General features: G+C 50.3%; 55 protein-coding genes, 1 pseudogene and 1 other annotated feature (1 of these 57 only partly in view). Of the genes and pseudogenes, 22 read left to right on the top strand and 34 right to left on the bottom strand.

The genetic code is table 11. The annotated features are described in order from the left end of the window. The 9 genes from uhpT to ivbL form a co-directional block, all read right to left on the bottom strand. A protein-coding gene (gene uhpT / locus BEB54_RS20530) for a hexose-6-phosphate:phosphate antiporter (protein WP_000879194.1) crosses the window boundary here: on the bottom strand, positions 1-557 show its 5' end (the start). It extends 835 nt beyond the left edge of the window; the window shows 557 of its 1,392 coding nt (coding positions 1-557); the start codon lies at positions 555-557; its stop codon lies off the left edge, out of view. A 137-nt stretch (positions 558-694) separates the two neighbouring features. Continuing rightward, positions 695-2,014: an MFS transporter family glucose-6-phosphate receptor UhpC gene (gene uhpC, locus BEB54_RS20525; RefSeq protein WP_001355056.1), complete on the bottom strand. Its 1,320-nt coding sequence runs from the start codon at positions 2,012-2,014 to the stop codon at positions 695-697. 9 nt (positions 2,015-2,023) lie between these two features. Continuing rightward, positions 2,024-3,526 (bottom strand): signal transduction histidine-protein kinase/phosphatase UhpB, encoded by a 1,503-nt coding sequence (gene uhpB, locus BEB54_RS20520; protein WP_088541981.1) that lies wholly within the window; start codon positions 3,524-3,526, stop codon positions 2,024-2,026. Beyond that, the gene (gene uhpA, locus BEB54_RS20515; RefSeq protein ID WP_000633668.1) at positions 3,526-4,116 is read right to left on the bottom strand and encodes a transcriptional regulator UhpA; all 591 of its coding nucleotides are present in this window, start codon (positions 4,114-4,116) and stop codon (positions 3,526-3,528) included. Before uhpA ends, uhpB begins: the two co-directional genes overlap by 1 nt. 160 nt (positions 4,117-4,276) lie before the next feature. Then, complete coding sequence (locus BEB54_RS20510) at positions 4,277-5,806, bottom strand: hypothetical protein (RefSeq protein WP_194314619.1); 1,530 nt, start codon at positions 5,804-5,806, stop codon at positions 4,277-4,279. A gap of 213 nt (positions 5,807-6,019) precedes the next feature. Beyond that, the gene (locus BEB54_RS20505) at positions 6,020-7,285 is read right to left on the bottom strand and encodes a hypothetical protein (protein ID WP_105277603.1); all 1,266 of its coding nucleotides are present in this window, start codon (positions 7,283-7,285) and stop codon (positions 6,020-6,022) included. Between the two features lie 261 nt (positions 7,286-7,546). Beyond that, on the bottom strand, positions 7,547-7,837 hold the full coding sequence (ilvN, locus tag BEB54_RS20500) for an acetolactate synthase small subunit (RefSeq protein ID WP_001181706.1): 291 nt from the start codon (positions 7,835-7,837) through the stop codon (positions 7,547-7,549). A 3-nt stretch (positions 7,838-7,840) separates the two neighbouring features. Next, complete coding sequence (gene ilvB / locus BEB54_RS20495; RefSeq protein ID WP_105277602.1) at positions 7,841-9,529, bottom strand: acetolactate synthase large subunit; 1,689 nt, start codon at positions 9,527-9,529, stop codon at positions 7,841-7,843. 105 nt (positions 9,530-9,634) lie between these two features. Further along, positions 9,635-9,733: an ilvB operon leader peptide IvbL gene (gene ivbL, locus BEB54_RS20490; protein WP_001300753.1), complete on the bottom strand. Its 99-nt coding sequence runs from the start codon at positions 9,731-9,733 to the stop codon at positions 9,635-9,637. 563 nt (positions 9,734-10,296) lie between these two features. On the opposite strand from ivbL, the gene tisB reads away from it, so the two are divergent. Further along, positions 10,297-10,386: a type I toxin-antitoxin system toxin TisB gene (gene tisB / locus BEB54_RS20470; protein ID WP_000060506.1), complete on the top strand. Its 90-nt coding sequence runs from the start codon at positions 10,297-10,299 to the stop codon at positions 10,384-10,386. Between the two features lie 123 nt (positions 10,387-10,509). Here tisB and ysdE read toward each other — a convergent pair whose 3' ends face one another. Further along, positions 10,510-10,584 (bottom strand): protein YsdE, encoded by a 75-nt coding sequence (gene ysdE, locus BEB54_RS29405; protein ID WP_211180519.1) that lies wholly within the window; start codon positions 10,582-10,584, stop codon positions 10,510-10,512. Positions 10,585-10,665: 81 nt separating this feature from the next. Here ysdE and emrD point away from each other — a divergent pair, with 81 nt between their 5' ends. Then, complete coding sequence (emrD, locus tag BEB54_RS20460; RefSeq protein WP_024166225.1) at positions 10,666-11,850, top strand: multidrug efflux MFS transporter EmrD; 1,185 nt, start codon at positions 10,666-10,668, stop codon at positions 11,848-11,850. Between the two features lie 7 nt (positions 11,851-11,857). On the opposite strand, the gene BEB54_RS20455 is transcribed toward emrD, so the two are convergent. From BEB54_RS20455 to BEB54_RS20445, 3 genes are read right to left on the bottom strand one after another with little or no spacing between them, the layout of a single operon-like run. Continuing rightward, on the bottom strand, positions 11,858-12,355 hold the full coding sequence (locus BEB54_RS20455; protein ID WP_000148071.1) for a radical SAM protein: 498 nt from the start codon (positions 12,353-12,355) through the stop codon (positions 11,858-11,860). After that, positions 12,352-12,714 (bottom strand): DUF202 domain-containing protein, encoded by a 363-nt coding sequence (locus tag BEB54_RS20450; RefSeq protein WP_001113432.1) that lies wholly within the window; start codon positions 12,712-12,714, stop codon positions 12,352-12,354. Before BEB54_RS20450 ends, BEB54_RS20455 begins: the two co-directional genes overlap by 4 nt. After that, entirely contained in the window at positions 12,704-13,051 is a 348-nt protein-coding gene (locus tag BEB54_RS20445) for a YidH family protein (RefSeq protein WP_000703961.1), read from the bottom strand. Before BEB54_RS20445 ends, BEB54_RS20450 begins: the two co-directional genes overlap by 11 nt. A gap of 107 nt (positions 13,052-13,158) precedes the next feature. On the opposite strand from BEB54_RS20445, the gene yidI reads away from it, so the two are divergent. After that, positions 13,159-13,608 carry a protein YidI gene (yidI, locus tag BEB54_RS20440; protein ID WP_105277601.1) on the top strand — a complete coding sequence of 150 codons (450 nt, stop codon included), beginning with the start codon at positions 13,159-13,161 and terminating at the stop codon, positions 13,606-13,608. 46 nt (positions 13,609-13,654) lie between these two features. Here the strand turns inward: yidI and BEB54_RS20435 are convergent, their stop codons facing one another. Both BEB54_RS20435 and BEB54_RS20430 read right to left on the bottom strand, forming a co-directional pair. Beyond that, the gene (locus BEB54_RS20435; RefSeq protein WP_105277600.1) at positions 13,655-15,148 is read right to left on the bottom strand and encodes a sulfatase-like hydrolase/transferase; all 1,494 of its coding nucleotides are present in this window, start codon (positions 15,146-15,148) and stop codon (positions 13,655-13,657) included. Further along, positions 15,145-16,860 (bottom strand): solute:sodium symporter family transporter, encoded by a 1,716-nt coding sequence (locus BEB54_RS20430; protein WP_001087155.1) that lies wholly within the window; start codon positions 16,858-16,860, stop codon positions 15,145-15,147. The genes BEB54_RS20435 and BEB54_RS20430 overlap by 4 nt, the downstream gene beginning before the upstream one ends. A 166-nt stretch (positions 16,861-17,026) precedes the next feature. Here BEB54_RS20430 and BEB54_RS20425 point away from each other — a divergent pair, with 166 nt between their 5' ends. Continuing rightward, the gene (locus BEB54_RS20425) at positions 17,027-17,920 is read left to right on the top strand and encodes a helix-turn-helix transcriptional regulator (RefSeq protein WP_001366762.1); all 894 of its coding nucleotides are present in this window, start codon (positions 17,027-17,029) and stop codon (positions 17,918-17,920) included. On the opposite strand, the gene BEB54_RS20420 is transcribed toward BEB54_RS20425, so the two are convergent. Beyond that, a complete protein-coding gene (locus tag BEB54_RS20420; RefSeq protein ID WP_000160112.1) occupies positions 17,917-19,239 on the bottom strand; it encodes a 6-phospho-alpha-glucosidase in 1,323 nt (440 codons plus the stop codon). The genes BEB54_RS20425 and BEB54_RS20420 overlap by 4 nt on opposite strands. After that, the gene (locus tag BEB54_RS20415) at positions 19,239-20,855 is read right to left on the bottom strand and encodes a PTS sugar transporter subunit IIB (protein WP_088541973.1); all 1,617 of its coding nucleotides are present in this window, start codon (positions 20,853-20,855) and stop codon (positions 19,239-19,241) included. Before BEB54_RS20415 ends, BEB54_RS20420 begins: the two co-directional genes overlap by 1 nt. Positions 20,856-21,150: 295 nt before the next feature. Here BEB54_RS20415 and BEB54_RS20410 point away from each other — a divergent pair, with 295 nt between their 5' ends. Next, positions 21,151-21,867, top strand: a complete 717-nt coding sequence (locus tag BEB54_RS20410) for a GntR family transcriptional regulator (RefSeq protein WP_001300779.1) — start codon at positions 21,151-21,153, stop codon at positions 21,865-21,867. Here BEB54_RS20410 and BEB54_RS20405 read toward each other — a convergent pair. The 3 genes from BEB54_RS20405 to ibpA all read right to left on the bottom strand — a co-directional run bounded on the left by BEB54_RS20405 (position 21,864) and on the right by ibpA (position 24,674). Continuing rightward, a complete protein-coding gene (locus BEB54_RS20405) occupies positions 21,864-23,525 on the bottom strand; it encodes a putative transporter (protein WP_088541972.1) in 1,662 nt (553 codons plus the stop codon). The two genes, BEB54_RS20410 and BEB54_RS20405, sit on opposite strands and share 4 nt — an antisense overlap. 195 nt (positions 23,526-23,720) lie before the next feature. Beyond that, entirely contained in the window at positions 23,721-24,149 is a 429-nt protein-coding gene (ibpB, locus tag BEB54_RS20400) for a small heat shock chaperone IbpB (RefSeq protein WP_001243426.1), read from the bottom strand. A gap of 111 nt (positions 24,150-24,260) precedes the next feature. Beyond that, positions 24,261-24,674 carry a small heat shock chaperone IbpA gene (gene ibpA, locus BEB54_RS20395; protein WP_001243437.1) on the bottom strand — a complete coding sequence of 138 codons (414 nt, stop codon included), beginning with the start codon at positions 24,672-24,674 and terminating at the stop codon, positions 24,261-24,263. After that, positions 24,668-24,740, bottom strand: a sequence feature (ROSE (Repression Of Heat Shock gene Expression) occurs in the 5'-region of heat shock genes and acts as an RNA thermometer to modulate expression.). (Overlaps the previous gene by 7 nt.) Positions 24,741-24,979: 239 nt before the next feature. Between ibpA and BEB54_RS20390 the strand changes: the two genes are divergently transcribed. Continuing rightward, positions 24,980-25,312, top strand: a complete 333-nt coding sequence (locus BEB54_RS20390; protein WP_001313407.1) for a YceK/YidQ family lipoprotein — start codon at positions 24,980-24,982, stop codon at positions 25,310-25,312. Between the two features lies 1 nt (position 25,313). On the opposite strand, the gene BEB54_RS20385 is transcribed toward BEB54_RS20390, so the two are convergent. Further along, a complete protein-coding gene (locus BEB54_RS20385) occupies positions 25,314-26,528 on the bottom strand; it encodes a DUF3748 domain-containing protein (protein WP_199763657.1) in 1,215 nt (404 codons plus the stop codon). Between the two features lie 100 nt (positions 26,529-26,628). On the opposite strand from BEB54_RS20385, the gene cbrA reads away from it, so the two are divergent. Then, positions 26,629-27,729: a colicin M resistance lipid reductase CbrA gene (gene cbrA, locus BEB54_RS20380; RefSeq protein ID WP_105277607.1), complete on the top strand. Its 1,101-nt coding sequence runs from the start codon at positions 26,629-26,631 to the stop codon at positions 27,727-27,729. On the opposite strand, the gene BEB54_RS20375 is transcribed toward cbrA, so the two are convergent. From BEB54_RS20375 to dgoR, 5 genes are all read right to left on the bottom strand, one after another. Further along, positions 27,690-29,027, bottom strand: coding sequence for an MFS transporter (locus BEB54_RS20375; RefSeq protein WP_000253471.1), 1,338 nt, complete (start codon positions 29,025-29,027; stop codon positions 27,690-27,692). The genes cbrA and BEB54_RS20375 overlap by 40 nt on opposite strands. 74 nt (positions 29,028-29,101) lie before the next feature. Continuing rightward, positions 29,102-30,250: a galactonate dehydratase gene (gene dgoD, locus BEB54_RS20370; RefSeq protein WP_000705257.1), complete on the bottom strand. Its 1,149-nt coding sequence runs from the start codon at positions 30,248-30,250 to the stop codon at positions 29,102-29,104. Then, on the bottom strand, positions 30,247-30,864 hold the full coding sequence (dgoA, locus tag BEB54_RS20365) for a 2-dehydro-3-deoxy-6-phosphogalactonate aldolase (protein WP_032304102.1): 618 nt from the start codon (positions 30,862-30,864) through the stop codon (positions 30,247-30,249). Before dgoA ends, dgoD begins: the two co-directional genes overlap by 4 nt. Further along, complete coding sequence (dgoK, locus tag BEB54_RS20360) at positions 30,848-31,726, bottom strand: 2-dehydro-3-deoxygalactonokinase (RefSeq protein WP_105277598.1); 879 nt, start codon at positions 31,724-31,726, stop codon at positions 30,848-30,850. Before dgoK ends, dgoA begins: the two co-directional genes overlap by 17 nt. Further along, positions 31,723-32,412, bottom strand: a complete 690-nt coding sequence (gene dgoR, locus BEB54_RS20355) for a D-galactonate utilization transcriptional regulator DgoR (protein ID WP_105277597.1) — start codon at positions 32,410-32,412, stop codon at positions 31,723-31,725. Before dgoR ends, dgoK begins: the two co-directional genes overlap by 4 nt. A 277-nt stretch (positions 32,413-32,689) precedes the next feature. On the opposite strand from dgoR, the gene BEB54_RS20350 reads away from it, so the two are divergent. Then, positions 32,690-33,346, top strand: a complete 657-nt coding sequence (locus BEB54_RS20350) for a hypothetical protein (RefSeq protein WP_105272245.1) — start codon at positions 32,690-32,692, stop codon at positions 33,344-33,346. 43 nt (positions 33,347-33,389) lie between these two features. Here the strand turns inward: BEB54_RS20350 and yidA are convergent, their stop codons facing one another. From yidA to dnaA, 6 genes are all read right to left on the bottom strand, one after another. Next, positions 33,390-34,202 carry a sugar-phosphatase gene (gene yidA, locus BEB54_RS20345; RefSeq protein ID WP_000985551.1) on the bottom strand — a complete coding sequence of 271 codons (813 nt, stop codon included), beginning with the start codon at positions 34,200-34,202 and terminating at the stop codon, positions 33,390-33,392. Positions 34,203-34,316: 114 nt separating this feature from the next. Then, positions 34,317-34,715, bottom strand: coding sequence for a YidB family protein (locus tag BEB54_RS20340; RefSeq protein WP_105277596.1), 399 nt, complete (start codon positions 34,713-34,715; stop codon positions 34,317-34,319). Between the two features lie 239 nt (positions 34,716-34,954). Continuing rightward, positions 34,955-37,369, bottom strand: coding sequence for a DNA topoisomerase (ATP-hydrolyzing) subunit B (gene gyrB / locus BEB54_RS20335; RefSeq protein ID WP_001353554.1), 2,415 nt, complete (start codon positions 37,367-37,369; stop codon positions 34,955-34,957). Positions 37,370-37,397: 28 nt separating this feature from the next. After that, on the bottom strand, positions 37,398-38,471 hold the full coding sequence (gene recF, locus BEB54_RS20330; protein WP_105277595.1) for a DNA replication/repair protein RecF: 1,074 nt from the start codon (positions 38,469-38,471) through the stop codon (positions 37,398-37,400). Further along, a complete protein-coding gene (gene dnaN / locus BEB54_RS20325; RefSeq protein ID WP_000673464.1) occupies positions 38,471-39,571 on the bottom strand; it encodes a DNA polymerase III subunit beta in 1,101 nt (366 codons plus the stop codon). Before dnaN ends, recF begins: the two co-directional genes overlap by 1 nt. Before the next feature lie 4 nt (positions 39,572-39,575). Further along, on the bottom strand, positions 39,576-40,979 hold the full coding sequence (gene dnaA / locus BEB54_RS20320) for a chromosomal replication initiator protein DnaA (RefSeq protein ID WP_000059102.1): 1,404 nt from the start codon (positions 40,977-40,979) through the stop codon (positions 39,576-39,578). Positions 40,980-41,275: 296 nt separating this feature from the next. On the opposite strand from dnaA, the gene BEB54_RS28660 reads away from it, so the two are divergent. From BEB54_RS28660 to mnmE, 6 genes are all read left to right on the top strand, one after another. Continuing rightward, complete coding sequence (locus BEB54_RS28660) at positions 41,276-41,356, top strand: hypothetical protein (RefSeq protein ID WP_122134670.1); 81 nt, start codon at positions 41,276-41,278, stop codon at positions 41,354-41,356. Positions 41,357-41,585: 229 nt separating this feature from the next. Next, positions 41,586-41,726: a 50S ribosomal protein L34 gene (rpmH, locus tag BEB54_RS20310; RefSeq protein WP_000831330.1), complete on the top strand. Its 141-nt coding sequence runs from the start codon at positions 41,586-41,588 to the stop codon at positions 41,724-41,726. Between the two features lie 16 nt (positions 41,727-41,742). Continuing rightward, positions 41,743-42,102 carry a ribonuclease P protein component gene (rnpA, locus tag BEB54_RS20305; RefSeq protein ID WP_000239730.1) on the top strand — a complete coding sequence of 120 codons (360 nt, stop codon included), beginning with the start codon at positions 41,743-41,745 and terminating at the stop codon, positions 42,100-42,102. Next, complete coding sequence (gene yidD / locus BEB54_RS20300) at positions 42,066-42,323, top strand: membrane protein insertion efficiency factor YidD (RefSeq protein WP_001307474.1); 258 nt, start codon at positions 42,066-42,068, stop codon at positions 42,321-42,323. The genes rnpA and yidD overlap by 37 nt, the downstream gene beginning before the upstream one ends. A 2-nt stretch (positions 42,324-42,325) precedes the next feature. After that, positions 42,326-43,972: a membrane protein insertase YidC gene (gene yidC, locus BEB54_RS20295; RefSeq protein WP_000378258.1), complete on the top strand. Its 1,647-nt coding sequence runs from the start codon at positions 42,326-42,328 to the stop codon at positions 43,970-43,972. A 105-nt stretch (positions 43,973-44,077) separates the two neighbouring features. Next, a complete protein-coding gene (mnmE, locus tag BEB54_RS20290) occupies positions 44,078-45,442 on the top strand; it encodes a tRNA uridine-5-carboxymethylaminomethyl(34) synthesis GTPase MnmE (RefSeq protein WP_001282361.1) in 1,365 nt (454 codons plus the stop codon). 147 nt (positions 45,443-45,589) lie between these two features. Here the strand turns inward: mnmE and BEB54_RS20285 are convergent. Next, positions 45,590-47,760, bottom strand: a pseudogene (locus tag BEB54_RS20285) (ShET2/EspL2 family type III secretion system effector toxin). Positions 47,761-48,160: 400 nt separating this feature from the next. Here BEB54_RS20285 and tnaC point away from each other — a divergent pair. The 7 genes from tnaC to yieF all read left to right on the top strand — a co-directional run bounded on the left by tnaC (position 48,161) and on the right by yieF (position 54,946). Beyond that, complete coding sequence (tnaC, locus tag BEB54_RS20280; RefSeq protein ID WP_001364348.1) at positions 48,161-48,235, top strand: tryptophanase leader peptide; 75 nt, start codon at positions 48,161-48,163, stop codon at positions 48,233-48,235. Between the two features lie 220 nt (positions 48,236-48,455). After that, entirely contained in the window at positions 48,456-49,871 is a 1,416-nt protein-coding gene (gene tnaA / locus BEB54_RS20275; RefSeq protein ID WP_001295247.1) for a tryptophanase, read from the top strand. A gap of 91 nt (positions 49,872-49,962) precedes the next feature. Continuing rightward, positions 49,963-51,210: a low affinity tryptophan permease TnaB gene (gene tnaB / locus BEB54_RS20270; protein ID WP_000131914.1), complete on the top strand. Its 1,248-nt coding sequence runs from the start codon at positions 49,963-49,965 to the stop codon at positions 51,208-51,210. A 132-nt stretch (positions 51,211-51,342) separates the two neighbouring features. Continuing rightward, the gene (gene mdtL / locus BEB54_RS20265; RefSeq protein ID WP_000086006.1) at positions 51,343-52,518 is read left to right on the top strand and encodes a multidrug efflux MFS transporter MdtL; all 1,176 of its coding nucleotides are present in this window, start codon (positions 51,343-51,345) and stop codon (positions 52,516-52,518) included. Then, positions 52,493-53,452 (top strand): HTH-type transcriptional regulator YidZ, encoded by a 960-nt coding sequence (yidZ, locus tag BEB54_RS20260; RefSeq protein WP_001353553.1) that lies wholly within the window; start codon positions 52,493-52,495, stop codon positions 53,450-53,452. Before mdtL ends, yidZ begins: the two co-directional genes overlap by 26 nt. Positions 53,453-53,608: 156 nt before the next feature. After that, positions 53,609-54,358 carry a 4'-phosphopantetheinyl transferase family protein gene (locus tag BEB54_RS20255; protein ID WP_001355068.1) on the top strand — a complete coding sequence of 250 codons (750 nt, stop codon included), beginning with the start codon at positions 53,609-53,611 and terminating at the stop codon, positions 54,356-54,358. A gap of 21 nt (positions 54,359-54,379) precedes the next feature. After that, on the top strand, positions 54,380-54,946 hold the full coding sequence (yieF, locus tag BEB54_RS20250; RefSeq protein ID WP_001291118.1) for a class I chromate reductase YieF: 567 nt from the start codon (positions 54,380-54,382) through the stop codon (positions 54,944-54,946). 53 nt (positions 54,947-54,999) lie between these two features. Here yieF and adeP read toward each other — a convergent pair whose 3' ends face one another. Next, on the bottom strand, positions 55,000-56,337 hold the full coding sequence (adeP, locus tag BEB54_RS20245; protein WP_001353551.1) for an adenine permease AdeP: 1,338 nt from the start codon (positions 56,335-56,337) through the stop codon (positions 55,000-55,002). Positions 56,338-56,504: 167 nt separating this feature from the next. Between adeP and yieH the strand changes: the two genes are divergently transcribed. Next, positions 56,505-57,170 (top strand): 6-phosphogluconate phosphatase, encoded by a 666-nt coding sequence (gene yieH, locus BEB54_RS20240; protein WP_000078074.1) that lies wholly within the window; start codon positions 56,505-56,507, stop codon positions 57,168-57,170. Positions 57,171-57,441: the final 271 nt, after the last annotated feature.

Here is a 57,441-nt window from a genome sequence, read left to right as displayed (position 1 = left end):
AGGTAATTTGCGCCGAACAGCGCCACACCTGCCGCGCCCGCACCGCCAAGATTGTGAGAAATATTCCAGAAACCGAGGAACGTCCCGCGCTTACGACGCGGCGTCCATTTGGTGATGGTGGAGTAACTGCACGATCCCCCGGTACTCTGGAAAAAGCCGCTTAAGGCGTAGAAGGCAATCATCAGGAACAGACTAACCGAGCCGCTGCCCATACTGGCACTGAAGCCCAACATACAAATGGCAGACAAGATCAGCATGAACGGCAGGAATTGTTTGGTGTTTTTACCGTCGGCGTAATAGGAAACCAGTGTTTTACCCACACCATAAGTGATGGAGAAGCCCAGGCCGATCATCCCCAGCTGCGTCATGCTCAAGCCGTAGGTCGAGATCATGTCGTTCTGCGCGATGTTAAAGTTCTTGCGAATCAGGTACATCGTCAGGTAGCCGATAAAGACCACCAGGTAGGATTGCATGAACGGTTTGAACCACATTTTGCGCCGCACTTCGAGCGGAAGATCCAGGGTCGGCTTGCGAACCTGGTTTAAGAAAGCCAGCATGGGTTACTCCTGAAATGAATACCTGCGTGAGGTATGCATTGTAAAAATCAGCAGCAAATCAGGCCTGAGATAGCGTCCAGGCAAAACCTGGAAAATTTCTTAGTTTTGCCGGATATGAAGTGAAAAAGTGAGATGCATCACGCTTCGCGCGGTGTCTGGGCATTCAAAAAGGGCAGTAACAGCAGTGCGGAAATCCCGGCGGCAATGGCGATAACCACAAAAAAACCGCTCCAGTGCCAGGTATCGAGTACTTTCGCCAGCGGCCAACCAGCAAGCGACGCCCCCAGATAAGCAAACAAGCCGACAAACCCCGTTGCCGCCCCTGCCGCCTCCTTGTGGGAACACTCTGCTGCCGCCATGCCGATTAACATCTGCGGGCCAAAGACAAAAAAACCAATGGTGAAGAAGCAGCTTGCCTGCATCACGTAGCTGGCAAATGGCATCAGCCACAGCGAGCCGACGGACAGCAAAATCCCGGCGGCGAAAATTAAATTCATCGGCCCGCGGTTGCCGTTAAAGAGTTTGTCCGAGCCCCAACCCGCTACCAGCGCACCGATAAATCCGCCCAGTTCAAACATTGTCACTGCCGTATTCGCCGTGACCAGATCGACGCCCAGCGTCTCGGACATATACAAATTGCCCCAGTCGTTGATCGCCGCCCGGACCACATAGACCAGCACATAGCAAAACGAAAGCAGCCAGATATACGGATTCAGCAACACATACTTGGTGAGGATCTCTTTACGCGTCAGCCCTGCCCCTTCTTGTTGTTGAGCAATCTCCAGCGCGTCGTGCCGCCATTCACCGACCGCCGGTAAACCTAACGCCTGCGGGCGATCGCGCAGCCGCCAGCAGAGAATAATCCCCACGACTATCGCCATACAACCGGCAATCATCATCCCGGCACGCCAGCCGTAATGCAGCGCAGCTGCTGCCATCACAATGGGAATGAGCGCACCGCCAACGTTATGCGCCGTGTTCCATAATGCCCACCAACCCCCGCGCTCGGTACGAGAATACCAGGCCGTTAACAGACGCGCACACACCGGTGAACCCCAGCCCTGGAAAAAGGCGTTCAACACCCAGAGCACGGCAAACGCCCATAGCGACGTCGAGAAGCCAAACAGAATGTTGATGATGCCCGTGGCGATAAGCCCTATCCCCATAAAATAACGGGCATTTGAGCGGTCGCTGACAATGCCGGAGACAAACTTCGACACGCCGTAGGTAATGTAAAACAGGGTCGCTAACAGGCCGATATCGCTACGGCTGAGCACGCCATTAGCAAGGATTTCTGGTACGGCGGCGTTAAAACTTTTCCGCGTGAAGTAAAACAGCGCGTAACCCAGCCAGATGGTCAGCAGAATATGGCGACGCCAGTAACGGTAACGGGCATCAATTTCTTGTTTATCGCTAATCAACGGCGCGTCAGCTGGCGCTTTCAGAAACGGCAACATCATCAAGCCTTAGACATAACGTTGAGGTAGAGAAACACTGACACGCGTGCCGTGCAAACAGGAGATGGTCAAGGTGCCACCCAGCGCCGTTACTCGCTCGCGCATTCCGGTGAGGCCAAAACCGTGTTGCCCGGAACCCGGCGGTAAACCGCTACCATCGTCTTCAATCACCAGCATCAACCGTTCGTCCTGCTGCCAGCCTTGCAACGTGACCGCACTGGCATCGGCATGTTTCACAATGTTGTTCAACCCTTCCTGGCAGACGCGAAACAGCGTCACGCGCTGGTTTTCGCTTAACGCTGATTCATCGATTCGCCATTCGAGATGGCTGACAATACCGCGCCCTTCCAGCTCCATTTCCCGCATCAGTGAGCGGATGGCCTGCTCCAGAGTGAGATCATCCAGCTGGCGCGGACGTAACCGACCTAACAAACGGCGCACCGCGTCGTAAACGCCCAGCGATAGTTGTTCGATGAGCTGCCCGCTCTGCTTCACGCTGGCATTATCTGCCGCCAGTCGCTGGACAATGCCCGCTTGAGTACGAATAGCAGTGATGGTCTGGCCGATATCATCATGCAGCTCACGCGCCACATCACGGCGCACGCTCTCTTCAGTTTCTAACAAACGTTCAGCCAGATGCTGATTGCGCGCCAGTTCCTTTTGCAGCGACTGGTTAAGTTCACGCAACCGCTGGATGCCAGCGCCCAGTAACAACCCTGTCAGACTTTGCACCAGCAGCGAGAGCAATAAATCGACCGGATGGTCACGCCAGGTTTGACTGGCGATCAGCGCGATGGCGTTCATCAACGTCGCAATCAGCGCCCCTTGCCAGCCATAGTGCCATGCCAGCGCGATAATCGGCAGCGCCAGGCAGAATGGCGTAAAGCGCGACAGTTCATCCGGCAATCCCAACTGGAGCCAGAGACTGATAACAAACAGCAGCAAGTACCAGACCAGATGCCGCCCGCGCCAGTTGATTGGCTGAGAAACCAATGACGGACCGAGCGGCAGCCAGGTGTTATTGGCGAGATAGTGCCAGAACACCAGACATATCGGGGCCAGCGTCAGGCCGCCAGTTAAAGTTAACAGCAGCGCATTCCACGACTCTTTGCCGTACCAAAGCCAGGGCAACGACTGCAACAACGCCGCCGCCGTCAGCGCTGCCCCCTGTAACAGCAGGGTGCGCCAGTCGCGTTGATGGCGATAGCGTGAGATCAGCGCCACGGGCAGTAACGTCAGCAAACTACCGATCATCAATAAGGAGAAATGGCTTAAACCAACCGCCTGCATTAACCAATAAATCAGCAGCCATTCCGCGCCCAGCAGCACCGGCCAGTATCCGCGCGGGCATTGCAGCATTAGCCCCAGACGCAGACCAAACGGAAATAACAGCACCGCCATATCAGGGCGCTCAACCAGATGCAGGCTGATACTCCACAGGCAAAACCACGCGGCAGAGAAGATAAAAAAGCAGGCAATAACAGTAATTAAGCGGGAGAACAACGTCTTCATCACCAGCCATCAAACATGCGGCGCGCCAGTTCCACGTCGTTACTGACGCCCAGTTTTTCCATCAGGTTGGCGCGATGGACGTGTACCGTTTTCGGCGACAAGCCCAGTTCGGCGGCAATCTCTTTCACCGCCATTCCTTGCGCCAGTTTTTCCGCCACCTGGCGTTCACGTTTGGTCAGCGGGTCCTGGCGACCGGATGCCAGTTTAATGGCAATATCCGGTGTCAAATAACAGCCGCCCGTGGCAACCGTATGCACCGCAGCAATCAGTTCGTCAGGGCTACAGCGTTTGGAGAGAAAGCCGCGCGCCCCCGCGTTAAGCGCCTGCTCAACCAGCGCCGGACTGTCATGAACGGAGAGCATAATTGTCGCCATACCTTTCGGCAGCTGGCTTAGCAGCTCCAGACCGGAGATATCGGGCATGGAGATATCGCAAATACACACCTGCACACCGCGTCCCGGCAGCCCCGCCAGCGCCTCGCGCCCCGAACCAAACTCGGCAACTACCTGCAAATCAGGTTCCAGCCCCAGCAACTGCGCAAAGCCGGAGCGGACGATGAGGTGATCGTCTATAAGGGCAACGGTGATCATGATTGGGTCCTGGCGGATAAAAAACGCGCATACCTTAACGATAAGCGCGATGTTGTTCAAGTTTGATATGGGTATGTATTGACTGATTGATGTTGCGCTTATCGCAAAAACGCTTACCTGAAAGGTAAGCGTTTAGCGTGTATGATTTAGAAAAAGCTAATTATTTGATGATTGCAATTGTAATATTGCCTGAGAAATTTTTCGTTATAATATCGTTATACTTTTCTGGCATCCAGTAATTATCTTCAAAATCTGCAGAGCTATAAGATTCAGCGGAATACTCATAATTAGTGTCTTTTTTATACGTGTCTTCTTTATAATTGTATTTTTTATAAGTGTATTTTTTATACGTGTCTTTTTCTGGTAACTCACCGGATGTGGTATAGATGAAATTTGCAATATCAAAATCACTTTTAGCTTCATTTACGACTGCTTTTACAACATGATAAGTTTGTTTGAATGCATACTCTGAAAAGTCAGCAAAAAGCAAATTCATCCTCCCCCCCAACGCACAAAAAATAGGATTATCAGATATTATGCTATAAAGAGAACTTCCTGCCTGAGATACATTAATATCCTTTCCGTCATGGGCCACATGAAATGCCTGTGAACAAGCATAATACAGATTACTAATCCCTGAAACACTAGAGAGACAAGAAACAATACTCGCTATTTTTGCTTTATCAACATGTTCATCCTCTAGAGATTTTCTTACCAAATCACATTGCGCTGGCGTAAATATAATGTCATTGAAAAGCTCATCGAGATTAATTTTATGGGCATCTTGACGCTCAGCCAAAGCCGAGGTTTTCTCCTTCAGTAACTCATGTATAGTACGGTTAATTTTCACCCCACAACATGAAATATGTGAACTCCCCTCTCCCACTTGCCTTTTTGCATCACCAAGAAGTGAGCCAAACTCACCTTTATCAACAGACAGTTTTGTTATGGCCGATTGATAAAGAAAATCATCTGGAATTAATTGAGTTTGTTTTTGCAAAGCATTTGTTAATGGGTATTCAGCTTGAGTTTTATATACATTATTACCTGTTATATAATTACTAACCAGTTCTTTCTTAAGAGCATTTGCAGCAATTGTTAATTCTGAGAATTGTTCTCTTTCCAATTTATCGTGTTGTGAAAGTAACTGTATAAACTCTTCCACATTTCGACCACTAAAAATCCTTACCCTGGTGTTATTTTTCAACTGGTTGCTATTACCATTGTTCTCACGACACCTCTCAGTGACTGTAAATTTATTACTGCCGGTCTGCTCAATTGTTATTTGACTATTTATACCCGTGGTGGCAACCCATGTTTTTTTATCAGCATTCACCGATTCAGGGGTAACATGAAAATAACGGACTAATTTATCACTAACATCATGTCGATAGATATTAAAAGAATCTAAAATATATAATAACAAACTACGAAAAATTTCGCCAAAAGTGGCTTTATCAGACCTTGTTCTACAATTACCGAGCAGGCCACTTTCTTCCATCACATCAAATTTAGAAATATTGCCGTCAAGACTTCTTTCGATACTATCCCTTAGACTCTGATTAAGAAACTGGCTATCATCAACCTCTGTTTTCCTTGAATTCATAGAACCCGTCGCACTAACCATAGTAACCTCACAATATGACATTTTGCATATTCTAACATTGTTAAAAACATGAATAGTTAGCATCATGAATATTTCTATGCCAACCACTACTCTTCATTTATTTCAATAGTAATTATATGGTGTTGTTATTTTCCTTAACTATTTTCCAGTGCAATTGCATCATCAACACAACTTATTAACTATCAAAAATCGCTCATTTTCAAAAACACAGGCAAAAAACAAATTGTTAAGAACACGTACTCACCTTTATGATAAGCGCGCTTTATCAGGGGTAAATTATAAATCAGCGATTGTTGCGGCACCGGAAAATGTAAAAGAAAATGAATTATCGGTGGACTCTTTTTTAATCACACCTTTAGTAAAATAACGAGAGCACTCAAGCTTAACTTCATCCCCATCATTACTAACACTCGCTACATACAGCTTTTGTCTAAAATCTTTTTTGGTAAAATATATTTCATTAACATACTTACCCCCTCCTACCAAAGTATAACCTGATTTACCCGAACTTAATCTTTCCATACTCTTATTTATCCCCTGTAAAACATCTGGAGTTATGCCTTTTAAATAACTTTGATAGGATTGTATGCAAGCATGATAAAAACATGAAATCCCTTGAGGACTAGATAAGCAATCGATTATTTCATCAATCTTATCATCAGTAATGTTACTCTTTGATTGTTTTAATAATTTACTTAACTGAGAAGATTCATCGTCTTTAAAGCAAACCAGCGGAACTATTTGTTGAAGTGTGCTTTGACTATTCTTTGTTTCGTTTTCAATTATTTTAATTTTGTTTGCAAAAATTTCAAGAATGTCTTTACTTAACTCAACACCGCAGCAAGTTATTTTAGCAGCACCATTTTGCTGACTTTGTTCTTTTATAGTTCTATGCGCATCCATAATTATGGATTCCAAAAAAACATCAGCGCTGTTAAAACTTTCATGAACAGGTAAATACCCTTCATCTTTTTGAATTTGCAGCTTTAACAAATCATATATATTATTCTCAATGTCTGCATTAATTACTTTTTTAGCATCCTTGTTTTTCATAACAATACAATTGACAATACTTTTCCTCAAAAGTGTATCAGCGGAGTGAGTCTCTAGCGCGGCAGTCTTTTCAGAAAGCGACTTGATGATAGTCGCCACAGCCACTCCAGAATATGATATTTCGGTTCGTTCATTTGAATTTTCATCCTTCTGTATAATCTTAAAAGATTTGTCACCTGTTTGTTCGATTACGGTATATTCACTCTCTCCAGTTGCCGCCATCCAGGTACGATTACCATTATTTTCTGTTCCTGGCATAGGATGAAAATAGTCAAGAATATCAGTGCTAACGTTCCGAGAACCGGAAATGATATTTACTATTAAGCGTTTTATTTCCTGTAACATCCATTTTGCAAAATTACTGCCTGGTGAATATTTTTTTGCATAATTCTTAATATGAAGCTCATCTGCTATATTTATTTCCTTATCTAAAATAGAGTGAGAGCAGGAATTTGATATCGTTGTTCCATTGTTTATAGGGCTTGCCATAATATACCTCACGATGAGCAATTAATTTATAGAATGCTAGTCATGATCACTGGTATAGACAGCAATCAGAATTTAGCGCCATCGCTGGAAATTTTAGCCCTAACCGTCAACCCGCGAATGACCAGTGCTGGACTCTAATTAACGTCAGGGCCAATAAATTGTGCCTGAGATGGTTTCTGGCACAATTTCACCCGATATGTCTGAAGGGAACTATCAAAAATCGCTCATCAGTAATCACCCTGAGCGATTTAATGTCGCGCCTTACTGAAAAAACACCGCAATCTTGTTGAACATCGTCGGATCGGACTGGTTACGCTGCACTTTCACTACGTCTTCCAGCTTATCGATTTGACTGATCATCTGCTCCAGACGCTGGTCGTCATTGACCAGTAGCCAGATGTGGCTTTTGTCGCTGTCCTGAATTGGCAGGCAGAGAATGCCTTCAACGTTAAAAGCGCGACGGGCAAAAAGACCACAAACGTGGGTCATTACGCCCGGATGGTTACGAACGGTGAGTTCCAGAATCACGTTGTCATGAGTTGTGTTTTGCATGGCTTATTCCCCCACCATTTCAGTATTCGCCGCACCTGGCGGCACCATCGGGTACACTTTTTCTTCGGCATCAATGCGCACATGGATCAGCGCTGGCCCAGGACGATTAATAATTTCCTGCAACGCGGCCTGCGGGTCGGCTTCGTTATTTAAATCACAGGTTTCGAGGCCAAATCCGGCGGCAATCTGCATAAAGTTGATTTTGCCCGGATAGGTGGCGGCAAAAACGCCCTGCTTGTAGAACAGACTCTGTTGCTGATGTACCAGCCCCAGCGCTTCGTTGTTCATCAGAATGATTTTCACATCCAGCTGGTTTTCACTGGCGGTCGCCATCTCCTGAATATTCATCATCAGGCTGCCGTCGCCGGAGAAACACAACACTTTGCGATCCGGGTTCGCCAGCGCCGCGCCAATGGCCGCAGGCAGGCCAAAGCCCATCGTGCCCAGCCCGCCGGAGGTCAGCCACTGGCGTGGGCGATTGAGCGGATAAGCCTGCGCGGTCCACATCTGATGCTGACCCACGTCGGTGGTGATAATCGCGTTGTCATCGACACAGGCGGCAACGGCGTTGATCAGGCCGTAATGGCTTAACGGATCACACGCTTTCGGGATTGGACACGGGAATTCGCGCTGCAAATCGGCTACCAACTGGTGCCACTCTGCACGCGGTTGCGCGTCCACCTGTGGGATCAGCTGCACCAGCACGTCATCAACATCCGCCTGAATCGCTACGTGCGGCTGCTTGATTTTACCCAGCTCTGCGCGGTCGATATCGACATGAATAATCTTGGCATTCGGACAGAACTGCTCGGTTTTGCCAATCGCCCGGTCATCAAAACGCGCACCGAGCACAATCAACAAATCCGCCTCCTGCAAAATGTAGTTGGTGCTGCGCACACCGTGCATCCCCAACATACCCAGCGACAACGGATGCGCTTTTGGCAACATGCCCAGTGCCATTAAGGTCATGGTGGTAGGCAGCTGTGCTTTCTCCGCCAGTTCACGCACTCGCGCAGGCGCATTGATCACACCACCGCCCAGATAAAGCACCGGGCGTTTGGCGGCGTTAATCATTGCAGCTGCGTCACGAATACTCTCTTCACTAAACGCAGGCGCGGCAGCTTTTTCTGTCATACCGGGCTGTTCTTCAATCTCAAAAACTGCCGTTTGCACATCCTTAGGAATGTCTATCCACACCGGGCCAGGGCGGCCTGATTGCGCAATACGGAAGGCATCGCTCATGACCTGCGGGAGTTCTTCGATATGTCTGACCAGATAGTTGTGTTTGGTGATGGGGATAGAGATGCCGTAGGTGTCCACTTCCTGGAAGGCATCAGTGCCGATCATTGAGGCAGGAACCTGGCCGGTGATGCAAATCAGCGGGATGGAGTCCAGTCGCGCATCGGCAATGGCGGTCACCAGGTTAGTCGCACCCGGTCCGCTACAGGCCATACAGACCGCCGGTTTGCCGTCAGTGCGCGCCATTCCCTGAGCGATAAACCCCGCGCCCTGTTCATGGCGAGCCAGAATATGGCGGATTTGCGTGCTTTGGCTTAAGGCGTCGTAAACAGGCAGGATAGAACCGCCCGGAATGCCCGTCACAATCTTAATGCCCTGCTGTTCCAGGAAATGAACGATAAATTCTGCGCCGGTAAAGCGCTTACGCGTCGATGATGTGCCCGAACTTGCCATGCTCCAGTCCTTTTCTTCTGGGCCGACTTTCCGGGAGGTGCTTAAACGAAAAACCCCGCCCGGTTTGCGCCGGCGGGGTTTTGGAATCGTGTGTTGTTCCAGTCCCTACGGCGCATTGCCGACGACCACCACCACACGCACGACGACCACTGCGGCGGATGGCGCAGTTGGTAGTAGTTTTGCGTTGAGCATGGAAGTAGTCATTGGGGACCTTGTTGGTTTTGTGTTTAACAATATTTATACAAGCACAGGTTTACAGGGGAGACAATGGAAAATTTTTCATCAAGGGAAAATTGAGGGATTGATCACGTTTTGAACTGAAAAGCAGGCAATAAAAAACCCCGCCGGAGCGAGGTTTCGTCAGCCGCCCGCGGCTGGTAACCGCAAAGCACACTGTATTATGTCAACACTGAAAGTATACGTGTTCCGCGCAGAACGCGCAATTTCGGCACGAATTTTGACGTATTTAGTGCATAGTTGAGTATCGATCACAGTTTGCGTTTTGTCTAAAAATTACTGTTTATTTATACAGTACACTTCTATAATATCACTGTACGCAATGTGTTATGCGGGGGCCGCATCGTTACCCGGCGCACTAAGTCCTGGCTGAAACGGGTGGTGCCGTCAGCGCCTTAACCCCGCGAGAGCACACTGTGTTATGTCAACAGCACAACGTTTCTCCTTGAGATACCGCGTGCACAACAGCTGGCAACAGGCAGCGGAAAGGTACGTCAGCTGGCAGTGCTCCTGAACCACAGGAGACGCGTATGAGCCTGGTGGATATCGCCATTCTTATCCTCAAACTCATTGTTGCAGCACTGCAACTGCTTGATGCTGTTCTGAAATACCTGAAGTAATTCAGATTCAAGTCGCACCAAAGGGGAGCGGGTAACCGCTCCCCTTTTATATTTAGCGTGTGGGTTGGTGTCGGATGCGATGCTGACGCATCTTATCCGACCTACCATCCCTCCCGGCAACATTTATTGCCGCTTTTGTTTACATATTCTGCCGCTAAACAATTCCCCATTCCTGGCGTATATCTGGCTAACATTCATCAATGTGATAGATTCCTCTCCCGCATTTATGGGAATGCGTAGTGACTTATTCTAATTATTTTTATAAAAGCATCCGTGATAATGAAAAGGCATAGAAACGTCAATTTGTTATTGATGTTGGTATTACTCGTGGCCGTCGGTCAGATGGCGCAAACCATTTATATTCCAGCTATTGCCGATATGGCGCGCGATCTCAACGTTCGTGAAGGGGCGGTGCAAAGCGTAATGGGCGCTTATCTGCTGACTTACGGTGTCTCGCAACTGTTTTATGGCCCGATATCCGACCGTGTGGGTCGCCGACCGGTGATCCTCGTCGGAATGTCCATTTTTATGCTGGCAACGCTGGTCGCGGTCACGACCTCCAGTTTGACGGTGTTGATTGCCGCCAGCGCGATGCAGGGGATGGGCACCGGCGTAGGCGGCGTGATGGCGCGTACATTGCCGCGTGATTTATATGAACGGACACAGTTGCGTCACGCTAACAGCCTGTTAAACATGGGAATTCTCGTCAGTCCGTTGCTCGCACCGTTAATCGGCGGTCTGCTGGATACGATGTGGAACTGGCGCGCCTGTTATCTCTTCCTGTTGGTACTTTGTGCCGGTGTGACCTTCAGTATGGCGCGCTGGATGCCGGAAACGCGTCCGGTAGATGCACCGCGCACGCGCCTGCTTACCAGTTATAAAACACTTTTCGGTAACAGCGGTTTTAACTGTTATTTGCTGATGCTGATTGGCGGTCTGGCCGGGATTGCCGCCTTTGAAGCCTGCTCCGGCGTGCTGATGGGTGCGGTATTAGGGCTGAGCAGTATGACGGTCAGTATTTTGTTTATTCTGCCGATTCCGGCGGCATTTTTTGGAGCATGGTTTGCCGGGCGCCCTAATAAACGATTCCCGACGTTGATGTGGCAGTCGGTTATCTGCTGCCTGCTGGCTGGCTTGCTGATGTGGATCCCCGACTGGTTTGGCGTGATGAATGTCTGGACATTGCTTGTTCCTGCCGCGCTGTTCTTTTTCGGTGCCGGGATGCTGTTTCCGCTGGCGACCAGCGGCGCAATGGAACCGTTCCCCTTCCTGGCGGGCACGGCTGGCGCGCTGGTCGGCGGTCTGCAAAACATTGGTTCCGGCGTGCTTGCGTCGCTCTCTGCGATGTTGCCGCAAACCGGTCAGGGCAGCCTGGGGTTGTTGATGACCTTAATGGGATTGTTGATCGTGCTGTGCTGGCTACCGCTGGCGACGCGGATGTCGCATCAGGGGCAGCCCGTTTAAGCTCACGTCACCGCAGCATCGTCATCAGCTCCATGGGAGAACGATGCTGCTTTATCAGATCACGCATCACCCGCATATGCGGCGCGGAGTAAGAATAAAACGCCTGATAGCCCGCACAAAGCACGTTGTCTGGCGTCTCCTCCCGAGCGTGCGGGCACAGCCGATGCCAGTCGCACGCCTGGCAGCCACGGCCCGGTTGCGGGTTTTCGCTGCCACACCATTTTTGTAGGGTGGCGTCAAAAAGCTCAATCGAGATACGACTGATATCTGCCCGTACCCAACACTCGAACAGGGCAATTAAAAATTTCCCCCACAGCTCTGCTGTCACCGAAGCGGCCGTCAGATCGCCCCGGTCATCAAATTCAAGATGGGGAATAAGCTGTACGGAGCGGATGCCCCGCTGTTTGAAATTGTAATAAAAATCGGCAGGTTGCAGAGCATCCTTATACTCTACAACCAGTTTATGCCTGTCCTCTTCAGCATCAATGACCTGACTTCCTGTCATGCGACTCTCTCAATAAATACGATAAGTTGATGTATATGCGTTACAGCAAACAGTATTGCGAGAGATAACACCGCGAGGGAGATCAAAAATTTGTCACGGACTACGTGAAATTGGGAAAAATCGCTATTCGTGACATCCATTAAATTGCGATTACGGGTGTAGTGCCAGAGGATCAGCGCTACGATGGCGAGGATGCCAATCGAAATCCAGAATAACATGCCCGCCTGGTGCCAGTTGTGTTTGATAGCCAACGCCATCAACGCGCCGTAGCCCAGCATGGTACGAAACCACGCCAGTGATGTACGCTCCGGCTGCAGCCCTGGGTCGGCAATGCGTCTGGCTTTGCGGCTATCCGGCATACAACACCAGTCCCATAACGATCACCGCCACGACCATCAATATTACGCTGATGATTAATAAGCTGTTGGTATAGGGCAGGTCCTCTTTCAGACGCATCGCTTTTTCATTGCGTAACCAGCGCAAGTAGCCATACATCGCTAACCCGCCAGAAAACAGACACAACAGCAACGCCAGCAGTTCACGAATAACGGGCGTGGCGAAATCTGGCGCAAGTTGATCAAGTCCAACCCCCGCCGCCAGAAATCCTAGTGCAGTACGGATCCACGCCAAAAAAGTACGCTCATTAGCCAGCGAGAAGCGGTAATCAGGTGCTTCTCCGAGGCGGGAAATTTTCATTGTTGCTCCTTTGCAATTTCACTAACGCTCTACCTTTAGCGGTTTTTTTAAGAATTTCGTCCGCCCGTTTCCTGATATGCTTTTGCCATCCGCTACAAGGAGGTCAGATGGGTATCATAGCGCAAAATAAAATCAGTTCATTGGGCATGCTGTTCGGTGCCATCGCTTTAATGATGGGGATTATCCACTTTTCATTCGGCCCTTTTTCCGCACCACCGCCAACGCTTGAAAGCATCGTGGCGGACAAAACGGCTGAAATTAAAAGAGGTCTTCTCGCCGGAATAAAAGGCGAAAAAATTACCACCGTGGAGAAAAAAGAGGATGTAGATGTCGATAAAATCCTCGATCAAGGTGGAATCGCACTGGCCATTGCCGCGCTACTTTGCGCATTTATTGGCGGTATGCGTAAGGAAAATCGCTGGGGCATTCGCGGCGCTCTGGTTTTTGGCGGCGGGACGCTGGCTTTCCATACCTTGCTTTTTGGTATCGGCATCGTGTGCAGCATTTTGCTGATATTCCTTATCTTTTCCTTCCTGACCGGCGGTTCGCTGGTTTAAGCAGCCTGAATAATGCCCGCCGGGTGATCATCAGCGGGCATTATCGTCAAAACTTCTGTTTTTTCTCTTCCACCTTCACCCCTTGTGTTGGCAGGCCGGTGTCATAGTCGCGTACTACCGGCGAATAGCCATCCTGTGGGCGTGGACGGAACGCCCCCATCCAGCGCGGTTGCGCATCTTTACGCCACGGACGCAGACTCCATTGGTAACTGCGGAACGGATCGCGAATTTTGTCCATGTAATCCAGCAAGGCGTCATGCATTTTGCTGCGAACGTCGGCAAAACGGATATCATCGATCAGGTTATGCATTTCATTTGGGTCGTTACGGCGATCGTAAAGTTCATCACTGGTGAAGAGGTTTAGCACCAGTTTAAAATCATCCGTCACCCAGCAACGCACCGGAATAAAACCGCCAAAGCTGTCATGCTCAATCTCATAACGGTTAAATTCCACCATCACGCCACGCGGCTCTTTCACAGCAAGGATATTTTCCCCTGGCAGAATGTCTGGTTTTTCAATATCTGCCAGCGCCATCATTGTCGGCAGTAAATCGATATGACTGACTGGCGTATCGACCTGCCGCCGCTCCCCTTGCGGCGAACGGATGATCAGCGGAATACGGGTGATGTCGTCATACATCGCCGCTCCTTTACTGATCAGCTTATGTGCGCCCATCATTTCGCCGTGATCGGAGGTATAAATGACCCACGTATTTTCACGTTGCTCTGGCGTTAAGGCATTGATGACCCGTCCGATTTGGTCATCAACAAAGTCATTGCAGGCAAAATAGAGCGGATGGTGATAAAGCCCGTCATCACCGACTGGCGATGGCATCGCCTGCGCCCATAAGCGGTGATGTTCCGGTTTGTTCGCCAGGTCATCCTGTGATTTCTCGCCAAGTTCGTAGTAAAAATCAGCGTATTTCTCTAAATACTCCACCGGACAGGTGAACGGGTGATGCGGCTCATCATACGAAACCACCATCAGGAAGGGTTCCTCGGCGCGCGCGGGCTGTTGCAGAAAATCTACCGCCCGATTGCTGATGCGGTGCGCCCAGGTGAAGGTTTCGTCGATCTGGTTCGCCTGTAAATCCTCAACACTGTTTAGGCCATTGCGCCACAGGCTGATCTCTTTTTCCGTCAGTTCGCTAAGGTAGTTCGCCCCATCGAACCAGTAATCAGCGTCCCACTCCGGCGGACACTCGCCAGTGCCGAAATAGTCATGACCGTCGAGATGCCATTTGCCAATGTAACAGGTGTGATAGCCCGCATCCTTAAAGTAGCGCCCCATCGTAGAGATGTTTTTGCCCGGCGCGACGTTATTGGTCCACGGGCCGGACTGGTTAGCGTAGATACCGGTAAACAGCCCGGCGCGCGCTGGTGTACAAACCGGTGAACAGGTATAGGCGGAATTAAAGCGAATACTTTCCGCCGCCAGACTATCAATATTTTGCGTATTCAGCGGCTTACCGCTATAGCAACCGACCATATTGGTGGCCTGGGTATCGGTCATGATGAACAGAAAATTGGGGCGTTTCATAGGCTATCCTTCGCGTCGGGAGTAAAGGTTACGGCTGGGTCGTGACGATGCCGCCAGCTGTCAAAAATCAGGTAGACAATCACTACGGCAGCGATGAAATAACTGAGTATCGCCAACCAGCGCGTACCGTAGCCGCCGAATTCAGCCAGCCCGGCATAGACGCCAATCATCGCGAACAAGATGCCAATTGACGCGATCTTGACGTTTTTCCACGGCTTCATGTCCACCGCAAACGCATCTTTGAAAGTGAACGGCGTGGCGCGTGGTTTGATAAAACCAATCACCAGCATCACTACCACGTTGATGCAGAACGTACAGGCCAGCACATAGAGGAAATGGAAGTCGAACTTCACCAGATAGTTGATGGTAATGTAGCTGATAATGCCAATCCCCATCGCCACTTTTGCCGCCAGTGCCGGAATGCGCGGGAAGAAAAAGCCCATAATGATGATGGTAACCAGCGGCACGTTGTAAATACCGTTGAGCTGTTTCATCCAGCTATACAGCCCCTGCGGCGCGTTGGCGATCCACGGCGCGACCAGCACCGAAACAATGGCGATAAAGAAACCAAATTTGCGCCCGACGGTAACCAGTTGCTGCGGCTCGGCATTTTGGTTAATGATGCGTCGGTAAATGCCCATACTGAATAACGTACTGGCGCTATTCAGAAAGCCGTTGAAAGTACTGATCACCGCACCAAATAACACCGCGCCGAAAAAACCTACCAGTGGCACTGGCAGAACGTTATTGACCAGCGTCGGATAAGCCATATCAGCTTTCGGTAAATCCTGATACAGATGAAACGCAATCAACCCTGGCAGCACCAGTACCAGCGGGTCGAGCATTTTCAGCACCGCCGTTAACAGCGCCCCTTTTTGCCCTTCCGCCAGGCTTTTTGACGCCAGCGTGCGTTGCACGATGCCCTGATTTGTACACCAGTAAAAGGTGTTAACCAGAATCAAACCGGTAAATGCCGCACCAATTGGCAAGGGATCGGTTGGACCGCCGACTGAGTTTAATTTCTCGGCGTGAACGGTGGTGAGTTGCTCAATGCCCTGCATAAAGCTGCCCTTGCCCATCGCGATCAGGCCAAACACCGGCACCATCAAGCCGCCGATAACCAGCCCAATACCGTTGATGGAGTCCGCCACTGCCATTGCGCGCAGCCCACCAATCACCGCATACAGAATCCCCGCCAGACCGAGCAAAATCACCAGTAACCAGATAGCCGCGCCGTGGGAAATTTGTAACGATTCCCCGACGTGAAACAGGCTGTTGAGCGCCAACGCGCCGGAGTAGAGAACAATCGGCAGAAAGCAGACACCGGTGGCAATGAGGAAGCAGAAGTCGATGATAATACGCGTCGTTTTATCATAACGTTCCTCCAGGAAATCGGGGATGGTGGCAATGCCACGCTTCAGATAGCGCGGTAAAAAGATTAGCGCGAGGAAGATCAGCGTCACCGCAGAAGTGACTTCCCAGCCCATTACCGACATGCCGCTTTTGTAGGCCTGCCCGGAAAGTCCAACCAGTTGTTCCGTGGAAAGGTTGGTTAACATTAACGAAGCGGCAATAACCGGCGCTTTTAGTGAACGTCCGGCAAGAAAATAGCCTTGTTGCGATCCGGTATCTGTTTTGCGGACCTTCCACCAGGTGATGACCGCCACCAGCAGCGTAAAACCGACAAAACTCAAGATTTGTAACGAATTCATCTCATAGCCCTTATTTATGTTTATGTCCCGGACGCATGAATATAGGGAGAGGTAAAATGCGTCGGGTCAGGCAGTCAGATTCTTAAAATACAAACGTCGTATCCCTGAACGGATTGTTTTCTGTTAAGTTCAGGTTGTGAGCATAATTCGCCGGAGGGATATTAAAATGAATGGAAAATTGCAAAGTTCGGATGTAAAAAACGAAACTCCGTACAATATTCCCTTATTGATTAACGAAAATGTGATCTCCAGCGGAATTTCTCTGATCTCGCTCTGGCATACCTACGCCGACGAGCATTATCGGGTGATCTGGCCGCGGGACAAGAAGAAACCGCTTATCGCCAACTCATGGGTTGCGGTGTATACCGTACAAGGATGTGGGAAAATTATTTTAAAGAATGGTGAACAAATAACACTGCATGGCAACTGTATTATATTTTTAAAGCCAATGGATATTCACTCTTATCACTGTGAAGGTTTAGTCTGGGAACAGTACTGGATGGAATTTACCCCCACCAGTATGATGGATATTCCCGTCGGTCAGCAAAGCGTTATTTATAATGGCGAAGTTTATAATCAGGAACTCACCGAAGTTGCTGAATTAATTACTTCACCAGAAGCAATAAAAAATAATCTGGCAGTCGCTTTTCTGACGAAAATTATTTATCAGTGGATTTGTCTTATGTACTCAGACGGTAAAAAAGATCCACAACGGCGGCAAATTGAAAAACTAATTGCCACTTTACATGCCAGTCTGCAACAACGCTGGAGCGTAGCTGATATGGCTGCCACGATCCCCTGTAGCGAAGCCTGGTTGCGTCGTCTGTTTTTACGCTATACCGGCAAGACGCCGAAAGAATATTACCTCGATGCACGTCTGGATCTGGCGCTATCGCTATTAAAGCAACAAGGTAACTCGGTTGGCGAAGTCGCTGATACGCTCAACTTCTTCGACTCCTTTCATTTCAGCAAAGCCTTTAAACATAAATTTGGTTATGCGCCGTCAGCGGTGCTGAAGAATACGGACCAGCACCCAACGGATGCCAGTCCACACAATTAACGTAACTCTGGCCAGTACGCTTTGTTGGCCTCCAGCAACTCATCCAGAATAGCTTTGGCGACCGAGGCGCTCGGTACCGTTTTCGACAGGGTAATCGCCTGCCACAGGTGCTGATATGAACGCTGTTCCCAGGCGTCCACGACCAGTTTTTCCACCGCCACTTGCTGACTCATTAACCCTTTCTGAAACTGCGGGATATCGCCGACCACCAGTGGTTCTGGTCCGTTGTGCCCGACCAGACACGGGATCTCGACCATCGCTTCATCATCAAAGTTATGAATTGCCCCGTTGTTAGGCACAATCAGCAACATCCGCTCCTGAGTGTTGAAGGCAATTGCCGCCGCCAGATCGACGATGTATGACGCATGTTCGTCAATTTCCAGCTTGCCCGCCGCTGAATTTCCTGCCGCCGTAATGGCGCGGCAAGCATCGAAAACCTGTTTCTCGCGATGTTCCATCACCTCATTCGCGCGGGTATGTTCAGGGTTGGAATGCTGAACGACATAATCCGGGAAGAGATAATATTTCAGATAGGTGTTCGGCAATGTATCCGGGTCCAGTGCCTGTACATCCCGCGCTTTTGCATAGGTGTCGTTCCAGCTCGCTTCAGTATGTGTATCTTGCTGCGGTGGAACATAACCGTGCTTAGAGACATATTGCCGCAGCTGGGGCATCAGGTCGTTGCCTTGCAAATCTTCAATTGATGTCCACCAGCCAAAGTGGTTCAGACCGTAGTAGCGCACGCGCATCTGTTTGCGATCTTGCAGCCCAACAATTTGCGCCATCCGACTTTCAATACCGATTGGCATGTCACAGATGTTGAGGATTTTCGCGTTCGGGCGCAGACGACGTGTGGCTTCTGCCACAATTGCTGCCGGGTTGGAGTAGTTGAGCATCCAGGCATTTGGTGAATATTTTTCCATATAATCCACCAGTTCCAGGACGCCACCGATAGACCGCATGCCGTACGCTATTCCGCCGGGTCCGCAAGTTTCCTGACCGACAACGCCGTGGCGCAGCGGTATTTTTTCATCCAGTTCGCGCATCGGATATTTGCCGACACGAATGTGCGCCATGACAAAATCAACGTCGCTGAACGCCACTTCAGGATCGGTGGTGTAGCTAAACGCAATGTCCGGCGCTTTCTCTTTCAGAATAACTTTACAGGCTTCGGCAATCACTTCCTGCCGTGCGCCATCGTTATCATAAAATTTCAGTGCGCGAAGCGGGAAACGATCCTGATTCGCCAATAACATCAACACGATGCCTGGCGTAAAGGTGCTTCCACCGCCTGCGACAACCACTGAGAATTTGGTCATTATACTGCCTCCGTAATGGCAACTTTTTCTGCTAATTGATGAGAATTAATTAAGCTATCGAGCTGTTCACGCAGCTGGGAAACATGCAAACCAATGATCACCTGAATGGCATCACCACTACGGAAGACGCCATGCGCTCCCAGCTTTTTAAAGACTTCGTCATCCAGCGTTTGTGACATGTCATGCAGTGCAATACGTAGACGCGTCGCGCAATTGTTAATACTGGAGATATTGCCCACCCCGCCCAGGGCTTGCAGGATGCCGGCAGCCTGCTCCAGCTCTTTTTTGGGCTCTGCAGCGGTAGTTTGGCCTCGTGAGGCTTTGTATTCGGCTTTCGAGTAGAGCTTCACCTCCGCATCTTCACGCCCCGGTGTGCACATGTTGAATTGCAGAATCAGGGTGCGGAAGACAACGAAGTACAAGAGGGTAAAGCACAACCCAATGGCGATTTGGGTCAGCATCATATCCGCATGTTTGCTGAACATCGGGATCCAGTTTTGCGGTAAAACCTGGTCTATCAGACCACCGCCCATGTTGCCCACCACACCAAAGAGATACATCACAGTCGACATTGAGGCCGCCAGCACGGCGTGTACCGCAAACAGCAACGGTGAAATGAACAGGAAGGTAAATTCCAGCGGTTCGGTAATTCCCACCAGCATGGCGGTTAAGGTTGCAGGGATCAGCAAGCCCGCCACTTTTACCCGATTTTCCGGTGCAGCAGTGAAGTACATCGCTAAAGAAATGCCCACGGCACCAAAGATTTTTGAGTTACCGTGCAGGGCAAAACCGCCTTCCGGGAACAACGATTTCAGCGGCTCGGCGCTCAAACTGAACTCTTGCAGATGCTGCGCCCAGTACATCTGAATGCCGCCTTCAACAGCTGCCGGACCAAAGATAAACGGTCCGTAGATGAAGTGGTGTAAACCGGTTGGGATCAGAATACGTTCGAGGAAGGTGTAAACCCAAACCCCAAGCGCACCCGCCGAACGCAGGAACGCTTGCAGAGATTCAATCCCCATTTGTACTTTTGGCCAGCCGAGCAATGTCAGCCACGCGCATGGGATCATCACCAGGAAGGCGATAATCACCACATAAGATGTCCCCTGAAAAATGCCGAGAAAAACCGGCAGTTTTTTATCGAACAGACGGTTATGCAGCGCCGTCACAATGCCAGAAATGATAATCGCGCCGATAATGCTGGTATCGAGGGTTTTAATTCCGGCCATCATGGTCAGCCCGCTACCTGCCACTGCGTCCTGAGAGAAATCGACGCCGAAGTAGCTTCCCCAGGTCATTCCCATCGCATTGATGAAATAGTTCCAGGTCAGGAAACTCACCATCACCGCCAGACAAGCACGCCCCTGCGCTTGCTTAGCAAGGCCAATGGGTAAACCGACAGCAAAAATCAGCGGCATATTACGGAATACCGTCCAACCGCCCTCTTCAATGATGTGTACGATTTGCGCGAATAAACTGTTCGGATCGGTCAGTGATTCCCCGACAAACATCGGGTTTTGCAGCAAGATGGCAAGACCCACCACAATCCCGGCGAAGGGAAACAGCAGCACTGGCGTGAACATCGCGCCGCCAAAGCGTTGAATTTGACTGAGCATTTCCACATCCTCTTTTCTCAATTCTGTAAGTAGGAAGCCTGATTGGTTATGCGGCAGGCCTGGAGCGAGGATAGGAAGATGCTATCGGCAGAACATGACGACCCAGTGGGATTCGTGATCGCTTTCATGCTTTTCGTTGAGCGGTAGAGATCTACGTTTTCGCGAAAAAGTAGACATCTGTGAACACGGGTACACAGCATCGAACACATCACTAAAAAAAAGATGCTTTTTCAACGGATTAATCGAAATTTGTGGGCGCTTTACCCGGGCTTGCAGGCAAAAAAGAGATCTAGAGATGATCTACAAAAGCATTGCGGAGCGGTTAAGAATTCGACTTAACTCCGCGGATTTCACGCTAAACAGTCTTCTTCCTGGTGAAAAAAAGCTGGCGGAAGAATTTGCGGTATCACGGATGACCATCCGTAAAGCCATTGACCTGCTGGTGGCGTGGGGGTTGGTGGTCCGCCGCCACGGCAGCGGTACTTATCTGGTGCGCAAAGATGTACTGCATCAAACTGCCAGCCTGACCGGGCTGGTGGAGGTGTTAAAACGCCAGGGGAAAACGGTCACCAGCCAGGTGCTAATATTTGAAATCATGCCTGCGCCTCCGGCCATTGCCAGCCAATTACGGATTCAAATCAACGAGCAGATCTACTTCTCCCGTCGCGTTCGTTTTGTGGAAGGGAAACCGCTGATGCTGGAAGATAGCTATATGCCGGTAAAACTGTTCCGCAACCTTTCGCTGCAACATCTGGAAGGGTCGAAGTTTGAATATATTGAACAAGAGTGCGGGATTCTTATTGGCGGTAATTATGAAAGCCTGACGCCGGTTCTCGCCGATAGACTGCTGGCGCGGCAAATGAAGGTAGCGGAACACACACCACTGCTGCGGATCACCTCGTTGTCATATAGTGAGAGCGGTGAGTTTTTGAATTATTCAGTGATGTTCAGAAATGCCAGTGAATACCAGGTGGAGTACCATTTACGGCGACTCCACCCGGAAAAGAGTTAACCGATACTCCAAAAGAGCACCGCCAGTAATTGTGGGGTGATAATGCGCAGGAACATCACCAACGGATAGACAGTGGCATAAGAGAGTGCCGCCGCACCGCTGGTTGGATGAAGATTATTAGCAAATGCCAGCGCCGGAGGATCGGTCATGGAGCCAGCCAGCATCCCGCACATGGTCAGGTAATTCATTTTGGCTAACATCCGCGCCAGAATACCAACAGTAATCAGCGGAACGGCGGTGATGAGAGCACCATAACCAATCCAGCTTAGCCCTTCGCCATTGATCAGTGTATTGACAAAATCCCCACCGGATTTCAGCCCCACTACCGAGAGGAACAGTACGATCCCCAGCTCCCGCAGCGCGAGGTTGGCGCTTGGCGGCATAAACCAGTACAGCTTACCGATACTGCCGATACGCCCGAGGATCAACGCCATAATCAGCGGACCGCCCGCCAGTCCCAGTTTCAACGCCGCCGGGAATCCCGGCACAAAGACGGGAATAGAACCTAACAATACGCCAAGCCCGATACCAATAAACACCGGCAGCATCTGAACCTGTTGCAGTTTTTGCTGCGCATTCCCCAGCACATTGGCAACGGCATCAATTGCGGACGGACGCCCCACCAGGTTGAGGATATCGCCGAACTGCAGGCTGATATCGCCACTGGCGACCAGTTCGACCCCGGCACGGTTCAGGCGCGAGATAACAACGTCATAGCGTTCTTTAAAGTGCAGATCGCGAATACGCTTACCAAGCACGTTTTCATTGGTGACCACCACACGCTCGACGCGTAAATCAGTGCCTTTCGTGGACAGCGAGGTATCGACCTCCTGACCAATCACCAGTTGCGCATTATGTAAATCCGCTGGCTGCCCCACCAGATGCAGCAAATCGCCCAGTTGGATAATAGTATCTGGCGAAGGTACTTTTAGGGTTTCTTCTCGTTTCAGACGCGAACAGATAATTTTGTCCCCGTTGAGAATCGGTACATCTTTAATGGCTAAATCATGCAGGTTAGGGTTCTCAACGCGAATATTGATAGTCCTGATCAGCGCGCCGCCATTGGTGCGTGAAGACTCGTGCTGCTGGGCTTCTGTCTCGACATTGACGCGGAAAATAACCCGCAACATCCACATGGTGAACAAGATCCCGCAAATGCCGAATGGATACGCCATCGCGTAGCTCATCCCCATCTGATCGACCATTTCCATTGGTGTACCCAGGTCGCGCAAGATCTGCTGCCCCGCCCCCAGCGCTGGCGTATTGGTCACCGCACCGGAGAAAATCCCCAGCACGACCGGCAGTGGAATATCAAACAGCTTATGCAGGATGGCGGTAACCAGACCACCGATGATGACAATCAGAACAGCAAACAAGTTGAGGCGTAATCCGGAGACGCGCAATGAAGCAAAGAAGCCCGGCCCCACCTGAATCCCGATGGTATAAACGAACAGGATCAGGCCAAATTCCTGAATAACATGCAGCATATCGCTACTTAATGTCATCCCCGCCTGAGAAACAAAATGGCCGACGATGATCCCACCAAACAGCACGCCGCCAATACCTAATCCTATGCCGCGAAATTTGACGTTGCCGATAAACAAACCGACGACTGCCACCAAAGCCAGAATACTGACCGTTAATGCTATATCACTCATCGTCCATTTCTCTTGAGATAACATTTTAATTGCTACGGATTATGGCTGAATCGGTGAAGCAGATTTGCCTTATAGCGCACATTATCACGGGAAAGAACGTGCCGAAATATCTTAAACAGGCGAAATTTAACGCTTTGTTGAGTAAGAAAGACAAAAAAAGCCCCACCAGAATGGTGGGGCAAAGAGAATAGCTAGTTAGCTATTTAACGCGGGACGTTCGCTGATAGCGATACGCTGCGCTGCGATGGGTTCAGGCTCATTACGAATTAAATCAATATGCAGTAAACCGTTTACGAAGGTTGCACCAGAGACTTCCATATTTTCAGCCAGCGTAAAGCTCAGGCTAAATGGCTGATTCATAAGCCCTTGATGCAGCCATTTTTTCTCTTCTTTTGGCTGCTCCGGCGTGCCTTTTACGCTCAGGCGCGTACCTTCCAGTTGAATATCTAAATCTTCCTGACGAAAACCTGCCAGCGCAAGGGTAATGCGGTAGTGGTTATCGTCGCTTTTCTCAATGTTGTACGGCGGGAAGCTCTGGCTTTCACCGGCGTTTTGCAGTGCGTTGGCCAGTTTGTCAAAACCGATCCATTGACGCATCAGTGGGGATAAATCGAAGTTACGCATAGTCATTTCTCCTTCTAAGAAGCGAGTAAGTACCTGCAAATCCGAAGATTCGCATATGCTCCCTGACGGCGAGCATGGAGATATCAGGCCGCGCCAGGCGGCCTTAGGGAATTAGTTGATTTCGATACGGCGCGGTTTTTTCGCTTCCGGAATCACGCGTTCGAGATCGATATACAGCAGACCATTCACCAGGTTAGCACCACGAACATGAATGTTCTCAGCTAACTGGAATTTACGTTCAAAGTTGCGTTCAGCGATGCCCTGGTACAGATAGGTGCGCTCTTTTTGTTCGTCGGCATGAGCACCTTTCACCACCAACAGATTATCCTGGGCGGTAATCTCCAGTTCGCTCTCAGCAAAACCAGCCACAGCGATAGCAATGCGGTAATGGTTTTCGTCTACCAGTTCAACGTTATACGGAGGGTAGCCGCCATTACTCTGGCTCTGGTTGTTTTCTAAGTGGTTAAACAAACGGTCAAATCCAATAGCAGAACGGTAAAGCGGGGATAAATCAAAGTTACGCATAATCAATAGCTCCTGAAATCAGCGAGAATGTAAGACCTTCCACAATGGACAGGTCAGGTAGCCAGAACACCCATCAGGCGCGTCCTCATCGGCTACGATGTAAAAATGGGTCTGGAAATGAACTTTTCAAGCCTTATCAGCGGACTTTTTTTTGCAGTTTATGGTCTATTGCATAGACTGAGGGGGCAGCACGAAACGTTAAAGTGCGATAGCCGCCACAGTGCGACGTAATGATGATGTTATTTTCAGCAAGGGATCGCTATAACTCATCAGGCCAACACCCACGATCAACAGATGAATTTATTATGATAAGAAATGTGTTGTTAGCGTTCATGATATGCAGCGGAATGGCATTACTCGGAGGATGCTCCAGCGTGATGTCCCATACCGGGGGAAAAGAAGGAACGTATCCCGGCACCCGCGCCAGCGCCACCATGATTGGCGACGATGAAACCAACTGGGGCACTAAGTCGCTGGCGATTCTCGATATGCCGTTTACCGCTGTGATGGACACGCTTTTACTGCCGTGGGATGTGTTCCGCAAAGACAGCTCGGTGCGCTCACGCGTTGAAAAAAGCGAAGCCAACGCGCAAGCCACCAATGCGGTTATTCCACCGGCCAGAATGCCTGATAACTGATTTAGCGATCAGTTTCGGTGATCCACAGCTGGCCACCTTCCATCCACGCCAGCCATTGACCATCCGGCGAGAAGACCACGGCGTCCGCAGAAGGGAGATTGGCGTGGTTTTCGGTTAAATACTCAACCTCGCCGCTTTGCGCATGGACGCAAGCAATTCGATTATCCAGCACAAAGCCCAGCCATTCCCCGGAAGGGTGCCAGTTAAATGCAGACTGAATATCCGTTTTGTTATGAGTTAACTGTCGCGGCTCGCCGCCCTGTGGTGAGATAAGCCACAGTTGCACAATGCCGTTATCATCACGCATTAAAAACGCGATTTGCGTCCCCTGCGGATTACAGCGCCCCCAGTGGCGCGGAACGTTGACTAATCCCGGATAAGCCCGATGATGGGTAAAAGTTAAACGTCGCTGCACGACGCCACGCGGTGGCGCGGGCAGGGTTGTTTCCGTTCCACTTAACGGCGCATCACCTGCCGCTTTCCAGCCAGCTTCATCTTGCGGTAACTCAACGATAAACAGCTCCGGCACTTTCTCGCCCTTTGGCGAAAGTGTGTCGCCAATAAACGCCAGCGCGTGATTTCCTACCCATCCTTCTTCATAAGCACGATTGATTTCATTACTGCCAGGCTGCGGCGTGGGCGTTGTTTTACTCACCAGTACGCACCAGTGGCTACCGCTGTATTCACGCGGATGCTGCTTTTGTACGTTGACCGGGCCAAACGGTGCAGCAACACCGACATTTCGCAAATCCAGCGCCGGATCGCGTTCATGCATTACATGGTCGTTATAGGTAAAGCTCACCATTTCACCGTTCGGGCTAAAGACATGTACATGGCTGCCGCCACGCAGCGCTCCTGGCGTATACGGCGCGGTAATATCCATTGCATCGAGATTGCTCACCTTGCCGCTTTCAGCAATCACGCCGCGTCGATGATGGAAGTCGTAATGCCATGTTTCATCTGGATTTTCAGGGCCGTGAATAAAGACATATTTCTCTGACTTCGGATGAACGGTCACCACGCCGACGTGTGCGCCCTGTGACGCACGGTAGATAACCTCGACCTCACCGGTATGAATATTCACACGCTCAATGGTCTCGCCGGTAAACGACGCCCCAGAAGGACGCACGTCAAATACCAGCCACTGGCTGTCGGGCGTCCAGGTATTGGTATTGGTGAGCAGGTGATTACGGGGAGCAAAGGTTATCTGTTTCATGGCGCGGTCCTGATACAAAACGGTTCCCGCCATCATACTTCACAAGGACTTCACTTTCAGACAATAGTCTTTTGCCATCGTGATGAATGTGAGTGAAAAGATGGAACATTTCGACGTGGCGATTATTGGCCTCGGCCCGGCAGGGTCGGCGTTGGCGCGAAAGTTAGCAGGCAAAATGCAGGTGATCGCGCTGGATAAAAAGCACCAGTGCGGTACTGAAGGTTTCAACAAGCCTTGCGGCGGTCTGCTGGCACCGGACGCTCAGCGATCTTTTATTCGCGATGGACTGACGCTTCCTGTCGATGTGATCGCCAATCCGCAGATTTTCAGCGTCAAAACCGTCGACGTAGCCGCATCGCTTACACGTAACTACCAGCGAAGCTATATCAATATTAATCGCCATGCTTTCGACTTATGGATGAAATCGCTGATCCCCGCCAGCGTTGAGGTTTACCACGACAGCCTGTGCCGGAAAATCTGGCATGAGGATGATAAATGGCATGTCATTTTTCGCGCAGACGGCTGGGAGCAACACATTACCGCCCGCTATCTGGTCGGTGCCGATGGTGCCAACTCGATGGTGCGGCGACATCTCTACCCGAACCATCAAATTCGTAAATATGTCGCTATCCAGCAGTGGTTCGCAGAGAAACATCCGGTGCCGTTCTACTCCTGCATCTTTGATAATGCGATAACTGACTGTTACTCATGGAGTATCAGCAAAGACGGTTATTTTATCTTTGGCGGTGCCTATCCAATGAAAGACGGTCAGACGCGTTTCACGACGCTGAAAGAGAAAATGAGCGCCTTTCAGTTCCAGTTTGGCAAAGCGGTGAAAAGTGAGAAATGTACCGTGTTGTTTCCCTCACGCTGGCAGGATTTTGTCTGCGGTAAGGACAATGCCTTTCTGATTGGTGAAGCGGCGGGATTTATCAGCGCCAGCTCACTGGAGGGGATTAGCTATGCGCTGGATAGCGCAGAGATTCTGCGTTCGGTGTTACTCAAGCAACCGGAGAAGAGCAACGCCGCCTACTGGCGCGCCACCCGCAAACTGCGTTTAAAACTCTTCGGCAAAATAGTAAAAAGCCGATGCCTGACCGCACCGGCTTTAAGAAAATGGATTATGCGCAGTGGTGTGGCGCATATTCCACAGTTGAAAGATTATCCAACGCGCTTCACATCGCCCACCAGCAGGATGTAAGAGAGCGCGCCAATCAACGCGACGGCGGAGATATAAACCAGTGCAGGCGCGAAACCGTAACCCTGCGCCAGGTACCCTACCACCAGCGGAACGGTGATGCCGCCCAGACCACCGGCGAAGTTAAACACGCCGCCGGTTAAACCAATCAGCCGCATCGGTGCCAGAGAAGAGACTAACGACCAGGTAATCGAAGCAAAACCGTTGCCGAAGAATGCCAGCGCCATCAGGCACATAATCATCATCGGATCGTTGGTGTAGTTAGCACCCATAATGCAGGTGGAGATCAGCAAACCGCAGATAATCGGCGTTTTACGCGCAAAGCCCAGTGAAAAGCCCTTACGTACCAGCAGATCCGCGACCCAGCCTGAGAGCAGGACGCCAACAAACGCCGCAAGGAATGGCACCGTGGTCATAAAGCCCGCTTTCAGCGCTGTGATTCCTTTTTCCTGGGTTAAATAGTTCGGGAACCAGGTTAAGAAGAACCACAGTGTAGAAGCCACCGCAAATTGCCCAAGATAGACGCCGATCAGTTTACGATGGAACACCAGTTTCCAGTCTTTGGCGGTTAGCGGCTGACGCGCCTCTTTTTTCACTGGCGCATCGCCATCCACCAGACCGCCGCCGTCACGAATGTAATCCAGTTCAGCTTTGCTAATGCCTTTGGTCAGGCGCGGCGGCTGATAAACCTTAAACCAAATCAGCGACCAGATAATGCCGATACCGCCGGTGACAATGAACACCCAGTGCCAGCTCAACATTTCCTGAATCCAGATCAGCAGCGGAGTCAGAAACGCCAGACCGACAAACTGACCAGACGTATAAAAACCCACGGCAGAAGCGCGTTCATGTTCCGGGAACCAGCTGGTCACCATCCGGTTATTGGTCGGGAACGCGGGCGCTTCGAAAATACCGGTTATCGCGCGCAGACCAATTAATGACATTAAGCCCGTGGCAAAGCCCTGGAATAACGTCGCCACTGACCAGCCAAATATCGCAATAAAATAAGTCACGCGAGAACCTACGCGATCTAAAAACCAACCGCCGGGGATCTGACATAAGGTATAAAGCCAGGCGAAGGCCGAAAATACATAGCCCATTTGCGCTTTGGTAATGCCGAACTCTTCCTGAATATGGGCGGAAGCCACGGCCAGGTTAGCGCGGTCAACATAACAAATGACCACCGTAATAAAGATCATCACCAGCGTCAGATAACGCCGACGCCCCGGTTTTGCTGCATTAACGGGAATATCCATAGCGAGCTTTCTCCAGATTTTGGGCATAGCGAAGCCGCTCACCATGCCCTGTAATGTACAGAGGGTTATATTTTTGTATTGCTGTTTTAGTGCCCGATGAGGGGCTTACGTGGCAGGAATTACCACTCTGCTACGCTGTTATCTTCATGACGCCAGAGCGGATTACGCCAGTCCGGGGCATTTTTACTGAACTCAATGACTTTGGCTTCGTCGATTTCCACGCCTAAGCCCGGTTTCGTTAATGGTTTAAAGAAGCCGCCGACCATGCTGAAGTCTTCTTTATTTTTCACAAAGTCGAGTAACTCCGCGCCTTTGTTGTAATGAATGCCCATACTTTGTTCCTGAAGTACCGCGTTATAGGAAACAAAGTCGATATGCAGGCAAGCCGCCAGTGCAATCGGGCCGAGCGGACAGTGCGGCGCAAGGGTCACGTCATAGGCTTCCGCCATTCCGGCAATTTTGTAGCATTCGGTAATACCGCCTGCGTGGGAGAGATCCGGTTGCAGAATCGAAATACCGCCAGCTTCCAGCACGCGTTTAAAATCGAAGCGTGAGAACATGCGCTCACCCGCCGCCAGTGGAATATGCGTTTGTGCCGCCAGTTTCGGGTAGTATTCGGCTTGTTCCGCCAGCACCGGTTCTTCAATAAACAGAGGGCGATACGGTTCCAGTTCTTTAATCAGCACTTTCGCCATCGGCGCGCTGACGCGACCGTGGAAATCAAGACCAAACTCAATCTGATTGCCAAAAGCTTCACGAATTTGTGCCACGGTGTTGACCGCCGCATCTACCGCGCGGGAGTTATCAATCAATCCCAGTTCTTCACAACCGTTCAGTTTGAAGGTATCGAAGCCGATTTCGCGTAGCGTTTTAATGCCGTCGATAACATCCGCCGGACGATCGCCGCCGACCCAACTGTAGGCTTTAATTTTGTCGCGAACCAGGCCGCCCATCAGTTGCCAGACCGGCGCATTCAGCACTTTACCTTTGATATCCCATAACGCCTGGTCGATCCCGGCGATGGCGCTCATCAGAATCGGACCGCCACGATAAAATCCGGCGCGATACATCACTTGCCATAAGTCATTGATGCGCGATGGATCCTGACCAATCAAATAGTCACCCAGCTCGTGAACTGCCGCTTCCACCGTGCGGGCGCGGCCTTCGATCACGGGCTCGCCCCAACCGACCACGCCTTCATCAGTTTCAATTTTCAGGAACATCCAGCGGGGAGGTAAACGATACGTAGTAATGTTGGTGATTTTCATTGCACTGCCTCTCGATACGCCTTAACAAATGCTGCTGCCTGCTGCGCGGTGCGTTCTACGGACTGCCCGGCGCGATAGAGATCGCTGCCTAAGCCCGCCCCTGCACAACCTGCGTCTATCCACTGCGCCAGGTTTTCTGGCGTCACACCGCCTACGGCAAAGACCGGGATGTCCTGCGGTAATACCGCTTTTAACGCTTTGATGTATTGCGGCCCAAAAGCCGATGACGGGAATATTTTCAGCGCCTGAGCGCCCGCGTCGATCGCGGTAAAGGCTTCAGTCGCCGTCGCGCAGCCGGGGCAAACGGTCATGCCATACCCCACCGCGCGGCGGATCACTTCACTATGGATATTGGGCGTAACGATGAGCTGGCAGCCCATCCTGGCGAGCGCATCGACCTGTTCAGGTTTCAGTACCGTACCTGCGCCAATCAACGCTTTATCGCCATACGCATCAACGATGGCGGGAATGCTTTGTTCCCATAGTGGAGAGTTCAGCGGGATTTCTACCGCGTCGAACCCAGCGTCAATCACCGCGCCAACATGCGCCAGCGCCTCGTCGGGCGTAATGCCGCGCAAAATGGCGATCAGCGGGAGTTTAGTTTGCCACTGCATGAGCGATGCTCCTTATACCAGCCTGAAATGCCGTGTCGCCCGCCACCGCCGTCACGTCGCAACCCATCGCCTGAAAGGCTTGCTGATAGCGTGCAGTCAGCGATGTTCCGGCGACAAGGGTGATGACGTGTTGATGGGCCACGTAGTCGCGCATACTGGCGACCTCTGCGCCAATCAACAATCCAGAGAGAAATTCGCTGACCTGTTCACGGGGAAGTGTTCCCAGCACATGCGAAGCACGAACTTCAAAAAGCTGCGGCAATATTGCGGGCGCATTAAGGCCGCGCTCAAGGCCAGCCGCGAAGGCATCGGCAGAGTTTTCCTGCGGTGGTAAACCTGCGCCAATCAATGAGTGATTTAACAGTAAATGATGTAACTCACCGGTCATTACGGTGCGAAAATCGTTGATTTGCTGGCTATCGGCCTGCACCCATTTGCAATGCGTACCGGGCATGACATAAAGAGAGGAAGGAGCCAAAGCACGCGCGCCGATCAATTGTGTTTCTTCGCCGCGCATCACATTGTGGTTATCATCATGAGAAACGCATAATCCGGGAATAATCCAGATATTGTCGCCAACAGACGTTAATTGTTCGCCAATAGATGAAAAACGGGCAGGAACAGATAAATACGGTGCAACTTTCCAGCCGACATTGCTGCCGACCATTCCTGCCATCACCACTGGCGTATTCTCTTCACGCCAGTCGGTCGTCACTTCTGCTAACACCGCAGCCGGAGATTTTCCGTTCAGACGCGTAACGCCTGCTTCTGATTGCCTGCTGTCCAGGCAGTGGTCGCCCTGATAAAGCCAGGCGCGCAGGTTGGTCGATCCCCAGTCAATTGCGATGTAGCGAGCTGTCATGTGATTTCCTTTAACCTTCGTGTCGAGCTGGCGATCATGGTAAGCGCCGCCTGCTCTGCCGCATCGCCGTCCTGATGCCGTATCGCATCAAACAGCGCCTTATGTTCCTGGAGCGTTTGCGGCATGTTGGCCTCATCGCCCATCCAGGTTCGTTCAAAAACCGCCCGCTGTAATGAACTAATCGCAATGCTAAGTTGCTGTAACACCGGGTTATGCACTGATTGCAGTACCGCCTCGTGATAGCGAATATCCGCTTCGTTAAACGCTTCGCGGTCCTGATTGTTGGCGATCATCTCGTTCAGCGCTGATTCAATCTGCGCCAGATCGCTGGAAGTCGCGCGCTCTGCCGCCCAACGGGCAATCGCCGGTTCCACCAGATTTCGCACTTCGCTCATTGCACTGATAAGCCGTGGGTCGTAGTCGTTTTCCAGCACCCATTGCAGTACGTCAGTGTCGAGGTAATTCCACTGGTTACGCGGTGCCACAAACGCCCCGCGATAACGTTTCATTTCAATCAGCCGCTTCGCCATCAGCGAACGAAACACCTCACGGATGATGTTGCGCGAGGTTGCAAACTCCTCACAAAGTTCCGCCTCGGCCGGAAGCGGCGAGCTTGGCACGTATTTGCCGTGAACGATCTGTTTGCCCAGCGTAATGACGATGCGATCGGTTTTATTGAGAGTCATGGAGAGTCCTTGTGCTCTGTATGTACTTCTCTACTTTACCCCGATCGATGCATAACGCGGCAATTTTGTAGTACCAGCGTGATGACGTTCGCGTTTGCTGTATGCGTAATGTAGTACAAAGTTATATTGTTGTACTACAATTTAGATCACAAAAAGAACAATGCATAAAAAAATGACATGCGTCGGGCAGAAATCTGAAAAGGGATATCAGGCGCAAAACAGGAGGGAAAGAAGAGTATGCTTTCAACGGCTTAGCTACTCGTTTAAAGGATTAGTCATGAAGTTGAATTTTAAGGGTTTTTTTAAGGCTGCCGGTTTGTGTTCTTTGGCATTTGCGTTGACCGGTTGTCTCACTTGGGGGTTGGTTTCCAATACCGCAAGTCCTCCACATGCCGAGCAATGGCGGTCAGACTCGATTAAGGGGTTATCGCTGGCAGAGGATAGTAACGGTACGAAAGGCTATGTTTTTGTTGGTGAATCGTTGGACTATCTGTTGACCACGGGCGGCGGCGAGGTGGTTAAAATGCTGAACGATCCGGCAATTCATGGCGAAAGAATCACCGTTTCCGATAACGCGAAATTTATTCTAAGCAGCAGTGATACTAATTTTTCTGGTTCAATAACGCTCTATTACGACTGGGATAATGAGGAAGATAAAGCACTGGCGACACAATATGGTTTTATTTGTAATACCCAGCGTTGTACCTGGGCACTTGACGGCCTGAAAGGCTCTATCCACCAGAAAAATAAAAAAGCGGATTACTCAAACGTGATGGTTTTCCATCAACCCTTTACGGTGGGATTTTATAAGTACAAAGCAACTGATGGCGTTCCGCGCGGCCTCGCTAATGCGCTGCTACCAGTCACTCTTACGCTGGATATAGTAACGTCACCACTCCAGTTCCTGATTTTATGCACGACCAGAAATTGTTAATCGCTGCGGGCAAACGCATTTATGCAGTTTGCCCGCCCACTGATTAATTCAGCACATACTTCTCAATAGCAAACGCCACGCCATCTTCCAGGTTGGATTTGGTGACAAAGTTCGCCACTTCTTTCACCGAAGGAATAGCGTTATCCATTGCCACACCAACACCTGCGTATTCAATCATTGCGATGTCGTTTTCCTGATCGCCAATCGCCATGACTTCTTCCGGCTTAATGCCTAACACGTCGGCCAGTGATTTCACACCCGTACCTTTGTTAACGCGTTTATCGAGGATTTCGAGGAAGTACGGCGCACTTTTCAGCACAGTGTATTTTTCTTTCACTTCCTGCGGAATACGCGCAATGGCCTGGTCGAGGATGGCGGGTTCATCAATCATCATCACTTTCAGGAACTGAGTATTGGGGTCCATTTTCTCCGCTTCGCAGAACACCAGCGGAATAGTGGCAACGAAAGATTCATGCACCGTGTAGTAGCTGATATCACGGTTGGCGGTGTACAGCGTGGTGCGGTCCAGGGCGTGGAAATGAGAACCGACTTCGCGAGAGAGTTTTTCCAGGAAACGGTAGTCGTCATAGCTGAGAGCGGTTTGCGCCACGGTGCTACCATCGGCGGCCTTCTGTACCAGCGCGCCGTTATAAGTAATGCAGTAATCGCCCGGCTGTTCCATATGCAGCTCTTTCAGGTAGTTGTGAACACCTGCATAAGGGCGACCCGTCGTTAGCACGACATTCACGCCACGGGCGCGAGCTGCGGCAATCGCGTTTTTAACAGCGGGTGAAATGGTGTGATCGGGCAGCAGAAGGGTGCCATCCATATCGATAGCAATGAGTTTGATAGCCATGTGTTCCCCAGGTAGATTGGTTCCTGACCCATGCTAACGCGATTCCGCTCAAAAATCAGTACAACACCCGAGGGAAAAGGGGGATGCAACGCGCGTTGCATGCTCCCCTTTTGCTTAGCGGAAGAGTTTCCCTTTCAGCAGTTCCATGCCTGCGGAAAGCAGATCGTTATTGGCTTGCGAAGACACTTCACCTTGCGGTGAGAGTGCATCAATAATCTTCGGCAATTGTTCTGCCAGTAAACTGGAAGCCGTACTGGCATCTACACCCAGTTTTTGCCCGAGATCGGACACCGCATTTGTGCCGAGCGCCGACTCCAGTTGCTCGCCACTCACCGGCTGATTGCCCTGTTGATTACTCAACCAGGTTGAGAGAATGGCACCTAAGCCGCCACTTTGCAGTTTTTCCAACAGCATCTGAATGCCGCCCTGTTCCTCAACCCAACTCAAAATAGCCTGATATTTCCCCGCATCGCCTTTCAGAAAGGCGCCGACAACATCATCAAAAAGCCCCATGATAATCACCTGTAAAGCGTTACGTGTTGACTCAAAAAGTATAGATCTGCGGAATGATAATTACGGATTGCAGAAATAAAAAGGGCGGAGATGATCTCCGCCCTTTTCTTATAGCTTCTTGCCGAATGCGGCGTTAACGTCTGATCCGGCCTACAAAATCATGCAAATTCAAAATATTGCAGGAGTCTCGTAGGCCTGATAAGCGTAGCGCATCATGCACGCTCGCATTGTTAACGCCATTAAATATCGATATTCGCCGCTTTCAGGGCATTCTCTTCGATAAACGCACGACGCGGTTCAACGGCGTCGCCCATCAGCGTGGTGAACAACTGATCGGCAGCAATCGCATCTTTAACGGTAACGCGCAGCATACGACGGCTTTCCGGGTCCATGGTGGTTTCCCACAGCTGTTCCGGGTTCATCTCGCCCAGACCTTTATAACGCTGGATGGAGAGGCCGCGACGGGACTCTTTCACCAGCCAGTCCAGCGCCTGCTCGAAGCTGGCTACCGGCTGACGACGCTCGCCACGTTCGATAAACGCATCTTCTTCCAGAAGGCCACGCAGTTTCTCACCCAGCGTGCAGATACGACGATATTCGCCACCGGTGATAAACTCGTGATCCAGCGGATAGTCAGTATCCACACCGTGGGTACGCACGCGAACAATCGGTTCAAACAGGTTTTGATCAGCATTGGTGTGGACATCAAACTTCCACTGGCTGCCGTGCTGTTCTTTGTCGTTCAGTTCGCTGACCAGGGCGTTCACCCAACGGGTAACGGTCTGCTCATCAGAGAGGTCGGCTTCCGTCAGCGTCGGCTGATAGATAAGCTCTTTCAGCATTGCTTTCGGATAACGACGCTCCATGCGGTTGATCATTTTCTGCGTCGCGTTGTACTCAGACACCAGTTTCTCTAACGCTTCGCCAGCCAATGCCGGTGCACTGGCGTTGGTATGCAGCGTTGCGCCATCCAGCGCAATAGAGATCTGGTACTGATCCATCGCTTCGTCGTCTTTAATGTACTGTTCCTGCTTGCCTTTCTTCACTTTGTACAGCGGCGGCTGAGCGATGTAGACGTGACCGCGTTCAACGATTTCCGGCATCTGACGATAGAAGAAGGTCAACAGCAGCGTACGAATGTGCGAGCCGTCGACGTCCGCATCGGTCATGATGATGATGCTGTGGTAACGCAGTTTGTCCGGGTTGTACTCGTCACGACCGATACCACAACCAAGCGCGGTGATCAGCGTCGCCACTTCCTGGGAAGAGAGCATCTTATCGAAGCGCGCTTTCTCGACGTTGAGGATTTTACCCTTCAGCGGCAGAATCGCCTGGTTCTTGCGGTTACGCCCCTGCTTCGCAGAGCCGCCCGCGGAGTCCCCTTCCACAAGGTACAGTTCAGAGAGCGCCGGGTCGCGTTCCTGACAGTCCGCCAGTTTGCCCGGCAGGCCCGCTAAATCCAGCGCACCTTTACGACGGGTCATTTCACGAGCGCGACGCGCAGCTTCACGGGCACGAGCAGCATCGATAATTTTGCCGACTACGATTTTCGCGTCGGTTGGGTTTTCCAGCAGGTATTCTGCCAGCAGTTCGTTCATCTGCTGTTCAACCGCCGATTTCACCTCAGAAGAAACCAGTTTGTCTTTGGTCTGAGAGGAGAATTTCGGGTCCGGCACTTTTACGGAAACGACGGCAATCAGGCCTTCACGCGCATCGTCACCGGTGGCGCTGACTTTGGCTTTTTTGCTGTAGCCTTCTTTATCCATGTAGGCGTTCAGAGTACGGGTCATCGCCGCACGGAAGCCTGCCAGGTGAGTACCGCCATCACGCTGCGGAATGTTGTTGGTAAAGCAGTAGATGTTTTCCTGGAAGCCATCATTCCACTGCAATGCAACTTCAACGCCGATACCGTCTTTTTCGGTGGAGAAGTAGAAGATATTCGGGTGGATCGGCGTTTTGTTTTTGTTCAGATATTCAACGAACGCCTTGATACCGCCTTCATAGTGGAAGTGGTCTTCTTTGCCGTCGCGCTTGTCGCGCAGACGAATGGAAACGCCAGAGTTGAGGAACGACAACTCACGCAGGCGTTTCGCCAGAATGTCATATTCGAATTCGGTCACATTGGTGAAGGTTTCGAGGCTTGGCCAGAAACGCACCATGGTGCCGGTTTTTTCAGTCTCGCCGGTAACCGCCAGCGGAGCCTGCGGTACACCGTGTTCGTAGATCTGACGGTGAATTTTACCCTCGCGCTGGATAACCAGCTCCAGTTTTTGCGACAGGGCGTTTACTACCGAAACACCAACGCCGTGCAGACCGCCGGACACTTTATAGGAGTTATCGTCAAATTTACCGCCTGCGTGCAGGACGGTCATGATCACTTCCGCCGCCGATACGCCCTCTTCCGGGTGAATACCGGTCGGAATGCCGCGCCCGTCATCCTGTACAGAGACAGAGTTATCGGCGTGAATGGTGACGATAATTTCTTTACAGTGACCCGCGAGCGCTTCGTCGATAGCGTTATCTACCACCTCGAATACCATGTGGTGCAGACCGGTGCCGTCATCCGTGTCGCCGATATACATACCCGGGCGCTTACGCACCGCATCCAGCCCTTTCAGGACTTTGATACTGGAGGAGTCATAAGAATTCGACATCAACGTTTCTCGCTCATTTATTCTTGGGTTAATCCGTTATTTTACCCTTTTCCACGGTAAACTTCTTCGAATTTTCGTCCGACATGTCTATTACGTGTTCAGCACTGATCGCGCTGACAAAGACCTGTGATTGCGTCGCTTTTAAGCGGCTGGCAAGCAGTCCGCGACGCTCATCATCAAGCTCAGAGGCAAAATCATCTATCAGGTAGAGACACCGCCGCCCGCTTTCACGGGTGAGGAACTCTCCTTGCGCCAGACGTAAGGCGCACATCAACAGCTTAAGCTGCCCACGCGATAAGGTATCTTCCACCGGCGCACCGTCGGCGCGAATGCGTAAGTCCGCTTTATGCGGGCCGTGCGCGGTGTAGGTTAGCTGGCGATCGCGTTCAAAATTACGTTCCAGCACCTCAGCATATTCTGTCTCTTTCTCCCAGCCGCGCTGAAAAGAGAAAGTCAGAGTAAACTCCGGGAGAAATTGCTTACAGGTATCGGCCATATCAGCGGCGATACCGGCGCTGTACTCGGCGCGCCAGGTACTGATTTGTTCTGCCAGCGGGATCAGTTCTTTGTCCCACGGGCGTAGCTGTTCATAACGAGTCACCTGGCGCAGTGCCGCATTGCGCTGCTTGAGTAATCGCTTGAGATTGCTCCAGGCGGTGAAAAATCCGGGTTCGTTGTGAAAGCATCCCCAGTCGAGGAAAGCTCTTCTGTATTTGGGGCCGCCGTTGAGTAAAGTAAACCCTTCTGGCGTTATCAGTTGCATCGGCATCAGGTGCGCCAGCTCGGCGACCTTATGCCCGTCAGTACCGTCGATGCGGACTTTGCTGTCGCCCTGTTTATCTTTGGTTAGGCCAATCGCCGTCTCGCGCTCTTCGCCCTGTAAACGCCCATGGAGAATAAACGCCTCCTGCTCGTGGCGAATAACACGACCAATCTGCAAACTGCGAAACGCCCGACCGTGGCCGAGCGTATAGATGGCTTCCAGCACGCTGGTTTTGCCACTGCCGTTGGCACCTACCAGAAAGTTAAAGCCGGGAGATAAAGCGAGATCCGCGGTTTCAATGTTGCGGAAATCGCGGATCAACAAACGGGTGAGGGACATTACAGTCTCATTGGCATGACAACATAGGCAGCCGACTGTGATGCGGCATCTTCAATCTGCACACTGGAAACCGAATCGGTCAGCATCATGCGCACGTTTTCGCATTTCAGCGCGTTCAGAACATCCAGTACATAGCTGACGTTGAAGCCAATTTCCATCTCCGCACCGCTATAGGTAACGTCGAGGATCTCTTCCGCTTCTTCCTGTTCCGGGTTATTGGCGGTGATTTTCAGCTGATTTTCGCTGACATACAGACGCACGCCGCGGAATTTCTCGTTGGAGAGGATCGCTGCACGGGCAAACGCCTGCTTGAGCAGATCGCAGCCTGCTTCCAGATGTTTGTCCGGGTTCTTCGGCAGAACGCGGCGATAATCCGGGAAGCGACCATCCACCAGTTTGGAGGTGAAGATAAAGTCGCCAACGTGGGCGCGAATGTTGTTGCTGCCAATCTGCACGCGCAGCGGATTGTCGCCGCCGTCGAGCATACGCATCAGTTCAATCACACCTTTACGCGGCACGATCACCGAATGGCTTGGCAAAGACTGACCAATTGGCATGGAACAGACCGCCAGACGGTGACCGTCGGTCGCCACGGTACGCAGTTCTTCACCTTCGGTTTCGAACAGCATACCGTTTAAGTAATAGCGAACATCCTGATGCGCCATCGAAAACTGAGTCGCTTCAATCAGACGCTTCATCGTCGCCTGCGGCAGGGTAAATTCGACTTCGCTCTGCCAGTCATCGAGGTTCGGGAAATCTGCTGCTGGCAGGGTGGAAAGCGAAAAACGGCTACGCCCGGAACGCACCAGCATCCGCTCACCTTCCAGTTGCACGGCAATTTCCGCGCCTTCAGGCAGACCACGGCAGATATCAAAGAATTTGCGCGCCGGAACGGTCGTCGCCCCTGGTTCGTGCGGCTGAACCAGCGCAACACGTGCCACCATTTCCATCTCGAGATCGGTACCGGTCAGCGACAACGTACCGTCAGCAACCTGTAACAGCAGATTACCGAGAATCGGTAGCGTAGGACGACCACCTAACGGACCGCTCACCTGTTGTAGCGGTTTTAATAAATGCTCACGTTCTACGGTAAATTTCATAGGTTTACGATGACAATGTTCTGATTAAATTTGAAAAATCTTCTTTGATATCGTGGCTCTCTTCACGCAACTGCTCGATCTTCCGGCAAGCATGAAGCACCGTTGTGTGGTCACGACCACCAAACGCATCGCCAATCTCGGGCAGACTGTGGTTAGTCAACTCTTTCGCCAGCGCCATCGCCATCTGGCGCGGACGCGCCACCGAGCGGGATCGACGCTTGGAAAGGAGATCCGCAACTTTGATCTTGTAGTACTCTGCCACCGTCTTCTGAATATTGTCGATGGTGACCAGTTTTTCCTGCAATGCCAGCAAGTCGCGCAGCGCCTCACGCACGAAGTCGATGGTGATCGCCCGTCCGGTAAAGTTGGCGTTAGCAATGACGCGGTTCAACGCCCCTTCCAGCTCACGTACGTTAGAGCGTAGACGCTTGGCGATAAAGAACGCCACTTCGCCCGGCAAACGAATGTCGTTTTCGTCGGCCTTTTTCATCAGGATCGCCACGCGGGTTTCTAACTCTGGCGGTTCGATCGCCACAGTCAGTCCCCAACCGAAGCGGGATTTCAGACGATCCTCAACGCCGTTGATCTCTTTCGGATAGCGATCCGAGGTGAGAATGATCTGCTGGTTACCTTCCAGCAGGGCGTTGAAGGTGTGGAAAAACTCTTCCTGAGATCGTTCTTTATTAGCAAAAAACTGAATATCGTCGATCAGTAGTGCATCTACGGAACGGTAGTAGCGTTTAAACTCTTCGATCGCGTTGTTTTGCAGGGCTTTAACCATATCCTGAACAAAGCGCTCGGAGTGCATATAAACCACTTTGGCATTCGGCTTACGCGCCATAATGCCGTTACCCACCGCATGCAGCAGGTGAGTTTTACCCAGACCCGTGCCGCCATAAAGGAACAACGGGTTATAGGCACCGCCAGGGTTATCAGCCACCTGACGAGCCGCCGCGCGCGCCAGTTGGTTAGATTTACCTTCAACGAAGTTATCAAACGTGTGTTTGACGTTTACGTTAGAACGATAGGTCGGTTCTGCCGGAGCCGGGACGTTATCCCAACCGGAACGCGTAGAAGGCGCAACACGTTGCGGCTGCGCATGCGCCACCTGTGCTGGGGCCGCGACGTTGCTCGTCACTGCCGCTTGTGGCGTTTGTGTCACCGGTTTGGTGCCGACTTCAAAACGCAGCTGTGGGGCATCCGCTCCGCAGAAACTGGTTAGCAGTCCATTGATATTATTAAGGTACTTGTCCCGTACCCAATCGAGGACAAAACGGTTTGGCGCGTACAGGGCCAGCGTGTTATCGCTCAGTTCCGCCTGCAATGGGCGTATCCACATACTGAATTCTGTGGCTGGTAACTCATCCTGCAATCGGGCAAGACACTGCTGCCAAAGCGAAAGTGACACGGCGGACTCCACTCGAACAAAAGTCGATAATGACTAAGGCTGAAACATTCATGATTGTTGACGTACGTCGAAAAGACCCTGCTTGAGGGTGACGCACGAACCGCTGTCTGCGGTTATATGCCCGATCAAGATCCTGCTAAACGATCGGGACCGCGGATCATAGCCTAAACTGCGCAAGAGATCTTCTGTTTCTCACAGATTTTCCCGATTTATCCACAGGATGATCCAGAACTCGCTAAGTGTAAACGATCCTGCCGCGAGGCGGGCACGATTTACGCCGCATATTGGAAAATTTAATGACCATAGACAAAAATTGGCTTAATCGATCTAATAAAGATCCAGGACGATCCTTGCGCTTTACCCGTCAGCCCGTATAATCCTCCACCCGGCGCGCCATGCTGGTTTTCACTGGTGTGAGGCCGTACGTTTTCCCTGCGAAAAGGTGCGGAAAAGCGCGGTAAATAAGGAAAGAGAATTGACTCCGGAGTGTACAATTATTACAATCCGGCCTCTTTAATCACCCATGGCTTCGGTGTCCATCGTTTCATTTTTCGGCGGATATCCAATAAAGCCATTGAATTTATTCAAGTTTAGGTAGAAATCGCCATGAAACGCACTTTTCAACCGTCTGTACTGAAGCGCAACCGTTCTCACGGCTTCCGTGCTCGTATGGCTACTAAAAATGGTCGTCAGGTTCTGGCACGTCGTCGTGCTAAAGGCCGCGCTCGTCTGACCGTTTCTAAGTAATAAAGCTAACCCCTGAGTGGTTAAGCTCGCATTTCCCAGGGAGTTACGCTTGTTAACTCCCAGTCAATTCACATTCGTCTTCCAGCAGCCACAACGGGCTGGCACGCCGCAAATTACCATTCTCGGCCGCCTGAATTCGCTGGGGCATCCCCGTATCGGTCTTACAGTCGCCAAGAAAAACGTTCGACGCGCCCATGAACGCAATCGGATTAAACGTCTGACGCGTGAAAGCTTCCGTCTGCGCCAACATGAACTCCCGGCTATGGATTTCGTGGTGGTGGCGAAAAAAGGGGTTGCCGACCTCGATAACCGTGCTCTCTCGGAAGCGTTGGAAAAATTATGGCGCCGCCACTGTCGCCTGGCTCGCGGGTCCTGATAGCCCTCATTCGGGTCTATCAACGCCTGATTAGTCCGCTACTCGGGCCGCATTGTCGTTTCACTCCAACCTGTTCAAGCTACGGAATTGAGGCATTGCGCAGGTTTGGAGTGATAAAAGGCAGTTGGTTGACGGTGAAACGCGTATTAAAATGCCACCCTTTACACCCTGGTGGTGACGATCCCGTCCCGCCCGGACCATTTGATACCAGAGAACACTAACGATGGATTCGCAACGCAATCTTTTAGTCATCGCTTTGCTGTTCGTGTCTTTCATGATCTGGCAAGCCTGGGAGCAGGATAAAAACCCGCAACCTCAGGCCCAACAGACCACGCAGACAACGACCACCGCAGCGGGTAGCGCCGCCGACCAGGGCGTACCGGCCAGTGGCCAGGGGAAACTGATCTCGGTTAAGACCGACGTGCTTGATCTGACCATCAACACCCGTGGTGGTGATGTTGAGCAAGCTCTGCTGCCTGCTTACCCGAAAGAGCTGAACTCTACCCAGCCGTTCCAGCTGCTGGAAACTTCACCGCAGTTTATTTATCAGGCACAGAGCGGTCTGACCGGTCGTGATGGCCCGGATAACCCGGCTAACGGCCCGCGTCCGCTGTATAACGTTGAAAAAGACGCTTATGTGCTGGCTGAAGGTCAAAACGAACTGCAGGTGCCGATGACGTATACCGACGCGGCAGGCAACACGTTTACCAAAACGTTTGTCCTGAAACGTGGTGATTACGCTGTCAACGTCAACTACAACGTGCAGAACGCTGGCGAGAAACCGCTGGAGATCTCCACCTTTGGTCAGTTGAAGCAATCCATTACACTGCCACCGCATCTCGACACCGGAAGCAGCAACTTCGCACTGCACACCTTCCGTGGCGCGGCGTACTCCACGCCTGACGAGAAGTACGAGAAATATAAGTTCGATACCATTGCCGATAACGAAAACCTGAACATCTCTTCGAAAGGTGGTTGGGTGGCGATGCTGCAACAGTATTTCGCGACTGCGTGGATCCCGCATAACGACGGTACCAACAACTTCTACACCGCTAATCTGGGTAACGGCATCGCCGCTATCGGCTATAAATCTCAGCCGGTACTGGTTCAGCCTGGTCAGACTGGCGCAATGAACAGCACCCTGTGGGTTGGCCCGGAAATCCAGGACAAAATGGCAGCAGTTGCTCCGCACCTGGATCTGACCGTTGATTACGGTTGGTTGTGGTTCATCTCTCAGCCGCTGTTCAAACTGCTGAAATGGATCCATAGCTTTGTGGGTAACTGGGGCTTCTCCATTATCATCATCACCTTTATCGTTCGTGGCATTATGTACCCGCTGACCAAAGCGCAGTACACCTCCATGGCGAAGATGCGTATGCTGCAGCCGAAGATTCAGGCAATGCGTGAGCGTCTGGGCGATGACAAACAGCGTATCAGCCAGGAAATGATGGCGCTGTACAAAGCTGAGAAGGTTAACCCGCTGGGCGGCTGCTTCCCGCTGCTGATCCAGATGCCAATCTTCCTGGCGTTGTACTACATGCTGATGGGTTCCGTTGAACTGCGTCAGGCACCGTTTGCACTGTGGATCCACGACCTGTCAGCACAGGACCCGTACTACATCCTGCCGATCCTGATGGGCGTAACGATGTTCTTCATTCAGAAGATGTCGCCGACCACTGTGACCGACCCGATGCAGCAGAAGATCATGACCTTTATGCCGGTCATCTTCACGGTGTTCTTCCTGTGGTTCCCATCAGGTCTGGTGCTGTACTATATCGTCAGCAACCTGGTTACCATTATTCAGCAGCAGCTGATTTACCGTGGTCTGGAAAAACGTGGCCTGCATAGCCGCGAGAAGAAAAAATCCTGATTCGGTGAGTTTTCGCTAAAATAAGGGCGGTCAGTTGACCGCCTTTTTTCTTTTCGTAGGGCGGATAAGCACCGCGCATCCGCCACACAAAGCAACAGGAACATCATGAGCGATAATGACACTATCGTAGCCCAGGCCACGCCTCCGGGACGTGGCGGCGTTGGCATCCTGCGCATCTCCGGCCTCAAAGCCCGTGAGGTTGCCGAAACCGTGCTGGGTAAACTGCCTAAGCCGCGCTACGCCGATTATCTTCCGTTTAAAGACGCCGATGGCAGCGTGCTCGATCAGGGGATTGCGCTATGGTTCCCTGGCCCGAACTCGTTCACCGGCGAAGATGTGCTGGAACTGCAAGGTCATGGCGGTCCGGTGATCCTCGACCTGCTGTTAAAACGCATTCTGACTATTCCCGGCCTGCGGATTGCCCGTCCTGGTGAGTTTTCCGAACGCGCATTTCTGAACGATAAACTCGACTTAGCCCAGGCCGAAGCGATTGCAGACCTTATCGACGCCAGCTCGGAACAGGCGGCGCGCTCAGCGCTAAACTCGCTGCAAGGTGCGTTCTCCGCACGGGTTAACCATCTGGTGGAAGCCCTCACCCACTTGCGCATTTACGTCGAAGCGGCAATTGATTTCCCTGATGAAGAGATCGATTTCCTCTCCGACGGCAAAATTGAAGCCCAGCTCAATGACGTGATTGCCGATCTCGACGCAGTACGCGCCGAGGCTCGTCAGGGCAGCTTGTTACGCGAAGGGATGAAAGTCGTCATTGCCGGGCGTCCCAACGCCGGTAAATCAAGCCTACTGAACGCGCTGGCGGGCCGTGAAGCGGCAATCGTGACTGATATCGCCGGAACCACGCGTGACGTACTGCGTGAGCATATCCACATTGACGGAATGCCGCTGCATATCATCGATACCGCCGGATTACGCGAAGCCAGTGACGAAGTGGAACGTATTGGTATCGAGCGCGCATGGCAGGAAATTGAACAGGCCGACCGTGTGCTGTTTATGGTTGATGGCACCACCACGGATGCCGTTGATCCAGCAGAGATCTGGCCGGAGTTTATCGCCCGTCTGCCAGCGAAACTGCCGATCACCGTGGTACGCAATAAAGCCGATATCACCGGCGAAACGCTGGGGATGAGTGAAGTGAACGGTCACGCGTTAATTCGTCTCTCAGCAAGGACTGGTGAAGGTGTGGACGTGCTGCGTAACCATCTCAAACAGAGCATGGGCTTTGACACCAACATGGAAGGCGGCTTCCTGGCGCGTCGTCGTCACCTACAGGCACTGGAACAGGCGGCAGAGCACCTGCAACAGGGTAAAGCGCAACTATTAGGAGCCTGGGCAGGCGAGCTGCTGGCGGAAGAACTGCGTCTGGCGCAGCAGAACTTAAGCGAGATCACCGGGGAATTTACTTCTGACGACCTGCTGGGGCGAATTTTCTCCAGCTTCTGTATTGGTAAGTGAGTCGTCTAAATTGATATAAAGGGCACTGTTCCGTTCTGGGGAAACTAACTATCAGAACGGAACAGCGCTTGTTTTTTATGAGCATCCTGCACCAAAACTGCATTTGCTACTGGCTGGAGCGACTTTAAACACCTTGCAGTCCTGTCTTTACAGAGAACGATATTGCTTTAACCTATTAAGCTCCTCTTGCGGAAAGTTAAATTCGTCTACTGCTTTCCAGAATAGTTCTTTAAGTACAGGATTGCCATTTGCCTGACTTATTACAGATTTACCTTCATTATTCTTTTCTTCCAGCTGCATCATCACATCTTTAAGGTAATTTTCATTTTCACCAACCACAATTTTGAATATTTTCAGCCAGAGTCCCATATGTATATCATCCCCGTTATTTACCACATGAGAGAATGGCTTGCCATCAAAGTCACGGGTAAACTGCTCCACAATTTCATCGAAAGTGAATCCGTGTTGCAACGCCAGGCGAATCGCCGCATTCAGATATACGTCAATGACCTGTTTACTCATTTTCTTAAAGCTTGCAATATGCAAAGAGCAGACGGCATTATTTCTGCTCAGCGACAGTAGTTCGCTCACCACATCTTTATCATTTTCATAATGGCTGGCTATCACATCAGCTGTCTCCATCCAGGCGGCAACAATCTCCGTATACCCTTTCACTATCGCAGAATATAAGCCTGATGCCTTCGTCCATTTGTCTGACTCCCCGGTCCATTTTTCTCTTGCAGCCATCAGTTTCAATATATCTTCTTTATTTATTTCATTTTTAAACATTTTGGCTTTTATATTGGCGAGCAATATATTAACAACATTATAATTATTGGTTTTAATAGCGCTATTTAAATCATAAGTTGAGAATATTTTTTTCCTATATAAAGTAGTATTTCATTTTTATTTACCCCAAACTCTTTCTCAAAGTCATCTATCGCCAAGAACAATGCCTTGACACTTTCTTTTTTATTTTTTGATAACGCTACAGAAATCGCGCTCACACCACGGTTATCTTTCGCAAGGAGTAGAGTTTCCAGGTCTTCCCGGCTAAAGTTAAATTTTCGGGCCAACTCTTTTAAATTTGTTATATATTCATTAATCTTATTAAGATTATCGTGTTGCAGTGACATATATAACCCATATGTTCCCCCTGGTCCTTTAGCAGCAAGAATCTCAAGAACCTTTGATACTGTCATTTCTTGGGAATTTCTTAACTTATCGAAAAAAAGAACAATATTTTCATACGTCCCCATTTGCATTAATAGATATAATGCTGATGGTGATAATGGTGGTTGCAATTCATTTTCTATACCACTTAATAAATGGGCCTGCTCTCGAGGGAGATAAGGAATTATGCCTACACACTCGGAGCAAATCTCTGTTTTTACCCATTTTATATTCGCCAACTCAATATTTATAAATGATTGTAATGACCCAAAAGAATCACAGTTTTTTGCTTTATAGCGTACTGCAGTATTGGTTGCATTAGGATCATAAAAGGATACAACATATTCAGTTTCTCCGGCAGGCGTTTGTTTTATCCTCAAGCGGACGGCCATAGCATGTTTTTGAGATTTAACGATTGCCGCCATATGCGTTAACTTCTCTTTTTCCATTCTGTGAAAGAAGACAGATAATATCTCCCCGAACTTGTCACTAGCAACGACGCATGTACCTGGTGGTGGATTGTTTATTAGATTATCAAATTGCTGATCAAGCTCGTATGGAAAATGTTGCTGTATCCCTTCTGGAGTTGAATAGCATTCCTTCAATGGAACTTTACCTGTATTTTCATTCATTGAATCTATACAATACTGCAGAGAAATATGCCTGCACACGACTAAATCTTCTGGTTTTTCATTAAAATAAACCTTACAGTTATAATCTACAATATCATATTTACTATTAGCTTTTTTCTGCTCTTTAGTAAAACTCTCATCATCTGCGTTCGTATGAGAGCGAATAAAAATATCTTTGAGGGATGTTGTAAGCGCAGGCGGTACAAAAATCTGTGTAGCATACTTTCCTTCAGCATCCCCCACAGTTACAATCATACTTTCAGGGTCTTGCTCAGATGTTGAGACAATAATAATAAGTCCACCACCGATAAAAACCCATGGTTCAATCTCACTGCTATTATTAACAAAATTACTTAATGAACCCGCTTTTTCAAGTGAATAAACTGAAGGATTTTTAAGATACGACACTATATCGTCAACGATTAATTGAGTTTTATTTTTTCCTCCATCCAAATCAGGTATGAAAGAAGAAGATTGTACACATACTCTGCCAACAGTTACGTTATCAACCATTTCCTTTCTCCTCATTCATATGAAAGTTGTAGTAATAATAAGGTTACTATTTAAATATCAACTATCAAATTTCGCTCATTTATAGAGTTATTCGTCTTTTTACGTCATTTCCCTATAAGGTCATCGACCTGGTAATGAGGTGAGTAAACCGCGACACGTCAACGTGGGAAAAAGCTCCTTGTAATGGTATCCCTATAATCAATGCCATCACCTTCAACAATAATGATAAAAATTAAAAAATTATCCACCCACGGATTTATGTTAATATTCCGTATGCGCCAGCTCCCACAAACACAGCCAATAACTAATTGTGATTCGATTCACATTTAAACAATTTCAGCATAGACAAATTTCTTGAGTATTATACTGTAGCCTTGTCTCTTTCGAGGATAAGTGCATTATGAATATCTTACATATATGTGTGACCTCAAAATGGTTTAATATTGACAACAAGATTGTCGATCACCGCCCTTGATTTGCCCTTCTGTAGCCATCACCAGAGCCAAACCGATTAGATTCAATGTGATCTATTTGTTTGCTATATCTTAATTTTGCCTTTTGCAAAGGCTGTCTCTCATTTATTTACTTGTTTTAGTAAATGATGGTCTTGGCATATATAACTGGCGAATTAATAGATATTGCAAATATCATATTCACAGGGATCACTGTAATTAAAATAAATGAAGGATTATGTAATGGAAAACTTTAAACATCTCCCTGAACCGTTCCGCATTCGTGTTATTGAGCCAGTAAAACGTACCACTCGCGCTTATCGTGAAGAGGCAATTATTAAATCCGGTATGAACCCGTTCTTGCTGGATAGCGAAGATGTGTTTATCGATTTACTGACCGACAGCGGCACCGGGGCGGTGACGCAGAGTATGCAGGCCGCGATGATGCGCGGCGACGAAGCTTACAGTGGCAGCCGCAGCTACTATGCGTTAGCCGAGTCAGTGAAAAATATCTTTGGTTATCAATACACCATTCCGACTCACCAGGGCCGTGGTGCAGAGCAAATCTATATTCCAGTTCTGATTAAAAAACGCGAGCAGGAAAAGGGCCTGGATCGCAGCAAAATGGTGGCGTTCTCTAACTATTTCTTTGATACCACGCAGGGCCATAGCCAGATCAACGGCTGTACCGTGCGTAACGTCTATATCAAAGAAGCCTTCGATACGGGCGTGCGTTACGACTTTAAAGGCAACTTTGACCTTGAGGGATTAGAACGCGGTATTGAAGAAGTTGGCCCGAATAACGTGCCGTATATCGTTGCAACCATCACCAGTAACTCCGCAGGTGGTCAGCCGGTTTCACTGGCAAACTTAAAAGCGATGTACAGCATCGCGAAGAAATACGATATTCCGGTGGTAATGGACTCCGCGCGCTTTGCCGAAAACGCCTATTTCATCAAGCAGCGTGAAGCAGAATACAAAGACTGGACCATCGAGCAGATCACCCGCGAAACCTACAAATATGCCGATATGCTGGCGATGTCCGCCAAGAAAGATGCAATGGTGCCGATGGGCGGCTTGCTGTGCATGAAAGACGACAGCTTCTTTGATGTGTATACCGAATGCAGAACCCTTTGCGTGGTACAGGAAGGCTTCCCGACATATGGCGGCCTGGAAGGCGGTGCGATGGAGCGTCTGGCGGTAGGTCTGTATGACGGCATGAATCTGGACTGGCTGGCTTATCGTATCGCGCAGGTACAGTATCTGGTCGATGGTCTGGAAGAGATTGGCGTTGTCTGCCAGCAGGCGGGCGGTCACGCGGCATTCGTTGATGCAGGTAAACTGTTGCCGCATATCCCGGCAGATCAGTTCCCGGCACAGGCGCTGGCCTGCGAGCTGTATAAAGTCGCCGGTATCCGTGCGGTAGAAATTGGTTCTTTCCTGTTAGGCCGCGATCCGAAAACCGGTAAACAGTTGCCGTGCCCGGCTGAACTGCTGCGTTTAACCATTCCGCGCGCAACATATACTCAAACACATATGGACTTCATTATTGAAGCCTTCAAACATGTGAAAGAGAACGCGGCGAATATTAAAGGTTTAACCTTTACCTATGAGCCAAAAGTATTGCGTCACTTCACCGCAAAACTGAAAGAAGTTTAATTAATACATTCAGAGTGGCTATAAGGATGTTAGCCACTCTAACTCCCTACATCTTCAATAACAAAAATAGCCTTCCTCTAAAGGTGGCATCATGACTGATCAAGCTGAAAAAAAGCACTCTGCATTTTGGGGTGTTATGGTTATAGCAGGTACAGTAATCGGTGGAGGTATGTTTGCTTTACCTGTTGATCTTGCCGGTGCCTGGTTTTTCTGGGGTGCCTTTATCCTTATCATTGCCTGGTTTTCAATGCTTCATTCCGGGTTATTATTATTAGAAGCAAATTTAAATTATCCCGTCGGCTCCAGTTTTAACACCATCACCAAAGATTTAATCGGTAACACCTGGAACATTATCAGCGGTATTACCGTTGCCTTCGTTCTCTATATCCTCACTTATGCCTATATCTCTGCTAATGGTGCGATCATTAGTGAAACGATATCAATGAATTTGGGTTATCACGCTAATCCACGTATTGTCGGGATCTGCACAGCCATTTTCGTTGCCAGCGTATTGTGGATAAGCTCGTTAGCCGCCAGCCGTATTACCTCGTTGTTCCTCGGGCTGAAGATTATCTCCTTTGTGATCGTGTTTGGTTCTTTCTTCTTCCAGGTCGATTACTCCATTCTGCGCGATGCCACCAGCACCACTGCGGGAACGTCTTACTTCCCGTATATCTTTATGGCTTTGCCGGTGTGTCTGGCGTCATTTGGTTTCCACGGCAATATTCCCAGCCTGATTATTTGCTATGGCAAACGCAAAGATAAGCTAATCAAAAGTGTGGTTTTTGGTTCGCTGCTGGCGCTGGTGATTTATCTCTTCTGGCTCTATTGCACGATGGGGAATATTCCGCGAGAAAGCTTTAAGGCGATTATCTCCTCAGGCGGCAACGTTGATTCGCTGGTGAAATCGTTCCTCGGCACCAAACAGCACGGCATTATCGAGTTTTGCCTGCTGGTGTTCTCTAACTTAGCTGTCGCCAGCTCGTTTTTTGGTGTCACGCTGGGGTTGTTCGATTATCTGGCGGATCTGTTTAAGATTGATAACTCCCACGGCGGGCGTTTCAAAACCGTGCTGTTAACCTTCCTGCCACCTGCTTTGTTATATCTCGTCTTCCCAAACGGCTTTATTTACGGGATCGGCGGTGCCGGGTTGTGCGCCACCATCTGGGCAGTCATTATCCCCGCGGTGCTGGCAATCAAAGCTCGCAAGAAGTTTCCCAACCAGATGTTCACGGTCTGGGGCGGCAATCTTATTCCGGCGATTGTCATTCTCTTTGGTATAACCGTAATTTTATGCTGGTTCGGTAACGTCTTTAATGTGTTACCTAAATTTGGCTAATCCGTTTAAGAAGCCAGCGAAATAGCTGGCTTCTTGCCTGTCAGGAAATCACTTATGTCCAAATGGCAACTCGCCTGATTCTCCTTCACCACGTATGCTTTGCGTCACCTTACTATCAGGACGCTTTAGCCCATGTCCCGCTTTTTGATTTGTAGTTTTGCCCTGGTTTTACTTTATCCCGCCGGGATTGATATGTACCTCGTTGGTTTACCGCGCATCGCCGCCGATCTCAATGCCAGCGAAGCGCAGTTGCATATTGCGTTCTCCGTTTATCTGGCAGGTATGGCAGCAGCGATGTTATTTGCCGGTAAAGTGGCCGATCGTTCAGGGAGAAAGCCTGTCGCCATACCCGGCGCGGCGCTATTTATTATCGCCTCGGTGTTCTGTTCACTGGCTGAAACCAGCACGTTATTTCTTGCAGGGCGATTTCTACAGGGGTTAGGCGCAGGCTGTTGTTACGTGGTGGCGTTCGCCATTTTACGTGACACACTGGATGATCGACGTCGGGCAAAAGTGCTGTCATTACTCAACGGTATTACCTGCATCATTCCGGTGTTAGCGCCAGTGCTCGGACACCTGATTATGCTTAAATTCCCGTGGCAGAGTCTGTTCTGGACGATGGCAACGATGGGCATCGCAGTACTGATGTTGTCTTTGTTTATTTTAAAAGAAACGCGCCCTGCCGCCCCCGCAGCTTCTGACAAACCACGAGAAAATAGCGAGTCGCTGCTTAACCGGTTTTTCCTCAGCCGTGTTGTTATCACCACCCTCAGCGTTTCGGTGATCCTCACCTTCGTGAATACGTCGCCGGTATTGCTGATGGAAATCATGGGTTTTGAGCGCGGAGAATACGCCACCATAATGGCGTTGACCGCAGGGGTCAGCATGACCGTTTCATTCTCCACGCCATTTGCACTGGGGATCTTTAAGCCACGTACGTTGATGATCACCTCACAGGTGTTATTTCTGGCGGCAGGTATCACTCTTGCAGTTTCACCTTCCCATGCGGTTTCTCTGTTTGGTATCACGCTGATTTGCGCCGGTTTCTCGGTAGGTTTTGGCGTAGCGATGAGTCAGGCGTTAGGGCCGTTTTCATTACGCGCGGGCGTAGCCAGCTCGACCTTAGGTATTGCGCAAGTTTGCGGTTCGTCACTGTGGATTTGGCTGGCAGCGGTGGTTGGTATCGGCGCATGGAATATGCTGATCGGGATTCTGATTGCCTGTAGCATAGTGAGCCTGTTGCTGATTATGTTCGTCGCGCCTGGACGCCCCGTTGCCGCTCATGAAGAAATCCATCACCACGCTTGATCTCAATTTACTGCTCTGCCTGCAACTGCTGATGCAGGAACGCAGCGTGACCAAAGCGGCTAAGCGGATGAACGTGACGCCTTCGGCGGTGAGTAAGTCTCTGGCAAAACTTAGAATGTGGTTTGATGACCCGCTCTTTGTGAACTCACCGCTGGGCCTGTCGCCCACACCGCTAATGGTCAGCATGGAGCAAAATCTGGCGGAGTGGATGCAAATGAGCAATCTGCTGCTGGATAAACCGCACCACCAAACGCCGCGCGGTCTTAAGTTTGAACTGGCGGCGGAATCGCCGCTGATGATGATCATGTTCAATACGCTGACTAAGCAGATCTACCAGCGTTACCCCCAGGCGACGATCAAATTGCGCAACTGGGATTATGATTCACTGGATGCGATTACCCGTGGCGAAGTGGATATTGGTTTTTCCGGTCGCGAAAGCCATCCCCGTTCGCGGGAGCTGCTAAGTTCGCTGCCATTAGCCATTGATTATGAAGTACTGTTTAGGGATGTGCCCTGCGTCTGGTTGCGCAAAGATCATCCAGCACTGCATGAAGCGTGGGATCTGGATACCTTTTTACGTTACCCACATATCAGCATTTGCTGGGAACAGAGCGATACCTGGGCGCTGGACAATGTGTTACAGGAGCTGGGGCGCGAACGCACGATTGCTATGAGTTTGCCGGAATTCGAGCAGTCACTGTTTATGGCAGCGCAGCCCGACAATCTGCTACTGGCGACCGCACCACGCTACTGTCAGTACTACAATCAACTCCACCAACTGCCGTTAGTTGCTCTACCTCTCCCGTTTGACGAAAGCCAGCAAAAAAAGTTGGAAGTCCCTTTTACCCTACTGTGGCATAAACGGAACAGCCATAATCCGAAGATCGTCTGGTTACGGGAAACCATTAAAAATCTTTACGCGTCGATGGCATAACCGAATCGTATGAAACGCAACCCTATTTCACAATAAAATGTAAAATAGTTGTAATAAGATTGTCTGAATCGAACTTTTAGCTGCTTTAGTCTGTCCATCATTCCAGTAAATGATTACTCTTGTATTCATAATGGACCATTAAGCATGGAGCGAAAAATGGCGACTCACTTTGCCCGAGGGATTTTAACGGAAGGACATCTGATTTCTGTTCGTCTCTCCTCCCAGTGTCATCAAGAAGCCCGAAATATTCCCCCTCATCGTCAAAGCCGTTTCCTGGCGTCCAGAGGTTTACTCGCAGAACTGATGTTCATGCTGTATGGCATCGGCGAATTACCGGAAATCGTCACCCTGCCGAAAGGAAAACCGGTTTTCAGTGATAAAAATTTGCCCTCGTTTTCTATTTCCTATGCCGGGAATATGGTTGGCGTGGCGCTAACAACCGAAGGTGAATGTGGCCTCGATATGGAACTGCAGCGTGCGACGCGCGGGTTTCATAGCCCACACGCGCTCGATAACCACACCTTTTCCAGCAATGAATCGCTATGGATCAGTAAACAAAACGATCCTAACGAAGCGCGGGCGCAACTCATCACGTTGCGCCGAAGCGTGCTAAAACTAACCGGTGATGTTTTGAATGACGATCCGCGCGATCTGCAGCTGCTGCCCATTGCCGGACGCCTGAAATGTGCTCATGTAAATCATGTAGAAGCGTTATGCGACGCGGAGGACGTGCTGGTGTGGTCCGTGGCGGTCACGCCCACAATTGAAAAGCTCAGTGTCTGGGAGTTAGATGGCAAACGCGGCTGGAAAAGCCTGCCGGATATTCACAGCCGCGCCAACAATCCTACCAGCAGGATGATGCGTTTTGCCCAACTCTCTACCATGAAGTCTTTTTCGCCAAATTGATAGACAACCACAGGAGTCATCATGTCTGAAAAATTGAAGGTGGTTACGTTACTGGGAAGCCTGCGCAAAGGCTCATTTAATGGCATGGTTGCACGTACCCTGCCGAAAATTGCTCCTGCTAGCATGGAAATCAATGCATTACCTTCCATTGCCGACATTCCCCTGTATGACGCTGATGTACAGCAGGAAGAAGGTTTTCCCGCAACGGTAGAAGCTATGGCGGAGCAGATCCGTCAGGCTGACGGTGTGGTGATCGTCACGCCGGAATATAACTACTCGGTACCGGGCGGGCTGAAAAATGCCATCGACTGGCTTTCCCGCCTGCCGGATCAACCTCTGGCTGGTAAACCGGTGTTGATTCAGACCAGCTCAATGGGCGTGATTGGCGGCGCGCGCTGTCAGTATCATCTGCGCCAGATTCTGGTTTTTCTCGATGCAATGGTGATGAACAAGCCTGAATTTATGGGCGGCGTGATTCAGAACAAAGTTGATCCGCAAACCGGAGAAGTGATTGATCAGGGTACGCTTGACCACCTGACCGGGCAATTAACCGCATTTGGTGAGTTTATTCAGCGAGTTAAGATCTAAATAAAAAACCCGCCAGCAATCATGCATGGCGGGTTTTTAACGCGCTATCGATTTTAGTGAGCGTCGATAAACACAATCTTCAGGATAAACAGCAGCGCCACCACAACCACACACGGGCTAAGATCGCGCAGACGTCCGGTGCCGATTTTCATCACGCAGTAGGAGATAAAGCCCAGTGCGATACCTTCGGTAATCGAGAAGCTGAACGGCATCATCACGGCGGTAATAAACGCTGGAACGGATTCGGTAAGATCCTGCCAATTCACGCGAGCAAGACTTGAGGTCATCAGCACACCAACGTAGATCAACGCACCAGCTGCAGCGTAGCCAGGCACCATCCCCGCCAGCGGCGACAGGAAGATAACCAGCAGGAACAGCAAGCCGACAACAACTGCCGTCAGACCGGTGCGACCACCAACAGAAACGCCGGAAGAGGACTCAATATACGCTGTAACAGAAGAAGTACCGATAAACGAACCTGTCACGGAAGAGATACTGTCGACATACAGCGCCTGCTTCATGCGCGGGAATTTACCTTTCTCATCCGCCAGCCCTGCTTTATCGGTCACGCCAATCAGCGTACCGGAGGAGTCAAACAGGTTGACCAGCATGAAAGAGAAAATCACCCCTGCCAAACCGAGATTAAACGAACCGGCTAAATCGACATGACCCACTACTGTCATTACGCTCGGTGGCGCAGACACGATGCCGTTGTAGTGCACATCACCCAGCATCCAGCCCAGCAGCGTCGTCACCACAATAGAAACCAGCACCGCCGCGTGAATATTGCGCGAGGCCAGAATAGCGATGATGAAGAAGCCGAGGATACCCAGCAGCACGCTGTGAGAAGTCAGGTTACCGATGCTCACCAGCGTTTCGGGATTCGCGACAATCACGCCCGCGTTTTTCAGCCCCATCATGCCAATGAACAGGCCGATACCGCTGGTGATGCCCACACGCAGACTTACCGGAATGTTAGCAATCATCCAGTAGCGAATGCGGAAAACTGTCAGTAACAATAGACCAATCGCGCCCCAGAAGATTGCGCCCATCCCGACCTGCCACGGCAAGCCCATCGCCTGTACAACCACAAAAGCGAAGAATGCGTTCAGGCCCATTGCTGGTGCCAGTGCAACTGGCAGATTAGCAAACAGTCCCATCAGAATGCTGCCAAATGCAGCAATCAGACAAGTGGTGACGAAGACGGCGCTGGTGTCCATGCCAGCAACGCCAAGAATTTGCGGGTTAACAAAAACGATGTAAACCATCGTCAGGAAGGTGGTAAAACCGGCGATCACTTCGGTCCGAGCCGTCGTGCCATGTTCGCGCAGTTTAAACACGCGTTCCAGCATCCCCTGACCAGAAGCCTGGGTTGTGTGTTGTTGACTCATTATCTATTTCCGAACTAAGGAGGGAAAATCCGTCGCTATCGTATACCAAAATGAGACAATATGGACGGCTGAAGTTAACTTTTTTTCATTGTATTTGCTTATACGGCAACGATTGCGTTGTGCAAATTTGCATGACGAAAACGTTAAACTAATGATAAAGGAAAGACATGTCCCAGATAGAAGCGGTATTTTTCGACTGCGATGGTACGCTGGTCGATAGCGAGGTCATTTGCTCTCGCGCCTATGTCACGATGTTCAGGGAATTTGGCATTAACGTTGACCTGGAAGAGATTTTTACCCGTTTTAAAGGCGTAAAACTCTATGAAATCATCGATATCATCAGTAAAGAGCAGGGCGTGACGATGGTCCAGGCCGATGCAGAGCACGTTTACCGCGCAGAAGTCACCCGCCTGTTTGATAGCGAACTAGAGGTCATCGCGGGAGCGAACGAATTGCTGGCGAGCGTTAACGTGCCGATGTGCGTAGTTTCTAATGGCCCGGTGAGCAAAATGCAGCATTCGCTTGGTAAGCTCAATATGCTGCACTACTTCCCGGAAAAACTGTTCAGCGGCTACGATATCCAGCGTTGGAAGCCCGATCCGGCATTAATGTTCCATGCGGCAAAAGCGATGAATGTGAACGTTGAAAACTGCATTCTGGTCGATGACTCCAGCGCCGGTGCGCAGTCAGGGATAGATGCCGGTATGGAAGTGTTTTACTTCTGCGCTGACCCGCACAATAAGCCGATCGTTCACCCGAAAGTCACCACCTTTACCGAGCTGGCGCAACTGCCTGCGCTCTGGAAGGCACGCGGCTGGGATATAGCGCGTTAATTGCTCCGAACTTTAACGCTTACACATCAGTCACGCTGGTTTGAGATAAAGACTACCAAGTGTCTGATGAGTAAGCGTATGTTTCCCTTTCAAAAATTTATGTCGTTATTCGTCCAGTCAATCACTCTCTGCTTAGCTAAGCCTGGGTTATATTTTTCACAATATCGGGATATTTATCGAACCATGTAATAATATTCAAGATTATTTCACTGAGTTTTTTATACTTTTTATATTTTTTCTCCCGACTATAATTTTGAACAATATCCTGGTA

The organism is Escherichia sp. MOD1-EC6021 (genome assembly GCF_002965245.1).
Taxonomy (GTDB): Bacteria; Pseudomonadota; Gammaproteobacteria; order Enterobacterales; family Enterobacteriaceae; genus Escherichia; species Escherichia coli_F.
The sequence above is the reverse complement of the archived record's forward strand: the minus strand, read 5'-3'. Positions and strand labels throughout refer to the sequence as shown.

What these genes read in the sequence shown, in the direction of transcription:
- dgoK (WP_105277598.1), bottom strand. Translation starts at nt 31,726, where the DNA reads ATGACAGCTCGCTACATCGCAATTGACTGGGGATCGACCAACCTGCGC.
- uhpA (WP_000633668.1), bottom strand. Translation starts at nt 4,116, where the DNA reads ATGATCACCGTTGCCCTTATAGACGATCACCTCATCGTCCGCTCCGGC.
- BEB54_RS20445 (WP_000703961.1), bottom strand. Translation starts at nt 13,051, where the DNA reads ATGAAAATTTCCCGCCTCGGAGAAGCACCTGATTACCGCTTCTCGCTG.
- BEB54_RS20375 (WP_000253471.1), bottom strand. Translation starts at nt 29,027, where the DNA reads ATGGTGAGCGGCTTCGCTATGCCCAAAATCTGGAGAAAGCTCGCTATG.
- dgoR (WP_105277597.1), bottom strand. Translation starts at nt 32,412, where the DNA reads ATGACTCTCAATAAAACCGATCGCATCGTCATTACGCTGGGCAAACAG.
- ilvN (WP_001181706.1), bottom strand. Translation starts at nt 7,837, where the DNA reads ATGCAAAACACAACTCATGACAACGTGATTCTGGAACTCACCGTTCGT.
- BEB54_RS20420 (WP_000160112.1), bottom strand. Translation starts at nt 19,239, where the DNA reads ATGACCAAATTCTCAGTGGTTGTCGCAGGCGGTGGAAGCACCTTTACG.
- yieH (WP_000078074.1), top strand. Translation starts at nt 56,505, where the DNA reads ATGTCCCAGATAGAAGCGGTATTTTTCGACTGCGATGGTACGCTGGTC.
- mnmE (WP_001282361.1), top strand. Translation starts at nt 44,078, where the DNA reads ATGAGCGATAATGACACTATCGTAGCCCAGGCCACGCCTCCGGGACGT.
- cbrA (WP_105277607.1), top strand. Translation starts at nt 26,629, where the DNA reads ATGGAACATTTCGACGTGGCGATTATTGGCCTCGGCCCGGCAGGGTCG.
- adeP (WP_001353551.1), bottom strand. Translation starts at nt 56,337, where the DNA reads ATGAGTCAACAACACACAACCCAGGCTTCTGGTCAGGGGATGCTGGAA.
- tnaA (WP_001295247.1), top strand. Translation starts at nt 48,456, where the DNA reads ATGGAAAACTTTAAACATCTCCCTGAACCGTTCCGCATTCGTGTTATT.
- BEB54_RS20340 (WP_105277596.1), bottom strand. Translation starts at nt 34,715, where the DNA reads ATGGGGCTTTTTGATGATGTTGTCGGCGCCTTTCTGAAAGGCGATGCG.
- yidZ (WP_001353553.1), top strand. Translation starts at nt 52,493, where the DNA reads ATGAAGAAATCCATCACCACGCTTGATCTCAATTTACTGCTCTGCCTG.
- uhpB (WP_088541981.1), bottom strand. Translation starts at nt 3,526, where the DNA reads ATGAAGACGTTGTTCTCCCGCTTAATTACTGTTATTGCCTGCTTTTTT.
- yidI (WP_105277601.1), top strand. Translation starts at nt 13,159, where the DNA reads ATGGGTATCATAGCGCAAAATAAAATCAGTTCATTGGGCATGCTGTTC.
- yidD (WP_001307474.1), top strand. Translation starts at nt 42,066, where the DNA reads ATGGCGCCGCCACTGTCGCCTGGCTCGCGGGTCCTGATAGCCCTCATT.
- ivbL (WP_001300753.1), bottom strand. Translation starts at nt 9,733, where the DNA reads ATGACTACTTCCATGCTCAACGCAAAACTACTACCAACTGCGCCATCC.
- tisB (WP_000060506.1), top strand. Translation starts at nt 10,297, where the DNA reads ATGAGCCTGGTGGATATCGCCATTCTTATCCTCAAACTCATTGTTGCA.
- BEB54_RS28660 (WP_122134670.1), top strand. Translation starts at nt 41,276, where the DNA reads ATGACCATAGACAAAAATTGGCTTAATCGATCTAATAAAGATCCAGGA.
- BEB54_RS20255 (WP_001355068.1), top strand. Translation starts at nt 53,609, where the DNA reads ATGGCGACTCACTTTGCCCGAGGGATTTTAACGGAAGGACATCTGATT.
- dnaN (WP_000673464.1), bottom strand. Translation starts at nt 39,571, where the DNA reads ATGAAATTTACCGTAGAACGTGAGCATTTATTAAAACCGCTACAACAG.
- BEB54_RS20450 (WP_001113432.1), bottom strand. Translation starts at nt 12,714, where the DNA reads ATGCCGGATAGCCGCAAAGCCAGACGCATTGCCGACCCAGGGCTGCAG.
- BEB54_RS20430 (WP_001087155.1), bottom strand. Translation starts at nt 16,860, where the DNA reads ATGAATTCGTTACAAATCTTGAGTTTTGTCGGTTTTACGCTGCTGGTG.
- yidC (WP_000378258.1), top strand. Translation starts at nt 42,326, where the DNA reads ATGGATTCGCAACGCAATCTTTTAGTCATCGCTTTGCTGTTCGTGTCT.
- BEB54_RS20415 (WP_088541973.1), bottom strand. Translation starts at nt 20,855, where the DNA reads ATGCTCAGTCAAATTCAACGCTTTGGCGGCGCGATGTTCACGCCAGTG.
- tnaB (WP_000131914.1), top strand. Translation starts at nt 49,963, where the DNA reads ATGACTGATCAAGCTGAAAAAAAGCACTCTGCATTTTGGGGTGTTATG.
- dgoD (WP_000705257.1), bottom strand. Translation starts at nt 30,250, where the DNA reads ATGAAAATCACCAACATTACTACGTATCGTTTACCTCCCCGCTGGATG.
- BEB54_RS20405 (WP_088541972.1), bottom strand. Translation starts at nt 23,525, where the DNA reads ATGAGTGATATAGCATTAACGGTCAGTATTCTGGCTTTGGTGGCAGTC.
- dgoA (WP_032304102.1), bottom strand. Translation starts at nt 30,864, where the DNA reads ATGCAGTGGCAAACTAAACTCCCGCTGATCGCCATTTTGCGCGGCATT.
- yieF (WP_001291118.1), top strand. Translation starts at nt 54,380, where the DNA reads ATGTCTGAAAAATTGAAGGTGGTTACGTTACTGGGAAGCCTGCGCAAA.
- BEB54_RS20385 (WP_199763657.1), bottom strand. Translation starts at nt 26,528, where the DNA reads ATGAAACAGATAACCTTTGCTCCCCGTAATCACCTGCTCACCAATACC.
- BEB54_RS20455 (WP_000148071.1), bottom strand. Translation starts at nt 12,355, where the DNA reads ATGACAGGAAGTCAGGTCATTGATGCTGAAGAGGACAGGCATAAACTG.
- BEB54_RS20510 (WP_194314619.1), bottom strand. Translation starts at nt 5,806, where the DNA reads ATGCTAACTATTCATGTTTTTAACAATGTTAGAATATGCAAAATGTCA.
- gyrB (WP_001353554.1), bottom strand. Translation starts at nt 37,369, where the DNA reads ATGTCGAATTCTTATGACTCCTCCAGTATCAAAGTCCTGAAAGGGCTG.
- recF (WP_105277595.1), bottom strand. Translation starts at nt 38,471, where the DNA reads ATGTCCCTCACCCGTTTGTTGATCCGCGATTTCCGCAACATTGAAACC.
- yidA (WP_000985551.1), bottom strand. Translation starts at nt 34,202, where the DNA reads ATGGCTATCAAACTCATTGCTATCGATATGGATGGCACCCTTCTGCTG.
- emrD (WP_024166225.1), top strand. Translation starts at nt 10,666, where the DNA reads ATGAAAAGGCATAGAAACGTCAATTTGTTATTGATGTTGGTATTACTC.
- BEB54_RS20350 (WP_105272245.1), top strand. Translation starts at nt 32,690, where the DNA reads ATGAAGTTGAATTTTAAGGGTTTTTTTAAGGCTGCCGGTTTGTGTTCT.
- BEB54_RS20390 (WP_001313407.1), top strand. Translation starts at nt 24,980, where the DNA reads ATGATAAGAAATGTGTTGTTAGCGTTCATGATATGCAGCGGAATGGCA.
- ibpA (WP_001243437.1), bottom strand. Translation starts at nt 24,674, where the DNA reads ATGCGTAACTTTGATTTATCCCCGCTTTACCGTTCTGCTATTGGATTT.
- ilvB (WP_105277602.1), bottom strand. Translation starts at nt 9,529, where the DNA reads ATGGCAAGTTCGGGCACATCATCGACGCGTAAGCGCTTTACCGGCGCA.
- BEB54_RS20425 (WP_001366762.1), top strand. Translation starts at nt 17,027, where the DNA reads ATGAATGGAAAATTGCAAAGTTCGGATGTAAAAAACGAAACTCCGTAC.
- ibpB (WP_001243426.1), bottom strand. Translation starts at nt 24,149, where the DNA reads ATGCGTAACTTCGATTTATCCCCACTGATGCGTCAATGGATCGGTTTT.
- rpmH (WP_000831330.1), top strand. Translation starts at nt 41,586, where the DNA reads ATGAAACGCACTTTTCAACCGTCTGTACTGAAGCGCAACCGTTCTCAC.
- mdtL (WP_000086006.1), top strand. Translation starts at nt 51,343, where the DNA reads ATGTCCCGCTTTTTGATTTGTAGTTTTGCCCTGGTTTTACTTTATCCC.
- uhpC (WP_001355056.1), bottom strand. Translation starts at nt 2,014, where the DNA reads ATGTTGCCGTTTCTGAAAGCGCCAGCTGACGCGCCGTTGATTAGCGAT.
- BEB54_RS20410 (WP_001300779.1), top strand. Translation starts at nt 21,151, where the DNA reads ATGATCTACAAAAGCATTGCGGAGCGGTTAAGAATTCGACTTAACTCC.
- BEB54_RS20505 (WP_105277603.1), bottom strand. Translation starts at nt 7,285, where the DNA reads ATGGCAAGCCCTATAAACAATGGAACAACGATATCAAATTCCTGCTCT.
- BEB54_RS20435 (WP_105277600.1), bottom strand. Translation starts at nt 15,148, where the DNA reads ATGAAACGCCCCAATTTTCTGTTCATCATGACCGATACCCAGGCCACC.